The organism is Pseudovibrio sp. Ad26 (assembly GCF_001623285.1).
Lineage (GTDB): Bacteria > Pseudomonadota > Alphaproteobacteria > Rhizobiales > Stappiaceae > Pseudovibrio > Pseudovibrio ascidiaceicola.
In genome coordinates this window covers 1-55558 of sequence record NZ_LMCE01000094.1, presented here as the reverse complement: position 1 = coordinate 55558, position 55558 = coordinate 1, and the positions used below count along the sequence as shown (strand labels likewise).

Sequence of the window (55558 nt, the reverse complement as noted above, 5' to 3'; positions counted from 1 at the left end):
TGGTTTGCTGAAGGTCGACTTCAATGGCGAAGTTGTTTTCGACAGCAGCTTTGACTGCAGATGGGGTGTTTTCAAGAATGCCTGCTTCTTTGTTATGGAAGCCACGGTGAGCGATCGGGCGGGCGGTGAGCCAGGAGAGATCTTGCATGGATTATTCGAACTTGCTTCTTCAATAAATGGGAGATGTTCTGAAGATCAGAGCAGAATTAGTCGGCAACTTCGAAAATTGCTTCGATCTCAACAGCTGCATTGAATGGCAGAGCTCCAGCGCTGACGGCAGAGCGTGCGTGACGGCCAGCATCACCTAGGGCGGCAACCATGAAGTCTGATGCGCCGTTGATGACTTTTGGCTGGTCGCCGAAGTCGCCATTGGAATTGACGAAGCCAACAATTTTCACAAGACGCACCACTTTAGACAGATCGCCAGTGGCAGCTTTTGCCTGTGCCAGCAGATTGATTGCGCAAAGACGTGCTGCTTCCACACCATCTTGAATGCTCAGGTCAGCGCCAACCTTACCGGTTTTTGCGATTTTGCCATCTTGCATTGGTAGCTGGCCGGAGATGAAAAGCTGGTTTCCGGTTTTTACGAAAGGCACATAATTGGCAGCAGGAGCAGCGGCTTCCGGCAGTGTGACGCCAAGCTTTTCAAGATTCTGCTGGATTGTATCAGACATTCGTTTTCCCTCCGGTCGGAATGTTCTTTTGCAATAAGTGATGCAAATCCACGAAAACTCAAGAGTTTATCTCTTCACGAAGCCGTGGTCTGCAAGGTGAGGCGCAGACTCACATTAGAATCACTATGGTTGCAAGAGTGCATGGGGCGTTGTCTACGTGGGAAACGTGTATCTAATTTGAAAGATTTACCCTAGCACTGATTTCCTTGGCGGAATGTTTGCGTTGGCGGTGGCGTTTATGCACTCTTCAACGATGGAAGAGAGGCATGCCCACGTGTCTTTTGTTCCGACATGATCGGAGGTTTTATGCTGAAACTACGCTTGGGACATTGTCTTTGCGGGATTGCAGGTTCTTCCCTCACTTTGAGTTCTCTTCTGCTTCCCTCGTTGAGCAGTGCCGCCGATCTTCAGCCTCACAAAGCCGTTTATGACATGAGATTGTCGAGCGCCCAAAATGGAGCGGACATCTCTGATGTGAACGGGCGTATGGTCTATGAGCTCTCCGGTTCTGTTTGTGATGGATTTACTGTGGACCTGCGCTTTGTGGTGATGAGTGTTGATGACGAGGGGCAGGAGACAATCACGGATCTGCGCAGCTCCTATTTTGAAGCACCGGACAATTCTCAACTTTCGTTTGCCTACAAAACCTTCATTGATGATTTTTTGGCCGAGCAAGCACAAGGTACAGCGGAGCATCAAAGCTCCAAAGTGGACGTGGATTTGAGCGGGCCGGATGAGAAGAAGCTGAGCTTTGATGGTTCCATCATGTTCCCGCTGCAGCATCTGCACAGCGTGATTGATGGCGCTGCGGGTGGGCAACACTTTATGGTTTCCAAGTTGTATGATGGCAGTGTCACCGGTGAGCAGTTGTTTGAGGCAACCACCGTTGTTGGTCGCAAGCTGGCTGATCCATTGTCTCAGCGCTCTGATCAGCTTTCCTTGCCGAACGCACTGGGAGATGCAGATGCCTGGCCGGTTTCTATTGCCTACTTCAACTTAAGCGATGGTGCGCGCGGTGAACGGACGCCGGATTACCAGTTGCGGACAGTGCTTCATGAAAATGGGGTCTCCAGAAGCATGAACCTGAATTATGGGGTGTTTGAATTGGAAGGTGCTTTGGTTGAGCTGGACCTGAAGCCTATGGTGCATGTCAGCACTTGCGGAAGCTCAGTGGTGCTGGAAGAAGAAGTGAGCGCACCGTTTGTAGGGGCGATCAAAAAAGAGCAGCTGCGTTAGTTCAGCGCTTGCTGGGTGCTTTTATGGACCGGCCAAGAGAGACAACTGAACTGTCTTTGAATTTTCCGCGCAAGGCATCCATTGCCCGTTCTGCTTTGGCACGTTTTTCGGCCTGCTCGTCCAGCAGGTCTTCCGGGTCGGCCTGATCTGCCGGACCTAAATCTCCAATCCCTACGCCAATGAGACGGAACCTCATTTTGCCGTCAGCCACGTTGTGCAGCAGATCGTCTGCTGTGCGGAAGATCTTGTCGGCCAACTGGGTGGGATCGTGCAGCATGCGAGAGCGGGTGATGGTTTTGAAGTCTGCGGTCTTGAGCTTCAAAGTGACAGACCTGCCGGATTTTTCCGCTTTCTTGGTGCGGTAGGAGACCTTTTCAGTCAGCGCCCAAAGGCTTTTTGAAAGCTGAGTGACGTCTGAGACGTCCGTGTTGAATGTAGTTTCGCCACTGATGCTTTTTGCGCCTCTGTTTGAGGAAACGTGCCGGTCATCTTCCCCCTGACATAACTTTGCAAGGCGCAAGCCCATGGCGCCGTACCTGCGCGCGAGGTCTGTCGGGTCCTTGAGCTGCAGCTGGCCGATGGTTTTGATGCCGTCCCGTTCCAGCTTGCCCTGAAACACCTTGCCAACGCCCCAGATGACGCTGGTTGGCTGTTTGGCGAGGAATTCTTTCTTCTCTGCATCCCCAATGACCGAGAAGCCGCGGGGTTTGTCCAGGTCAGAGGCGATTTTGGCGAGGAACTTGTTGGGCGCGAGGCCGACGGAGACTGAGAGCCTGAGCTCTGTCTGGATCTTGTTCACGAACTGGACGAGTAGTTCTGCTGGTGTCGCACCATGAAGTTTCTGCGTGCCGGAGAGGTCGAGGAAGGCTTCGTCAATGGACAGGGGTTCGACAAGTGGCGTGAGTTTTTCCATCTCTTCGCGAATTTGGCGGCCAACCTGAGAGTACAGTTCCATGCGCGGTTTGATAACGACTGCGTCCGGGCAGGCATCGAGTGCCTTGAACATGGGCATGGCAGAGCGCACGCCGTAAATGCGGGCGATGTAGCACGCTGCGGAGACAACGCCGCGCTGGCCACCACCGACAATGACGGGGCGGTCTGCCAGCTCTGGGTTCTCGCGCTTTTCGACGGAGGCATAAAATGCATCGCAGTCGATATGCGCGATTTCGAGTGTATCCAGTTCTGCGTGGGCAAGGATGCGCGGGCTGCCGCATTTGGGGCAGCGCGTCAGGTCTGCCCGGAACCTGTGTGTACAGTCTCTGCAGAGTGCTTTTAGAGGTGCGGAGGCCTCAGTTGCCATGAAAACCAGGCCTTGGGTTGTTTTCGGATGTCAGATGCTGGGTCTGTAGCATGACCTAGTCCTCAATCTCCCAGGAAATTCGCGCACCAGCCACATAAAACACTGAATTGCGCATCTGGTCTTTGTCCCATTCCTCAATCGTCCAGTCTTTTGAGTTGACGGGATCAAAGTTCAGGAAAAACTTGTCTTGTAAAAACATGCTGACAATTGGGTGCTTAATCGTGGTGTAGGCGCCACCGCCTGGTTCGTGGAGTTTGAACTCAAGACTCTCTTCGACCCTGATCTTCAGCTTGCTGATGGCCCCCTGTGGTGATGTTGCCGGGCGCTGGCAGTCATGCGCGGCAAACTCCAGAAGCATGGAGCCGGGGCCGCCGGATACACCGGAGGTGAACAGAGCGCTTTGCAATATCGCCCCGTTTAGATGTCCAAAACGCTCCAGAAAATACTGAAGGGTCGTGCTTGAAAGTTGTTCCACGCTTGGATTCTCTGGTTTTGTGAAAGGTTCACTTACAGCTGTGAGCTTACCTTACCGCAGCGACCAACAGATTTTCAATAAAATCGCCTGTTTCTTTCCAGCAATTGCTCTTCAGAGCAACGTTTGGCAGATCTTCGGCGGTTGCGAAGAAACGTGAATCGGCAATGAAATGTACGAGCTGTACGTGAGGGGTGCTTTTGCCGACGGAGATAATGTTGGTTGGGCTATCGTCAACGAAAATAACCGGGTGTTGGCCCCGTTTAGCGCACAGAGCCGCAACGGCTCCGCCTTTCGGGCCTTCGTTAGTGACGAGCGGATAGTCCATGCCAAGACGTGCGAGCAGATTCTCACGGGCGGATTTGTTGTGGCTCCCGGGCAAGTTGGTCAGGATGACGATGTCGCAGAGCTTTGACAGGCGCTCAAGCTGTTCAGCTGCATGTGGAACAGCTTCCTGCTTGCCGACCTCGCTTTCGAAGAAGTCATGAATGACTGCCATGCAAGCATTGTCTGTCAGGTTCTCGCCAGTCTGCGTGTAGACCATGTTTGCCTTGAGGCGGTATGCGGTTTCCTTGAAGGCGACGCCTTGATCTTTCATGAAACGCTCAAGGTGCGGGATGAATTGCAACAGAACTTCGTCCACGTCGCAGATGAGGAGCGGATGGGCGCGTTTTTCGATCTCTTTGATTTGCTGCAATGCGCTGGCGTTTGCGGTCTCAATGTTGGGCAAGGAAATCTACGCCTCCAGCAAGTTTAAGATGAGCTGCGGCAATCATGGTCGGGCGAACACCGGCACTTTCTGTGTAGGCGAGCAGTAGTTGCTCGTCCTGCATCAGGAATTCAAGGACGCCTGCCAGGAAGCCCGGCTCGGCTGCCGCGTCGCGAATCTCTTGAGGCCCAATCCCGGCTAAAGACAGGAAGCGACCGAGCTGTTCGGGCTCGCTGCCAAGAAATGTAAGGGCACCAATTGCAATTTCCTGTGCAGTATCTTCGGTCAAACTGCCGGTTTTGCCTAAATTCATTGGTGTTTGCCTTTCTGAAACGAATCCGAATTAACTATGTAGCAGGAAATTTAGTGTGGGACTTGTCCCAATGCCAGTCGCAACGCGGCTGCACCACACCTTTATTTATGGCTAAACCATTTTTGGGGCGGCATTCTGTGCAGGACTGAACTGATGCAAAAGACCGTGCTGATTGTTGAAGACAACGAACTCAACATGAAGCTGTTTAACGACCTGCTTGAAGCTCATGGATACGCAACCTTGCAATCTCGCAATGGCATGGAAGCGCTTGAGCTCGCTCGTGCACATAAACCGGATCTGATCCTGATGGATATCCAGCTGCCTGAAGTTTCAGGGCTTGAAGTGACCAAATGGATCAAAGAGGATGATAACTTAAAGGTCATTCCTGTGATTGCGGTGACAGCTTTTGCCATGAAGGGAGATGAGGAGCGCATTCGTCAGGGCGGATGTGAGGCCTACATTTCCAAGCCGATCTCTGTTGGCAACTTCCTGGAAACGGTCTCAGGGTTCCTGAAGGACACATAATACAACCGTGATTAGTTGTGATTGTGGTTAATTGGTAAATTGTGTTCAGCTAGAAGTTGTGGGTTTGCCAATCCTCAGAAAGCAAAGCTTTAGTAATCTGTTTGATCTTACCAGTTTTCATTGAGTGAAAGACTCTCATCAAAAGTCGTAGGTCTTTGAAACTAGATGAAATCACCGAGTGAGTCTTGCGGGGACTGTTGGGTTTCTGTGCGTATGCCTCTTGATAATCGACGGTTTCTTTCCTTTTGTTGTGTATAGGTGAAGAATCCCCTCCATTTTCAGGAGCGCAATTAGCTTAAAGCTTTACTAAAGTCGTAAATGTTGCGATGGTGATATACGAGATCATCAGCTTCATGAAATTATTGACTGCAAAATTGCAGTATTGGCCTTTGGTTGATTGAATAAGCCCCGGCAATACTGCTTCATAGTTTCCCTACGGAGCGCTCAGGTCCGCCGCATCTCCTGGGTCCGTGGGGTTGGCCGGCGAGTAAGCGGGTTCTGAGTGGCCTCCTCGTGTCATCCGGTTCTCGCCGGCCACCACTTCTTCCAAATCTCTAAGGGTTGACGCTCGCAAGCATATGCTTGTGCATCTGGCGCTGTTTGCGCTGGATTCTGTACGTCAATGCCAGAGTTGGTGTGCGGAGAGGTTGCCTGAGGCATGTAACCGGTGTGATGAGTCATTCAGTCTGGCAGTTTTCTTATGTGTCAAAGTGATCGTGATGGTCAGTTCTCATTGAATTTGAAGCGGAATTGACCGTGTTGAGTGGACTATACTCAGTCGACTTCCTCTTGTGTGAGGAAATGTTGTCTACCCCTAACAATTGAGTGGTTCAGGCTCGCAGGCGAGTTGTCATCGGAGGGTTGGTTAGCGATTCTTACTTGCGTTTGAGTGCTGAAGGCGAGTGCTGTGAGGGTGCGCTCTTGAGTATGCATACAAAAAAGGCGCTTGCAGACTGCAAACGCCTTTTTTGAAAATTCAGATGAAGCCAAGACTTACTTGATCTTGGTTTCCTTGAACTCAACGTGCTTCTTTACGACTGGGTCGTATTTACGCTTCACCATTTTTTCGGTCATGGTGCGGGAGTTCTTTTTGGTCACGTAGAAGTAGCCGGTGTCCGCAGTGGACTGCAGCTTGATCTTAATGGTGGTCGCCTTGGCCATCGCTAAGGATCCTGTCTGTTTTCGGCCTTTTTAAGAAGTGGCCGGTTGTTTTGTTTGTCCCGGTGGCACCCTCACACCTTCGCTTCGGGTAGGGTGCGCTTCCGGGGAAACTTTGGGAATTCAGCGCGCACATTACTAATCACAGGGCTAAAGTCAAGATGCATTAGGGCGCTGAGCCGAGTCTTGTCCCCCTTATCAGGCATATAATTACATATGCGCCCAAGAATCCTGCAAATACCAGTGGTAGTCCGTCCGCACCCCACGCGGAAAGAGCAAGTCCGGTGCTGGCAGGACCCACCAACTGGCCAATGGAATACATGAGAACGAAGGCTGCATTGGCGGAGGCCAGATTGGCCCCATCAAAGCGTGCGCCAAGGTGTGTGAGGCCAACTGTATAGAGCCCGGCCACGACGCCGCCCCAGACAAAGAGAAGAGCACAGATGCCATAAAAACTGCCGGAGAGTGGGATCATAAGCAGTGCGCCGATGATGCCAAAGGCTCCGCAATAGATTAGTAGATGACGGCGGTTCATGCGATCAGAGAGCATACCCAGTGGGATCTGCAGTACCATGTTGCCGGCAGCCATTGCAGAGACGAGCAGGGTCGCGGTTTGCGCCGTCAGGCCGATCTTGAGACCAAACAATGGAAGCAGCGAGATGCCGGATTGTTCCACAGCTCCGAAGACAAATCCGGCGAATGTGGCAGCTGGCGCTATCCACAAAAATGCATAGAGCTTTGAGGTTGCTTCGCTTTCGATTCTCGGTGCGGCGTTGAAACCAATCAGCACAGGTAAGGCAGCAATAATGATGCCTGCGCCTGCCAACAAGAACGGGAGCGCACCTGTTGTGCCAGCAAATGCAAGTACCAGCGGCCCTGAGGCAAAGCCCAGTGCCAGCACAGTGGCGTAAACGCCCATGAGGAAGCCTCTGTGCTTTGAGGGTGCCAGTGCGTTGATCCAGAACTCGGAGAGAATGAAGGCAGAGGTTGTTGCGCCGTGGAATAACAGGCGGAGCGGGAACCATGCCCAGAAGTTTTCGAGCACAAAGAAGAAGGGCAGGGAGAAGCCAGCAACCAACAGGCTGATCAGAAGCGCCTGCGGGGTGCCCAGTCTGCGTGCAAGGTAGGGCCCGACCGGAGTGGCAACAATGGAGGCAACGCCGGAGAATGCGGTGTTGATGCCGATCCAGGTGTCGCTGACACCGCGATACTCAAGCGTGAGCGCAAGCAGTGGGAGGCTTGCTGACAGGGAGAGGCCGACAGCTGTAATAGCTGCGATGGCCGCAATGATGCCGCGAACCTGTTTCGGTGAGAGGGAATTGGCTAAGGCGCCCGATGTCTGAAGCATTTACACAACTGCGTTTCAAGCTCGTTACGAGCAGGTGTTTTTTCCGTGTCGCGCTCATATACGTTCACGCATCACGTTCTAAAACCGTGTTTTCATGCGCGTTCTTGTCCGAAAACCAGATCTGGTTTCGGGGATACGCTCTAAATGCTTCTATCAGGAAAAGTGCAAGGCGCAACACACAGTATCGTAGCGATATATGTTTGTTGCGCCTTGGGTAATCAGAATTAAATTTCTTCGCGCGCGAAGCCGTCATTCTTCCAGTAGTAGTACGGCACGGGGCCATCTGGAGAAAGATCCGGGTCTTTGGCAAGACGGTTTTCAAGATCTGTCAGGACCGCCAGTGTGATGCGTGGCAGGTCCAGCTCTTTGCACTGCTCAATTGGCAGCCACTGGAGCTCTTCCAGCTCTTCTGTTGGTCCAATGCCGGTTTCCAGTTTGTGCGCAATCTGGTCCGCCCAAACGGCGAAGAAGCGTGCATCAAAGCGTCGTGTTCTGCCTGGAGGTGTGATTGCGCGGGCCACGTAGCGAAGTGGCTCCAGATCCGGCAGGATGCCTAGTTCGTCAAAAGCTTCAAAACCCGGGCCAGCTGGTTCGCTTGGGCTTTCGGTTTTGGTGCCAACAAATAGGCCTGCTTCCTCGTAGGTTTCGCGAATGGCAGCAATTGCCAATGCGCGCAGGCGGCTTTCTGTCTTGATCTGCTTTTTGTCGTAGTTGAGCTTAGCAAGCACTTCCGGATGATAGTCGCGCACATATCTTACACGGCTGTCTTCAGAATCGACACGGCCACCTGGGAACACGAATTTGCCAGGCATGAACTTGTGCGCCATGTGGCGCTTGCCCATCAACAGATGCAGGGAGCCATCGTCCTTGCGATCCAGAATAAGCAGTGTGGAGGCGTCTTTTGGCCTCAAAGGCTGAGCGGCCGGGTTGTTGTTTTCTTCCGCTCGCTCAACTTTGACTTCTTTCGTCAGGTCTTCCGTGGACATTCCTTACCTCTGATTGGCGCGTGTTGGGCCAAAACTAGGTGCTTTGCCGGCAGTTGCAAAGCCATCCATACGTAGTGCCCATTGCAAGCCAACCAAAGCGCCTTTGATTGGGCGCAGGAGAGTCAGAGACATGATGATGGTTAAAGGCAGCCAGACAGCCATGTGAAGCCACATAGGCGGCACGTAGGCCATCTCTACCCACATGGCCAGCGCAACGACGACGTGACCAACGATAAAGATTGTGAAATAGGGCGGAGCATCATCTGCGCGGTGGTGGTGAAGTTCTTCACCACAGTTGTCGCAGGATTGTTTCACGCTCAAGTAACCGTCGAAGACAGAGCCAATGCCACAGGAAGGGCATTTGCAGCGCATGCCGCGCAGCACCGCTTCTCCGGTATTCCGATCTTGATGGGTATTCATTTATACCTGCCTTTTCCGTCCCGTAAATGCAGGGGAGCGCACGTTCTTTTTATGTGCGCTTCCGCTTATTTCCGTTTTTTGACCGGCGTAAACCTTTTGGCTTGCTGTTGTTTCTTGCTTGCCAACCCTTGTGCTTAGCAACCCGTCCCGCTGCTTCGCCCTTGGATTTGCCTTTTGTGAGCATTTCAAACCGTAAAGAGCCCGCAAATGGGGCGGCTTCCACCAGTTTGACCTGCACTGCGTCACCAAGTTGGTAGGTTTCACCAGTTGCTCTGCCCACGAGGGCATGAGCCGATTCTACATATTCGTAGTAATCCATACCAATGGTAGATGCAGGAATGAAGCCGTCTGCGCCATTTTGTAGCAGTTTGACGAACAGGCCAGATTTGGTCACTCCGGCAATTCGTCCCGAAAATTCAGCCCCAATTCTTTCGCAGAGGTACAGGGCAATCAGTCGGTCAATGGTTTCGCGTTCAGCCAGCATCGCCCGTCGTTCTGCCGCAGAAATCTCTGCTGCGATGGCAGGTAGCTTCTCTTCGATGCCGTATGGCAGGCCATCATCCCCGAGGCCGAGTGCACGAATGAGTGCGCGGTGCACTATCAAATCTGCATAGCGGCGAATAGGGGATGTGAAGTGTGCATAACGTCGGAGGTTCAAGCCGAAGTGTCCGATGTTCTCGGCGTTGTACTCCGCTTGTGCCTGCGAACGCAGCACGACCTCTGACACCATGGTTGCGCTTGCGGTGTCTTTGAACTTGTCGAGAATGTTGTTGAACACAGAAGGACGCAGGCCGCCAATGTGCGGCAGTTTGACGTCCAGCGTGGAGAGGAAATCTCTCAGGTTCTCCAGCTTTTCCGGTGTCGACGCATCGTGCACACGATAGAGCAGGGCAGAGTTGCGTTTCTCAAGCTCTTCTGCGGCTGCGACGTTCGCCTGAATCATGCACTCTTCGATGAGTTTGTGCGCATCCAATCGGTCAGGAACGACGATCTGGTCAACGGTGCCGTCTTCTTTCAGCAGAATACGGCGTTCCGGGATGTCGAGTTCCAGTGGCTGGCGTTTGTCTCGGCCACGCTTCAGGATCTCATAGGCAGCCCACAATGGCTCAAGAACCGGTTCCAGCAGTGGGCCGGTTTTGTCGTCTGTCACGCCTTCAATGGCTTTTTGGGCCTGTTGATAGGAGAGCTTAGCCGCGCTACGCATGATGACGCGATGGAACGAGTGGGATGTTTTCTTGCCGTTCTTGTCAAAGACCATCCGTGTTGCGATGGATGGGCGGTCTTCGTTCTCACGCAAGGAGCACAGATTGTTAGAGATGCGCTCAGGCAGCATCGGGATTACGCGGTCAGGGAAATAGACCGAGTTGCCGCGTAGCAGTGCTTCCTTATCCATCGGAGAGCCCGGTGTGACATAGGCTGCCACGTCTGCAATTGCGACGTAAACGATGCAGCCGCCTTCGTTCTCCGGGCTGTTGTCCAACTGAGCATAGACCGCGTCATCGTGATCTTTTGCTGTCGCAGGGTCGATGGTGAGAAGCGGGATGTCACGCCAATCTTCACGGCCCTTGTGGCCAACAGGCTTGATGTTTTCCGATTCAGCAATGACAGCTCCTGGGAACTCATTACGAATACCCTGTGTGTGCAATGCGATTTCGGAGACAGCCATTTCCGAAGTGGTGGACCCAAAGCGTTTGACGATGCGGCCACGTGGTGTGCCGTATCGTCCGACTTTGTGGACTTCGATCTTTACGAGGTCACCGTCTTCAGATTCCATCAGCTCACGCGGATCCAGATCGACAGCGCGCTGCTTGCGGTCAACTGGTTCCAAAGTTGCTGCTTTGGTTGCCTTGTTGATGCGCAGGATGCCAAGGACGTCGGTGTCCTGGTTCTCCAGACGCTTCATCTCGCGCACGACGTGTTTGGCTTCGGGCGATCCATCCTGATCGTCCAGTAGTTTCACAAGGGCGCGGTCGCCGATGCCTGGGACGGGGTTGAATTTGTTTTTGTTCTTTTGCGACAAGACGAGAACGTTCGGTGGCTCTCCATGCTCTTCATCCCAGTTCATCGGGATGCCGAGGAGCTCGCCGTCAGCAGTTCTGCTTGTGATTTTTACAACAAAGACAGGAGGAAGATCGCCTGGACGCAACATGCGTTTCCGGCGTTTTTCGAGATGACCAGCTTCAGTCAAATCTCTCAGCATTCGTTTGAGGGGGATGCGCGCGGCGCCGACGATACCAAAATGGCGGGCGATTTCGCGTTTACCAGCTTTGCCGGGATTGTTGGCAATAAACTTCAGAATGTCTTCGCGGGATGGCATTTCTGCCGGTCCCTTGTGTCTTTTTTCAGTGGCCTTTTTTCGGCTCAATGTATCTCATCCAGTGCGGCTTTTATGCCGCGAAAAGGGGCTCCCGATGAACGGAAGCCCTTATGTTTCGTTGTCCGGAGAGTAACGGGGGATCTTAATCCTTCTTCGCGTTGATCAGCTCGATTGCTTGTTCGCGGGTTACCGTCTCCGGGTCTGTTCCTTTTGGCAGGGAGGCGAACTCCTTGCCCCATTTGATCCGAACGCCGAGGCGGCCACTGTCGCGCAGCTCCATCGCTCCACCATCCGGATGATCGCCAAGTTCTTTCAGTGCCCCTTTGGGCGCTGCTTTCTTGGTCGTTGTTTTCTTTGCAGCTGCCTTTTTGGCAGGCGCTTTCTTCTTACCTTTTGTTGCTGCCTTGGCGTTTACAAGCTCTGTTGCCTGCTCCAGCGTGACAGCTTCTGGTGCAACGTCCTTTGGAAGGGTTGCGTTGATCTTTTCCCACTTCACGTAGGGGCCATAACGACCGCTGTATACGTTGATGGCGCCGCCGTCGGGGTGGTCACCAAGTTCTTTGAGTGGTTTTGCGGCAGCTCCGCGGCCCCCGCCCTTGGCGCGCTTTTCAGCAAGTAGGGTTACGGCGCGGTTGATGCCGACGGAGAAGACTTCGTCCAGGCTGTCCAGATTGGCATAGGTGCCATCATGCAGCACGAACGGTCCAAAACGGCCCAGGCCTGCGGAAATGGTCTTGCCATCTTCTGGATGGGTGCCAACTTCGCGTGGCAAGGAAAGCAACTGAAGGGCTTTCTCCAGATCCAGATCGGCAGTGCTCCAGCCACGTGGCAGGGACGAGCGCTTTGGTTTGGCTTCTTCACCTAGCTGTACATATGGGCCGAAACGGCCTGTGCGCAAGGAGACTTCCAAACCGGTTTCCGGATCAATGCCCAAAACCTGAGGTCCGTCTGCTGCTGCACCCGCATCAGATGTGCCGCCTGAGGTGAGCTGACGTGTATAATCACAATGTGGCGGATTTTCGTTTGGTTCTTTGCCGTCTTTCTTGTTTTTGTTGTAGTTGGAACAACCAACAAACGCGCCGAATTTGGAGACTTTCAATGACAAGCGACCGGTTTCACATTTCGGGCACTTGCGTGGATCAGAGCCATCTTCCTTGTCTGGGAAGACGTGTGCTTTGAGGGTTTCGTTCAGGGCATCCAACACTTCTGTGTTGGAGCGCTTAATCACCTCATCACAAATTTCGTGGAACGGGTTCCAGAAGTCACGCAAGACGGCCTTCCATTCCAGATCGCCAGCTGAGATCTTGTCGAGCTGGTCTTCAAGGCTTGCAGTGAAGTCATACTCCACGTAGCGATTGAAGAAGTCTTCAAGGAATGCAATTACCAGGCGACCTTTGTCCTGTGGGATCAGACGTTTCTTGTCCAGATCTACGTATTCGCGATCGCGCAGAGTTTGCAGCGTTGCGGCGTAGGTGGACGGGCGACCAATCCCCAGCTCTTCCATCTTCTTCACCAGTGTTGCTTCGGTGAAGCGTGGTGGAGGTTCAGTGAAGTGCTGGTTGGCTTCAATGCCTTTGCGGCCGAGGCTGTCGCCCTTTGTCATTGGCGGCAGGCGTTTGCTTTCCTCGTCTTCCTCATCATCTTTACCTTCCTGATAAAGAGTGAGGAAGCCATCGAAACGGACAACAGAGCCAGATGCGCGCAGGGCAGCTTTCTTGGCGCCGTTTGCAGCTTCAATGTCAACAGTGGTGCGCTCCAGAACAGCAGATTCCATCTGCGAGGCAATGGTACGCTTCCAGACCAGCTCATAAAGGCGTGCGCCGTCTTCGTCGAGGAACTTTGCCATGTCCCGCGGGTGACGGGACAAGTCGGTCGGGCGGATCGCTTCGTGCGCTTCCTGAGCGTTTTTGGCTTTGGACGTATACACCCGTGGCTTTTCAGGAACGTACTCATCCCCATAACGGGAGCCGATGACGGCGCGCGCGCTTTGAATTGCTTCTGGAGCGATCTGCACACCATCGGTACGCATATAGGTGATCAAACCAGTGGTTTCACCGCCGATGTTCGCGCCTTCATAAAGCTTTTGCGCAACCTGCATGGTGCGTGCTGCTGCAAAGCCGAGCTTACGGGAAGCTTCCTGCTGAAGGGTCGAGGTGGTGAAGGGTGCATATGGATTGCGCCGTTGTGGCTTGCTCTCAACATTGCTGACAGAGAAGCTCGCACCTTCAAGCATCTGCTTGATCGCTGTGGCTTCCTGCTCGTTCTTAATGTCGAGGCGCGTAATCTTCTGACCGTCAAAATTAGTGATGCGTGCCTGAACCGGCGCGTTTTCCGGCGTGTTCAGGTTTGCCAGAATGGACCAGTATTCCTGAGATAGGAATGTCTCGATCTCGTTCTCGCGCTGACACACAAGGCGCAGCGCAACAGATTGCACGCGGCCTGCGGAGCGGGCACCTGGCAGCTTGCGCCACAGAACCGGAGAGAGCGTAAAGCCCACGAGGTAGTCGAGTGCGCGACGAGCCAGATAGGCGTCGACAAGCGGCACATCCAGTTCGCGCGGATTTTTCATTGCTTCCAGAATGGAATTCTTGGTGATCGCGTTGAATACCACGCGCTCGACCTTCTTATCCTTCAGGACGCGTTTCTTTTTCAGAACTTCCAAGACGTGCCAAGAAATGGCCTCTCCTTCGCGGTCGGGGTCAGTTGCGAGAATAAGGCGGTCAGCCTCCTTCACCGCGTTGGCGATATCCGACAGGCGCTTTTGAGATTTGGAATCGACAGACCAAGACATGGCAAAGTCGTCGTCCGGCAGCACGGAGCCGTCCTTTGGAGGCAGATCGCGCACATGGCCGTAGGACGCCAGAACTATATAGTCCTTGCCCAGATATTTATTGATGGTCTTGGCTTTCGCCGGTGATTCCACAATGACTACGTTCATTGATTTCCTGGCTTTCGCGTAAATCTCGTCTTGGAATTGATAAATCAAAAACCGTTTTATGAGTCGAACCGACACAATCTCGGATGACTTCGCGGCTGTCAAATGGCCTTTTCAGATCAATTGGTCAAGAGCGGAAAAGCCACTCCCTTAATTTTCCTTGGGTCATATTCTGGTTGCGCTTGCTAATTTACGCAACCTAAGGTATTGGCTTTACTTGCTGTAACCCTCAGATTGCAAAGCGCTTTTTACCATCTGAGGCTTGTGTCATGGTTGCATAAGAAGGTTAAAAAGCTTGCGTAATTACCCGTTGCCGAAAAATGACAGAACAATCGAAACACGTGACGTAGCAGAGTACTGCGCCAAAATGTGTCGTGAGTTGAGTGACATGGCGCGATCGCAGAGGCTCGACCTGCTGAGGTACTTATTGCTTCTGGCTCAAAAAGAAGCGGAAGCTCAATCCGGTGGATTACCGGATCCTGAAAGCGCTGAGGACTTGAATACAGAAACGAACGAAACCGACTAAGACGCAAAATTGTCACGCTCTGCCAGAATGTATCAAAGACAGCTTGTTGGGTTTGTGCCGTTCCAGGCGTCCGGCGAGTTCGATCTCCAGCAGGATGAGTTGAAGTGTCTGTAAGGTGACACCGGTAAATCGCAGTAGTTCATCCTGATCTATGGGTGTCTCACTCAGTGCATCGATGACGGCCTGTCTGTCCTGTTCTTTGGCATTGAGTGGGTTTGAGGTCTCGTCTGCATCTGCCTGCTCCAATGCTGGCCAGCTCATAGCAGGATCATCAATCCCCTGATGAAGTGGCAGGGACATAGAGATTTTGGGTTCCATGATCTCCAGAATATCGTCAGTCGATTGAATGAGCGCAGCGCCTTGCTGAATTAGTTTATTGGCGCCGACTGACCGAGGATCCAATGGAGACCCCGGGACTGCCAATATCTCTCGGTTCTGTTCCAGTGCGTATCGGGCGGTGTGCAGAGATCCTGATTTTTCTGCGGCTTCAATTAAAATAACACCCAATGACATTCCCGAGATCAGGCGGTTGCGGCGGGGGAAATCCCGGGCTCTCGGGTTCCAGCCCATGGGCATTTCGCTGATGGCTGCTCCGTTGGCTGCGATCATCTTTGCAAAAAGCTCCATATTTTCTTTTGGGTAGATGGTGTCGATGCCTCCGGCAAAGGCGGCGATGGTGCCAGATGTGAGAGCGGCCTGATGTGCTGCGCTGTCGATGCCCCGTGCCAGACCTGAGATGATGGTGAAGCCTTCTGCTGAAAGGTCTCCAGCCAGTTTTGTTGCAAACTTTGCTCCGGCGACTGAGCAATTGCGGGCGCCGATGATCGCAAGCGTCTTTTGCGTGCCGGTGAGCTCTTGTTGCAACGGCTCTCTGGCTCGGACTGCGAGCAGGGGTGGTGGTGCATCAATGTGTCTGAGAAGGGGAGGATAGGCGGGCTCGCCCATGGCGACGAGGCGTGCGCCCATTTTATAGAGGGAAGCCAGTTCGGCTTCGGCCTTGTCCATAGAAAAAAGGCGATAAGTTTTCTTACCGCCTCTTCGGGACAGCTCTGGCAGGGCATCAAGTGCCGCTTGTGCTGAGCCAAAATGGTTGAAAAGCTCCCGGAATGTTCTTGGCCCGACATTCTCAGAGCGGATAAGTCGAAGCCACGCAAGCCGTTGGGTGTCACTTAGGTGTGGTGCCCGGCTTTTGGTGGCTGTCTCCATTTACATCATCCCTTGGAACCGATCTTGCTTTCCTTGCCTTTTAGCAGGCGGGCAATGTTCTCGTGATGTTTTGCCCATAGCAATATGCTGAGTAATCCCATCATTTGCGCAATTTGCCACTGATCGAAAGCCAGCAGAATAAAGGGAGTGACAAGACTTGCGACCAGTGCTGACAGTGATGAGAACTTGGTGATGTAGGCCGTCGCAATCCAGATGGCGATGAAGATGACGCCTACTGGCCAGAAGATGCCGAGCAGGATGCCGATGTAAGTAGCAACGCCTTTGCCGCCTTTGAACTTGAGCCAGACCGGGAAAAGGTGACCAAGGAACGCGCCGAGACCTGCGATTAATGCTGCTTCACCGCCCATGTAAAGAGACACAAGTACGACAGCAGCAGTGCCTTTGAGCGCGTCACACAGCAGAGTGAAGGCTGCGAGTTTCTTGCTGCCAGTGCGCAGGACGTTGGTGGTGCCAATGTTGCCGGATCCGATGTTTCGGATATCGCCGTGACCTGCCATTTTTGTAAAGAGCAGGCCAAACGGAATGGAGCCTAACAGGTAGCCAAAGGCCAATGCAGCCAGATAGTAGGGTAAATCAAGGGACCAGCTGATTGGATCAGGCACGGGTGTTCTCCAGTAGTTGAATATTAAAGCAGTATGCCTGTCCTCGCGGATGAGCATACTGCTTTAAAACTTTATCGTATCGCGTGCATTGTGCCAAAGCCTCGTGGGCTGGTTCAGAGCTACACGTTAAATTGCGTCGTGATCTAGGATGCCGCCTGCAACGATGGTTGTCAAAACCCGACCTGTCAAAGTTTCGTCCTCAAAAGGGGTATTCTTTGAGCGCGAACGGATTTTATCTTTTTCTACGATCCATGGTTTTTGCGGGTCGAACACGATCAGGTCTGCTGGAGCACCTTTTGAGAGGCGGCCAGCAGGAAGACCAAGACGGTCCGCTGGATTGCAGGTCATTGTTGCAAGCAGTTTGGAAAGTGAGATGTCCTCATTCAGAACGAGGCGCATTCCAGCTCCAAGCATTGTTTCAAGCCCTAAAGCACCATATTCGGCTTCTGCAAAGGGGTGACGCTTAGTTTCCACATCTTGTGGGTTGTGATCGGACATAATGATGTCGATTGTGCCATCTGCCAGTGCTTTCACCATGGCCTGACGATCATCTTCCGTGCGCAGCGGTGGCGACATCTTATGGAAGGTCCGGTAGGGGCCGATGTCGTTTTCGTTGAGCGTGAGATGATTGATGGAGATGCCTGCGGTGACATTGAGGCCGTCGTTCTTCGCTTTCTGGATGGCTTCAGCGCTTTGTGGGCAGGAGATCAGGCGTGCGTGATACTTGCCTTTTGCCATGGCAACGAGGCGCATGTCGCGTTCGATTGCGACGAACTCGGCTTCGCGTGGGATACCGCCCAGACCCAGCCATGAGGCCCGCAGACCTGCATTCATGACGCCGGAGCCTGCCAGATCCTTATCCTGTGCCTGATGAACCACCAGTGCGTCGAAGTCGCGAGCGTAGGTCAGCAGACGGACCAGAACGGAGGAGTTGGTGATTGGCAGTCTGTCATTGGAAAAGGCGATGGCGCCGGCTTCCTTGAGCAGGCCAATCTCGCTCATGTCCTTGCCAGCCAGGCCCTTGGTGAGGGCGGCCATCGGGTGCACGTTGACGATCGCTGTGTCGCGGGCGCGGCGGAGCATGAAGTCCACCAGTGCAGGATCATCAATCACCGGGTCCGTGTTGGGGCTGGTGAGGATGGTGGTTACACCGCCAACGGCTGCTGCACGGCTGGCGCTCTCCAGCGTTTCGCGGTGTTCTGCACCGGGTTCGCCCACGCTGACACCCATGTCGATGAGGCCGGGCGCAACGACGGCACCGTGGCAATCAACGGTCTTTGCGCCATCGGGAGCGCCCTGATTGAGAGCTTCTGCGCCGGCGGCGAGGATGGTGCCGTCCTGCACAATCACTGCACCTGCTTCATCAACATTGTTTGCTGGGTCGATGATGCGAGCGTTTGTCAGGACCAGCGGGTTTACATTCTTGTACATGCGCGTGTCCTCTAGTTGTTGTCAGGAAGGTTTTGAGCAAGAGCTTCAAGCACTGCCATGCGTATGGCAACGCCCATCTCCACTTGCTCGCGGATCAGACTTTGCGGACCATCTGCGACTTCTGCTGAAATCTCAACACCACGGTTCATAGGGCCGGGGTGCATGACCAGAGCATCAGGTTTGGCGTAGGAGAGTTTTTCGGAGTCCAGGCCGTGGTATCGGAAATACTCACGAACAGATGGTACAAAGGCACCGCTCATACGTTCGCGTTGCAAACGCAGCATCATGACGATGTCGCAGCCTTTTAGTCCTTCGCGCATGTCTGTGAATACTTCGACGCCCATACTATGAATACCAGAGGGCAGTAGTGTAGAGGGAGCTATGACACGCACGCGGGCTCCCATGTTGGAGAGAAGGATGATGTTGGAGCGTGCGACGCGGGAGTGGCGGATGTCGCCGCAGATGGCTACTGTCAGGCCGCCGAGGGTTCCTTTGTGGCGGCGGATGGTCAAGGCATCCAGCAGAGCCTGAGTTGGGTGCTCGTGAGGGCCGTCGCCGGCGTTGACGACCGCGCAGCCGACTTTGCGGGCCAGCAGGTGGACTGCTCCAGCGGCGTGGTGGCGAACAACCAGCAAATCAGGGCGCATGGCGTTCAGGGTTGCTGCGGTGTCGATCAGGGTTTCACCCTTTTTCACCGAAGAGGTGGAGACCGACATGTTCATAACATCCGCGCCCAGGCGCTTGCCTGCAAGCTCAAAGGAAGATTGGGTGCGGGTGGAAGCCTCAAAGAAGAGGTTGATTTGCGTTCGCCCACGCAGAACAGCTTTCTGCTTTTCTACCTGTCTGGAGACTTCGACGGCTTCGTCGGCAAGGTCCAAAAGGTAATTAATGTGGGGAGGCTGCAATCCCTCGATACCGAGGAGATGGCGATGCGGGAACGCTGAGGATCGATGTGTGGTTTTCTTGCTCATCGAAGACCCTTCTATAGGCAGAAACACCGAGTTCGTAAAGAGCTCAACAGATGTATAGTTTTTATTGTGCAAATCGCAGTTGCAACGTGCGCGCTAACCTATCAAAATCGCTGGGGCAACTCGCGGGAGGAAAAATGGATAAAGTTTCACAAGCCACTATGACGACAGGGGTAATTAATCAGGCCCCGCCATATTGTGGGTATAACCTTGCCGAGAGTGATCCAATTCTCCTTGCTGATCTGGGTGGCACGGGCTCCAACGATTCTGCACGGGAGGAGCTTATCAAGTTTGGTGAGCAGTGTGGAGCCGCAGATGCACTGGATCTGGGGAGACTGGCAAATGTTAACGAACCGGTGCTGAAAACACACGATCCGTATGGTCGCCGTCTGGATGTTGTCGAATTTCACCCGTCCTATCATGCGCTGATGCGCCGCTCTTTTGAAGCTGGCCTGCACAGTGCGTCTGTTGAGTCCATGGAGCCGGGTGGTGAGCGTGCGTTTTATAATCGTGCGCGCAAGTATTTCGTGATGAGCCAGGTGGAAGGTGGGCACCTTTGCCCGGTGACCATGACCAACGCGTCTGCCATGGCCCTTACTCAGGCCCCTGAACTTGCCAAGGTGTGGAATGAGCGCATCCTGAGCCGCAAATATGATCAACGTTTCCGCCCTGCCAGCCAGAAGATGGGTGCGAGCCTTGGCATGGGCATGACGGAGAAGCAGGGTGGGTCCGACTTGCGTCAGATCATCACTCGCGCTGAAAAGGTTTCTGACGACACTTATGTGATCAATGGACATAAGTGGTTCTTCTCTGCGCCGATGTGTGATGCGTTCCTTGTGCTGGCGAAGCTGGAAGAGGGGCCAACCTGTTTCCTTGTGCCGCGTATTTTGGAATCTGGCGAAGTGAATGGACTGGACTTCCAGCGCCTGAAAAACAAGCTGGGTAACAAGTCCAATGCCTCTTCCGAGGTTGAGTTTAACAACGCTGTTGGTTTCCTTGTCGGGGAAGTAGGTAAGGGCATCAAGACCATTTTGAAAATGGTGACACCTACCCGTGTGGACTGTTGTATTGGGTCTTCTGCCCTGATGCGGGCTGCGATTTCCAGAGCGGTTCATCACACCTCCAACCGCAGTGCATTTGGGGCTCGTCTTATTGAGAAGCCACTGATGCAGCGGGTTCTTGCGGATATGTCTCTTGATATGGCTGCAAGTGAGGCACTGGCGCTGAAACTGTCGCATTGCATGGATTTGGAAGGTGAAGACAGCCAGGCCGCTGACTTCCTGCGGATCATCACACCTGCTGCAAAATACTGGATCTGCAAGAGTGCAGAGAACGTTGCGGCTGAGGCGATGGAGTGTCTGGGTGGCAACGGGTACGTGGAAGATCACGACATGGCTCGTATCTACCGTGAAGCCCCAGTCAACAGCATCTGGGAAGGCTCAGGCAACATCATGGCGCTGGATTTGCTGCGGGCTATGCACCGTACTCCAGACAGCTTCATGAATGTGCTTGGCATGCTGGAAGCTGATCTTGGTCCTGCCGGCAAGGTGTCTGTTGAAGTGTTGCAGGCTGCAGCACGGACGTGTCTGGAAGATGAGGGTGGTGCCCGGTTGCTGACTGAACAGCTGGCGATCACAGCTGCAGCTGCTGCGCTGAAAGAAGTTGCTCCTCCAGCGATTGCCAATGCGTTTATTGAGACCCGTATGGCAGGTCAGTGGCGTTCAAGCTACGGCATGCTGGATGCACGCTATGACGCCAAGGGGATCCTTGAGTGGCTTTACCCGATCAAGTAGGCCACGACCAATAACCACGTCGGAATAGTGATTGCGGCGGCGACTGTCTGAAGGGTCAGAATTTCGGCCATCAACTTGGCGTCGCCGCCCATTTTCCTCGCCAGAACAAAACTTGCCCCTGCTGCCGGAACAGAAAACACCAGTGTGACGATGGTTGCCGAGATTTCGTCAAGCCCAAGAGCGAGCGCAAAACTCAAGGCAATGCCTGGTGCAAGTACGTTGCGCAACAGCAGAGCTGATGTAAGCGCTGGGCCCGGGCGTCGCAACGCTCCTAAGTCCAAAGCTGCGCCGACGCATAGAACTGCAATTGGTAGAGCTGCACTTCCCAAAAATGTCAAATAGTTTGCAATAACTTCCGGAATATAGCCACCGGAGGCGTTGATGAGGCCACCTGCTGCAACGCTGATGATGAAGGGGTTCTTTATCAGCTCTTTTGCAAGCGTCTTTGGTGACGGGACGGACCCTCCTGCATAGATCGATAGCACAATCACGCAGAGCAGGTTTGCTGCCGGGATCATGATTGCCATGATGACCGCCACCAGCGCCACTCCTTCCTCTCCAAAACTATTGGCTGCGATTGCCATGGCGACAAAACCATTCCAACGCACAACACCTTGAAAAATGGAAGTGAAGCGCGGACCTTCGATTGCAAACTTCTGTTTTAGAAAGGGTTGCAGGACGAGGCACAGAATGGCCAGAAGCGAGAAGGTTCCCAGTACGGATAGGGTGATTTCCATGACAGGCATTGCCGAGAAATCTGAGGTGCCCACGTTGATCAGGATGATCGCAGGGAACAATACCCAATAGGCCAGATCTTCCATACCGCTCCAGCGCTCTCTTGGGATGAGATTGCGGTGACGGAGGAACCATCCTGTGGCTGTGAGGAGCAAGACAGAAATGATGGCTGACAGGGCAGAGAACATGCTTATGCTTTTCAGGCTGTTGCACAGACAAGGATGTGTCTTTGCAAGTGGATGGACAAACAGCGCATTGAGGCGCGTATCCGTCTATTCACGTAGCCTGAAAAAAGCAGAGTGGTAAAGCGCAGGGCGCCTTAAATTTTCTCAAGTGTTGTTGCTTGAGAGCTGGACCTACTCGTCCTCAAAGAGAGAGGTGCCGCCATAGTTGATGCGGTCCAGGAAGCCCTGCAGGATGTAGGAGGCAGCCATCTTGTCGACCAGCTCAGCTCGGCGGGCGCGGGAACGGTCTGCTTCGATAAGTGTGCGTGTGACTGCAGCGGTGGAGAGACGCTCGTCCCAGTAGGTGATTGGGATTTCCGTTTTCTGGGCAAGGTTGCGCACAAATGCGCGGGTCGCCTGACAGCGCGGACCCTCGGTGCCATCCATGTTGAGCGGCAGGCCGATCACGAGGCCAAAGACACTGTGTTCCTTACAAAGATCCAGCAGACGTTCGACATCCTGCGTGAACTTCTTGCGCTTGATGGTCTCCAGCGGAGATGCAATCTGCCGACCTGAATCAGTTAGCGCCAGACCAATGGTCTTGCTGCCAAGATCGATACCGATCAGGCGGTCGTCATCATAAAGCGCGTCGCAGAAATCTTCGAGAGAAAGTGAGGGATCATTTGCCATGGCGGCGGGTTAGCACGGCTTGAGAGCAACGCCAAGCAGGTAATCTATATTTTTCTCGGGGACATGCTGTTTCCTGCTGAACTGTGCGATGGCTGTTCTGATAAAGGTTAGGGTGCAAGACGATTGAGCAGGTGGATATAGGCGTGATGCAAGTGCAGTTTGAAGAGGGATGGCAGGGCATTCTGGCTCCTGAAATGGATAAACCCTACTTTCAGAAACTCCAGGCCTTTCTGGATGCTGAGGAAGCGGAAGGTAAGTCCATTTATCCTCCGACAGCTGACTGCTACGCTGCCTTTAATGCAGCTGCTCTGAGTGAGGTGCGTGTCGTCATTCTTGGGCAGGATCCCTACCACGGGGAAGGGCAGGCACATGGACTTTCCTTCTCAGTTCGTAAAGGCGTGAAACTACCGCCGTCGCTTCGCAATATCTACAAGGAGTTAGAGAGTGACCTTGGTTATCCGCCTTCAGCTCATGGCTGTTTGACGCATTGGGCGGAGCAGGGTGTCTTGCTGCTCAATACATCTTTGAGTGTGGAAGAAGCCAAGGCTGGATCTCATGCCAAGAAAGGGTGGGCGCCGTTTACGGATGCTGCGATCAAGGGCTTGTCCGAGGCACGGGAGCATCTGGTGTTTATCCTGTGGGGCGCACATGCTCAGAAGAAGCTGGATCTGATTGATGAGAGCAAACATCTGGTTTTGATGAGTGCCCATCCATCGCCGTTGTCGGCACGGCGTGGCTTTATTGGGTCGGCTCCATTTTCCAAAACCAATGCCTATCTGAAAGAACGCGGTATTGCAGAGATTGACTGGAAGATCTCCTAGGGCATTACCGGAGTTTTGCCTGTGCCCAGTTACATTTAAGGGTTGTGTAACCAAATCCCTACTAGTCTAGATAATATTTTAGTTATCACGGATGTGCCTTGTTTCGGCGCTCCGCATTGGGGGATTGGTAGTATGGATTTACAGTTTCTGGGCCATTCTGCTTTCAAGGTTTACATTCCAGGGGCAACGCTTCTGATTGATCCGTTTTTATCTGGCAACCCGAGTTTTCCGGCAGAGATGAGCGTGGAGCAAGTGAGCGAAGGTGTTGATCATGTTCTGCTGACCCACGGTCATGATGATCATGTGGGTGATACCATCGATATTTTGAAGGCGACCGGTGCGACGCTGACGGCGAATTGGGAAATCTGCATGTGGGCGCAGGATAAAGGTATTGAGAAGATCAATCCTATGAACCATGGCGGCTGCGTAAACATGGGGGCGTTTGGTGTGGCGCTGACCAATGCCGTGCACAGTTCTGCATGTTCATTTGATAGTGAAGGCAGTGTCGCGGATGTGTATTTGGGCAACCCGGCGGGTGTTGTGGTGATGGCTGAGGATGAGCCAACACTGTTACATATGGGTGATACGGATATCTTCTCTGATATGGAGCTGATCAACGAAATCTATCGGCCTCAGATTGGAATTGTGCCGATTGGTGATCGGTTCACTATGGGGGCTCGCACTGCTTCGATGGCGTGTCAGCGGTTCTTTGAGTTCCAGACCATTATTCCGTGTCACTACGGTACCTTCCCGATTTTGGACCAAAGTGCTGATCAGTTTACCGAATGTATGGAGGATGATGCATTTCGGGTGGCAAAGCTTAAGCCGGGGGAGACGGTGACAGTCAACCACAGTGTTGCGGCATCCTGATCAGACATCTTGGATTACCGGATACAAAAAAAGGCCTCAGCATGAACTGAGGCCTTTTGAGTTTGAGAGGGACACATTCCGCGTTTTATTGCTTTCACCGCGGGGTCACGCTTATGTTGGGGGCACGCGTGACTGGAATGGCCTTCAAGGGAGCTTGGGTGTGGGGTTCGCTTAAAGGTCTGCTTCTGGCGTGTGTATGATCGTTGGCCAGTTTTCATTTGCCCGGGCGATGGAAGCGTTCGGGTCTTTCAGGAAGTGACGCTGGGCACCTGCATGGGCGTTCAGGTAAAGTTTGCCATCAACGATCTTCCATTGCTCTGGCTGGATCGGAATTTTTACTCCGAAGCTCACGCCAGTTGCACACCAACCGCCATACTGAGGCGCGTACTTGGTTGGATCCTTTTTGAACTTGTCGAGGTTTTCAGCAGAAGAGAAAAGCCACGTTACATCCTGATACTGCGTGGAATACTCTTTTTTGCCTGGAACTGGCTTGCCTTGTGTGAAGTAAGCGACCGGATCAGTTCCTTTGATTGCGTAGCCTTCTTCAACGAAGTTGGTTACGTCATCGGCCATTGCCGTCATCGGAACAGTTACAAGTGCTGACAGTGCTAGTCCAACTGCAAGAACTGAAGATTTGATCGGCATGGGCAACTCCTTCGGACTGATCTTTGAAGCCAAGTCTGGCTTGTTTCGTTTACCAGTTGATTATGGGGAACCACTGGTTTTTATCTATGTTCTGAAAACACTATGCGTGAATACCTATCTGAAGGCCAATAACGCTTCATCACCGTTTTGAGAACTGGTTGTGAGGGGAAGGTTTACTCGCTGCAAAGTGCATTTGAAGATGCGTAACTCATTGTAGATGCAGCGTTAGTCTTGTTGGTGTTTGCTTTAAGAGAATGGGTCCATAAACGAAAGAAAGCCGCAGAAATCTGCGGCTTTCTCTAGGGCTCAATGCATATGCCACCATGAGATTTGGGGAGATGTCGGAATAGGCGCTAGGCATCGCCTATTGCGGCATATGCACTGAAGGAAACTTAGAGTTTGTCTGCTGGCACGTCGCGGATATCAACCCAGTTTGTGTCTGCATTGGTGATTGTTTCGATTGTGCGGGACTGCATGCGCTTTACTGCACCATCGTGGGCATTGAGGTAGAGCTTACCGTCAACGATGTCCCAAAGCTCAGGCTTGGTTTCAAGCTTGCTGCCGAAGGAAGCACCAACTGCACACCAGCCACCGTACTGCGGAGCAAACTTTGCTGGTTCTGCAACGAACTTGTCACGGTTTTCAGCGCTGGAGAATTTCCAGGTTACGCCGTCGTACTGTGCGGTGAATTCAGCTTTACCCTGAACAGGCTTGTTTTGTGTGAAGTATGCAACAGGATCGGTGCCACCAATCGCATAACCACCAGAGGTGTAGGTCGAGATCTCATCAGCGAATGCGCCGAATGTGCTTGCGGACAGGGCAGCACCTGCAATAGCCGCTGCAACAGCGATAGATTTGATTTTCATTATATTACCCTCAATGAAACAATGAATTTCGCCGGACAAACAAAACCTGGTCAGGAAGAATGCTTTGTTTGTTCGACAACCTCGGCCTGCGGAAATTGCCCGTTCTTGCGAGGCCCAATCTTCTTGCCCCAGGAGGGTGTACAAGTGCCAATCAAGTGTCTTCACCAAGAGGAGAGCGGCTTTGATTTTTTATGATCGGCTTGTAATGTTCTGAATTAACTCGGTAATTTCCCGTAGCGCCGGTTTTCTCCTGCGAACGAGGCTGGTGAAAAACACAAAGCCGAGCAGTTGGTCGATGCTTGTCTCCATGGTTGCAGTGGTATTCCAGTAGACGAAAATCTGTCTGAAGTGCGTGCGCTGTTCGCCTTCAATGAGGGAAAGTTCCTCCGCTAACGAAGGCTCTGAGAGCAGGGAGAGCCATGCAGTGCCCAATGGAGTGTCGTGTAGGGCGTTGAGGATGCCTGAGGTGGCTTCCAGAAGATCATTGTGAAAGGAGGACATACCGGGGTAGCTGGGGGGCACTTGTCGGAACCCGTAGCGGAGGGCTTCGAGTGCCAAAGCGGCTTTATTCTTCCAGCGGCGGTACAGCGCTTGTTTGGATGTGCCTGCCGCATCTGCAATTTGCTGCGTTGAGGTTCCATGATATCCGCCCGCTGCAAGCGCATTGAGCGTTGTGGTCAGGATCTGGCGGGTAAGCTCCCTGTTTTGTGGGCGGCCTCGTGGAGTGGTCGGCTCGGGCATCAGGAAAACCTCTCCATGTATTCAGAGGGTGTGATGCCGAAGTTGCGTTGGAAGGCGCGGCGCAGGTTTTGGATGTGGCCAAAGCCGGAGAGATTGGCTGCTTGCTTGATAGAACTGCGTTTGAGGAGAGCTGTTCTGGCAAGATCCAGCCGCAAGTGTTCTACGAACTGGGCTGGGGTCGCGCCAACGTCTTTTTTCAGGCGGCGGTGCAGGGTGCGAGTGGAGACGCCTGCGGACTTTGCCATGTTCTCGATGGTCCAATCAGCTTCTGGCTCTGAAAGGATGATTTCTGAGAGTTTGGCAATGTTAGATTGACCTGCTGCTTGCAAGGAAAGGGCAGATGAGAACTGCGCTTGCCCCCCGTTGCGGCGCAAGTAGACCACCAGCTCTTGTGCCGTCTTTAATGAGATGGCTGAGCCCAGGTCTTGCTCTATGAGGTGCAAAGTCAGATCGATACCTGCTGTGACGCCTGCGGACGTGTAGATATTGCCTGAATTGACGAAGAGCTGGTTGAGCTGCCAGTTCACATCCGGGAAGTCTGTTTGAGCGGTGGAAGCGCGGCTCCAATGGGTGCTGGCTGGTTTGCCATCTAGGATGCCAGCGTCTGCGAGAATAAGTGCACCAGAGCAGATGGAGATGATGCGCTCGCCGTTTGTTCTTGCTGCGGCCTTTTGAAGAAGCGAGTGAAGAGCACTGCTGCGCAGCTCTTTATCGACGCGCCCTCCGGGGATCAGAAGATCTGCTTTGGGGTTCCAGTCGGATATCTTCCCATCAACGGCGATTTTGATCCCGGGCTGGGTTTCTATGGGTTGACCATCAACAGAGAGAATCCTGAGTTTATACTTGGGATGATAGCTGTCAGCCGTCCAGAACGCCTGCATAGGGCCTGCCAGATCCAGAAGATTGATCCCGTGATACACGAGTGCATCGATATGACGATATTGCTCAATTTGCGTATTTGGCATGATTTGAAGCTTTAATGTCCTAACTGCCAAATGTTGTAAGCGGTAATTTGAAGGAGGTCAAAGTTTCTTCGAGGAATTACTATGGGACTTTCAGAGGTGGCGGAGCCGGGAGTAGCTTACAGGGCACGTAACTTTCCGCTCATTTTAGTTGCAACAGCAATCCTTTCTATGCAGATGCCAATCCTGATTGCGATCAGCGCACTGGCAGGGTCGTATCTGGCGCCCCATCCCACTATGGCGACTGTGCCGCTTGCCTTGCAGATGTTTGGCAACTTTCTGTTTGCTACACCTATCTCGCTGTTTATGGGGCGCTATGGTCGGCAGAAAGGCATCTTGCTGGGGGTGGTTCTGAGTATCATTGGTTCGTTGTTCTGCGTTTATGCGCTTTATTCCAATCAGTTTGTCGTGTTGCTCATTGGGCATGTTCTTTTGGGCATTGCCACGGCGGCCTATGCCTTCATGCGGTTTGCAGCGTCTGACAGCGCCAGTGAAAGATGGAAGCCCATGGCCATATCGCTGAGTATGTCTATGGGGCTGCTCTCGGCTCTTCTCGGCCCAAGTCTTGTTGGTGTGGTGAAGGATTTTGGCGGTGTTATTCCTTTTGTGGGCAGTTATCTTGCCTTGGCGGGTGTTGCTGTTGTGGGTGCGCTGCCTGTGCTGGGTTTAGACCTGCCGCCTGCCTTGAAGAAAGATCAACAAGCGAAAGGACTTATTGCCTCCTTGAAGGTGCTGCGCCGACCAGCTGTTTGGAGTGCAACGGCCTGTGCCGGGCTCTCCTTTGGTTTCATGACCATGCAGATGTCACCTACGCCGCTGGCCATGGAGTATTGTGGGTTCTCAGTTGGACAATCCAGTGATGTGATCCGTTGGCATCTGGTTGCCATGTTTGGCCCGAGCTTTGTCACCGGTTACATAATTCGCCGGATTGGTACGACTTCAGTCATGGTGCTGGGTTTGTTGATACTTGCGGCTGCAGGGCTGATTGGGGCGCCCAGTGTTGAGATCTGGGCCTTCTACGTGGCTTTGATCCTGCTGGGAGTTGGCTGGAACTTTGGGTTCATCGGCGCGACGTCTCGATTGGTTGAGGTTGTTGCGCCTGAAGATGCGCCGCTTGCCCAGGGGGCCAACGATTCAGTCGTGGCCTTGGTGTCTGCGATCTGTGCGCTTTCAACGGGTGTTTTGTTCAGCACTGTTGGCTGGGCAGGGCTTTCACTTTCTGCGCTTCCGCTGTTGCTAGGTCTGGCGTTGTGGCTGGTGGTATCGGGCATTCGCGGGAGATCACCTGCATATGCTTCTCAATAATCGGTACTAATCAGTTCCGTAATATTGAGAATATGAGGGATGAACAGCAGGGCAGTGATTGTTCTGCTGTTTTTTTGTGTTTATAGCTCTTTGCGATGAATTCGAGGCGGGCAGTTCTTTGCCCCCGTAATTTCGGAGTGAAACATGTCGGTTGATCTGAACACCGTAAAACGTGTTGCCGGACTGGCGCGCATCAAGGTTGATGACGCGCAGGCGGAGAAAATGACTGGTGAGCTGAACACGATCCTTGGTTTTGTTGAGCAGCTGAACGAAGTGAATGTTGACGGCGTTGAGCCAATGACCTCAGTGGTTGAAACCACTATGAAGAAGCGCAGTGATGGCCAGACAGACGGCGGTTATGCGGACAAGGTTGTTTCCAACGCGCCGGTGCATGAAGACAACTTCTTCACCGTGCCTAAAGTTGTTGAATAAGCGCCCGATTTCACGAGGATAATGACTGTGACTGATCTTACCAAACTGACGATCGCTGAGGCGCGCGACAAGCTTGCTGCCCGCGACTTTACCGCAACTGAACTGACTGAGAGCTACCTCGGTGCTATCGAGTCCGGCAACGAAGCGCTTAACGCTTATATTGCTGTGACTGGTGATATTGCCCGTGAACAGGCCAAAGCGTCTGACGCAAAAATCGCTGCTGGCGAGGCGCGTCCGCTGGAAGGTATTCCTCTCGGCATTAAAGACCTTTACGCAACCAAAGGTGTTCACACTCAGGCGTGTTCTCATATTCTCGATGGCTTTAAGCCAGAGTATGAGTCCACTGTTACGCAGAACCTGTTTGACGACGGCGCTGTGATGCTGGGTAAGCTGAACATGGATGAGTTCGCGATGGGCTCTTCCAACGAGACTTCCTTTTACGGCAATGTTGTGAACCCTTGGCGCCGCAATGGCACTGAGACTGCACTGGTTCCTGGTGGGTCTTCTGGTGGTTCCGCTTCTGCCGTTGCTGCACATCTTTGTGCTGCTGCAACAGCTTCTGATACCGGTGGTTCCATTCGTCAGCCTGCAGCGTTGACCGGTACTGTTGGCATCAAGCCAACTTATGGCCGTTGTTCTCGCTGGGGTATGGTTGCGTTTGCATCCTCATTGGATCAGGCTGGTCCAATTGGCCGTACCGTGCGTGATAACGCGATCCTGCTGAAGTCCATGGCTTCTGTTGATGCGAAAGACACCACTTCTGTTGATGCGCCTGTGCCGAACTATGAAGATTTCATCGGCAAGTCCATCAAGGGCATGAAGATCGGTATTCCTAAAGAGTACCACATGGATGGTATTCCAGAGGAGATTGAAGCGCTCTGGCAGCAGGGCATTGCATGGCTGAAGGAAGCTGGCGCTGAGATCGTCGAGATTTCTCTGCCAAACACCAAATACGCTTTGCCTGCTTATTATATCGTGGCTCCAGCGGAAGCGTCTTCCAACCTGGCTCGTTATGATGGTGTTCGCTATGGCCTGCGTGTGCCGGGCAACGACATTGTAGAGATGTATGAGAACACCCGCGCAGCTGGCTTCGGTGATGAAGTGAAGCGCCGCGTGATGATCGGCACCTACGTTCTGTCTGCAGGTTACTACGACGCGTACTACCTGAAAGCGCAGAAGGTTCGTACCCTGATCAAGCAGGACTTTGACAATGCATGGGCAGACGGTGTGGATGCAATCCTGACACCGACCACGCCAGATGCAGCGTTTGCTCCGGGCGAGATCACCGATCCAGTGACCATGTACATGAATGATGTGTTTACTGTGACAGCCAACATGGCTGGTGTTCCGGGCATGTCCATCCCAGCTGGCCTCAACAAAGACGGCCTGCCACTGGGCCTGCAGCTGATCGGTAAGCCATTCGATGAAGGCACTCTGTTCCAGGTTGGTGAAGTCATCGAACAGGCTGCCGGTCGCTTTGAACCTTCCGCCAACTGGTGGAGCAAGTAAGCCTCAGCGCTGCTGCTAAAAATGACGAAGGCCTCGGAGAGATCCGGGGCTTTTGGAGCTGCTCTAAAGATATTCAGTGCAGTTTGCATTGCCCCTTCGTAATTATTATTTTTATATGTCCATTAAGAGAATTTCTTTGAAATGGTAAATTCAAAATGATTTTAGATTTTAATAAAATCAACAGAAGACTAAGAAGTCATTTGTTTAGATATCTTCTTGCATGGCTGCCGCGGGAGCCGGTTACTCCTAGCCGTAAGCCTGTGTCCCTTCTGTTTCCTCTGGCACCCAAGGATCTTGATCGTGCTGCACGGTCGATCCCTTCTGCCATGGCTCTAGTTAATCATGAGATTGAGCGAATTTATGTTGTGACTCCGCCAAGCGAAGATATCGCGCAATTTTGCCATAAAATTGGGGCTAAGCACATCGTTGAAACTGATATTTTATCGGAAGATGTGTTGAAGTTTCAGGCTGCTCGTAAGCGTTTAAATGGTTGGTATCGCCAACAGTTTATTAAGCTAAGTTTCCCTTACTTCATTCAGGATGAGCGTGTAATCACATTTGATAGTGATACCCGTCCTGTGCGAGCCGTGACGTTTTGGGATGCCCAGGAAAGGTCGATTTTCTATTCCTCTGATGAGCGCAATGCGAATTTTTTAAAGCCTGTGCCGACCCTCATAGGGGGAAATGAGACGCATCCATACTCGTTTGTATCGCATTGTATGGGATTTGAACGAGAGAGGATGCTGGAGTTGCATAGAATAATTGAAAAGAGAACAGGATTGCCTTGGCATAAAGGGATTCTGAATTGTGTTCATGACGATTGCTTGACGGGTTTTTCTGAGTTTGAGCTCTATGGGAATTTCATGCATCAGTTTCATAGTGATAAAATTCTTCTGAAATACTGGTATAATCGTAAAGCTGATTTGGACGTGTTTATGTCGGAGCAAGCGGCACCTTCAAATTTTAAGCGGTTCAACTTTATTTCGTCGCATGCAAAGTGAATGAGTTTACTTAGCTTTCGTTCTGTCTTTTACTTAGAGTTGGAGAGGTGGCCTCACAATCATCAGCCATACAATCCCAAGTATCGCAATGAAAGCGGGGAAGCCGCAGGCGAACCAGATGCGGTAGAGGGTGTGATAGCGGGGTGGTAATGGCGTGCCTGCTTCAACTGCTGTTGTGGCGAGGTTTCTGAGTTGGATCTGTATCCAGACGACTGGGAGCCAGAATACGCCAATAAGCATGTAGAGTGCGAGTGAGAGCACGATCCAACCTTCGGTCAAAGACCAGCCAACGTCTCTTGCCAGCAGGTATCCGGTGATGGGTTGAATGATCACTGCGGTGGCAGTGAAGAGGGTGTCTGCAATGACAACCGTTCCGGCAGTGTGGGCGATTGCAGCTGCATCCAGAGTTCTGGAAGCGATCACCATGAAGAAAGCTATGCCTGCGCCTGTGCCGATGAGAACGCAGGCACCGATGATGTGCAGGAACTTGAGAAACTCGTAGGTCATCTCTCCTCCAGCAGCAGAATGGGAAAGAGGGCAAGGATCATGGCCGGGATTGTTTTGACATATGGGCCAAGGGGATCTGCCCAGAGATCCGTCGCCCACAACGTGCCGGCACCTAGGTAGCCAAGTGTCACCGCGATCATGCCAAGGCAGGCGAGGCGGGTGTATCTTCTAAAGAGGATGAGGCTGCCAAGCGTGATATCGGTGATGCTGCCTGCAAATACAAAGAGTAAGCTGAGTGTTTGATCCATGCCGCGTTCGGTCAGAACTTCCTGTGCGTCACTAAACTGGATTGCTCCAATAATGCCGGAGGCGAGCCAGAAGAGAGAAAGGCAGGCGATGGTGAGGGGTAATAAAAGATACAGCCTTGCAAACCAGCGTTCCTGAGTGGAACCTGACAGGCTGCTCAGTGTCTCATTCAGTGACTTGCAAGAAAAGCCGCCCACCTTTTGCCATGTGGCCGTATCAGCGGTGATGCCGTTTTGCAGGGTTTCGATGGATGTGGAGCGCAGGGGGGAACGCCATCCAAGCGTTCCAAGAGCATCCGCCAGTTTGCTTGTCGCCGTCAGGAGCCAGTTTGGGGCGCTGATAGCATAGCGCCATTGCGGGAAGCCTTGCCATGCTCACACTGAATTTGTGATTTGCCAGAGTGTTTGCGGTGTTTCTTCTGCAAGGTCTGCCGTTGTTCCTTTGGGGACTTTGCCCAGTGCGCAATGTATGACCGCCTTGGCTACATCATCAAGCGCGATAGATTGTATTTGGCTTTCGGGAAACGCCTTGAAACCGATGAACGGCATGGCGCTGGCCGCTCGCAGGAGCGCTGTTCCACCATAGGCTTGTGGGCCAATCACGAGCGCAGGGCGCAGAATAATTGCATGCTCCAGTTGCTTCTGGAGGATTGCATCGCCTTTTGCCTTGGTGCGGAAGAAGTGCGTGGTTGCATCAGGCTTTACGCCAGCAGCTGAGATCTGGATGAACAGCTTATCTGTGTTTTGCAAAGCCTCGCACATGCGTTCGATGGCCTGTACGTGGATGGCCTTGAGATTGTCTTTGGCAGAGTCTTGCAAGGCGCCCGAGGTGTTGATGATAATGTCTGCCGTTTCGAAGATCTTGCGCCAATCCGTTGGGGTTGCGGTGGCAATATCCAGAAAGTTCCATTGAAGATCAGGGAAACATTGTCGGGCAGCTGACCGGGAGCGTCCGACGCCTGTGACATGAAATCCTGCTTGTTGAAGATGTTTGACGCAAGCTGCTCCGATGAAGCCATAAGCGCCGAGGACAATTGCTGATTTGCGGGTACTCATAAAATGAACTTTTAAAACGAAGACCAGACTCACATGAATGCCTCAATCTAGCATGGGGCCATTGCGTTGAGTGTATCTTATTTGTCAACTCAGTTGACAGAATCGATATGGCGTGGTCTGGTGGGGGTATGGAAGAGCGAGAAATGCAGAGAGACCCTGAGCTGGCGGATTTGCTTTATGAGGGGATACAGATCACGCGGCCCTTGTTGCGGCACATCACCAATGCGGTGGATGTGGCCTCGCAAAAACATGGGGTGAGTGTTGGGGAGCGGGCCATTCTTGAGGCTTTGCTGAACAGTCGTGTTCCGATGACGGCGCCAGCACTTACAGAGCGGTTGGATCTTAAACGGCAGTTTGTGGCGCGCGTACTTACGGCGTGTAAGGCTGCAGGGTTTGTGGAGACACAGGACAACCCTGCTCATATGCGCTCGCATTATTATGTGCTGAGCTCAAAAGGGCGGGAAGCGATTACCGCGATCCGGCAGGCGGAACTTTCTATTCTTGAAGAGCTTTTGCAGAACCTGAGTGCGGATGAGGTACGCGCGCATCTGAAAGTGCAGCGGGCGTTGCTTGGTTGTTTTTCCTCACTGGCACAGTCGTAACTTGGAGGCATTGATGAGTATGTGGAGTGTTGTTGGTTTTGTGGTTCTGGTGCTTTTGATTGGCGTTGGATACACGGCGCAGCGTTTGATGCGGTTGCAGGGGCCAACGCAGGGAGCTGTGATTGATACGGCGAACCGGGGTCAAGCTGCGTTGTTGGTGCTGGATGTACAGGAGGACTTTACCAAGGATACCAAAGCACGGCAGTGGCCAACTGGCTTTGTGGAAGAGCGGATTGCGCGGATTAATGCGTTGGCAGCAGAAGCGCAGATGCGCGGAGAGCCTGTGATAACGACACGGCTGATTTATGAAGGCGGGTACACCAACTTCCTGATTGGGTTGCTTGGTGAGGGGCTTGGGACGAAAGGTTCTGATGGGCTTGAGTTGGATGCGCGGCTCAGGTTTCAGCCGGATGCAGATATTGTGAAGAGTGTGGGGGATGCATTTGCCAGTGAAGAGCTGGAGGCTTTCCTGAAGACGCACGGTGTTGGACGGCTCAGGATTGCCGGGCTTGATGGATGTTACTGTGTGAAGAGTACGGCGCTTGGTGCGCTGGGGCGTGGATATGCGGTGGAGCTGGCAGAGGATGCTGTGCTTTCCATTGATCCGAAAGGCTGGACGGACTGTCGGGCAGAGTTGGTGAGCAAGGGCGTGCAGCTGGTGAAATCGGCAGAGCTGGCCGTAGCTCAGTAGGTTCTGATCTCACCTGCATTGTGTCGGTTGCACATTATCAACATGCACCCTACATGGGCATGGGAAAAGTCTGCGTCTGACGCAGGCTTTTTGCTTGTGTATCTGCGCGATGCATCTGGCTGTGGATCAAATTGAATGAGCTGAACCCTGGTATATTAAGCTGCCTACTAGATGTTGGGTGTTTTGCCGTTTCAAGACATACTGCCTCAAAATCTACACATTTGCCTTGGGGATTAATGCGGGAAAGGCTGTGGGTATATTGTTTAGATTGCTGCGTAATGTGCTATGGGTCTGTCTCCCAACAATAAAAGAGCAAACAGGAATAGCATGGCAGACGTTGAGTGCATCGTAATCGGTGCAGGAGTTGTGGGCTTGAGCGCGGCTTATGAACTAGCGCGCAGGGGACGTGAAGTTATTGTGCTTGAACAGCACGAAATCATCGGCTCCGAAATCAGTGCTCGTAATTCCGAAGTTGTCCATGCCGGAATTTACTACGCAAAAGATTCTTTGAAATCAAAAGCTTGCGTGCAAGGTAAGGAGATGCTGTATTCCTTTTGTGAGGAATTTAGCGTGCCGTACAAGCGCGTTGGTAAGCTGATTGTAGCGACCGATGAAAGCCAGGTTTCCATGCTGGATGGCATTCGCGCACGTGCTGCTGCCAATGGTGTTGATGATCTTTTGATGCTCAATGAAGCACAGGCGCGGGGCTTTGAGCCGCATCTGGCGTGTAAGGGCGCTCTGTTTTCTCCTTCCACAGGCATTGTGGATAGTCATGCGTATATGATGGCACTGCAAGGTGGATTAGAGGCGCATGGCGGGCTTGTTGTTGTTGGGACAGAAGTCACCGAGATCGAAACCGGCATGCGTCCAAGCGAACTGATGGGCGCTGACATTCTGGTGGAAGAGGATCTGGAAGCGGCTGATCATCACTTTGATGATGACGAGCATGAAGAGTTTGCTGCCAAGAACTTCAAAGGCGATGGCTTTACCGTTGTCATGAAGGATGGCTACGCGATCACTTGTCATGAGCTTGTGATTGCTGCGGGTCTTCACTCCAATAAGATGCTCTCCAAGCTGGCCGGGCACATGTCATGTAAAGTGCCGAAGCTTTACTATGCGAAAGGCAACTATTTCAGCCTTGCCGGAGATGCTCCGTTCTCGCATCTGATTTATCCTGTGCCAGAGCCGGGTGGGCTTGGTGTTCACCTCACGCTGGATATGGGCAATCAAGCACGCTTTGGACCTGATGTGGAGTGGATCGACGAGATCGACTACGAAGTGAATGAAGCGCACGGCGAATGTTTTTATTCGCAGATCCGTAAATATTATCCCGATCTGGCCGATGGCAGCTTGCAGGCTGACTATTCTGGTATTCGTCCTAAGCTGGTTCCTGCGGGTGCTGAAGCGGCCGATTTCGCAATTTGGGGTGAGGAAACGCACGGCATTCCGGGGCTGTTGACTTACATGGGTATTGAAAGCCCGGGCCTGACCAGTTCTCTTGCGCTGGGCTCCATGGGCGCTGATCGTTTGATCGGCGCGTAACCTATTCCTTATAATCCTCTCGATAATGCTAGGGAAATGTAGGGTTTCCCTGCCTAAGCTGCTCTTTTCGTCTGGAAGAGCAGGTGCGCTTATGAAGCTGAGCCGTCGAGACTTTGTGAAAACCAGCGCAAGCGGCGGGCTTGCCGCAGGTGCAGCTACATTCATTTCCGGCAGTGCTGGCGCACAGCAATCTCAACCTGTTTTGCCTCCTGCTTCTGTCCCGCAGGAAACAGCTTGCGCACAATCACTCCTTGGTGCAGGTGTTGCTAAGCCGGATTTTACGCTGGACGTGGATGAGAAACCTTACTCTCAGTATGGTGTCGATCTCAAAGGCATGCTTGTTGGTGGCACATGGCCGGGTACTCCTATCCGATATACGGAAGGGGATATGTTCCGGGTGCTCATCAATAACCGGATGAAACAGCCCACCTGCATTCACTGGCATGGAATCCTGTTGCCGTCTTTACAGGACGGTGTCCCCGAAATTGCGCAGTTGCCCATTGAAGCGGGAACCTCTCAATATTACGAGTTTCCGCTGGTTCAACAGGGAAGCTATTATTACCACTCCCATCTTGGGTTACAGGAGCAGTATGGTCTTCTGGGAGCTCTCATTATTGATCCTAAAGACAATCCATACTCCTATGATCATGATGAAGTGCTGATGTTTAGCGACATTCCACCAGCCGAAGGTGGAGAGATCATCAAAGGCTTACGAAGTGGCAGGCATCGGCCCGAGATCAAAGACGCTTATGAGCCTCCCAATTCCAAGGACTTTGATATTGATGTTGTGAATGCTGGTTACACCTTGAATGGGCAGCCCAACTCCAAACCGTGGACGTTGACCGCCAAAAAAGGGGCGCGTTTGCGGCTGCGGTTGATCAACTCGTCTGGCAGCACCTTCTTCAGAATTTCTATTGATGGACTGAAGGTCTCAGTCATTGAAGTTGATGGCAACCGTATGCAGCCTGTTGAGGGGCAGAATGTGATTGTCCCGACATCAGCCCGCTATGATGTGCTGGTGGATGTGCCGGACAGTGGTAGTTACACAATCCATGCTGCCGCGCTTGGTGATAATAAGCAGTGTCTTGGGGTTATTCATACTGATGATGTGAAGGCCAGTGTGAATGACAAGCGGCCTTCCTTTGACGGGGTGACGGTTGACTTCAGAAGCCTGAAGTCGCTTGAGGCATCAGGGTTTGGCCGAAAAGTTGATCGCGTTTATGATGTGCTGCTTTCCGGAGATATGAAGGCCTATGAGTGGATGATGAACAATCACTACTGGCCTGAGCCCTATGCGGGGCCTGATCCGCAAAAAACGTATCTGGATGTGAAACAGGGTGAGGTGGTTCAGTTGCGGATGATCAATCGGTCTCCCATGTCTCATCCCATGCACCTTCACGGCCATACATTCCGCGTACTTGGTGGTCCTGATGACGATTATGCGCCAGTGATGGATACGGTTTGGGTGCCTAAGAAGCAGACGGTGACCATCGAATTTCTGGCCAACAACCCCGGCATGTGGGCCTATCACTGTCACAACATCTGGCACTTGGCTGTCGGGATGATGCAGCCCGTTCGCTACGTTGTTGGTGAACGTGAGATGCTGCGGTAGATCTACGATTTTTCAGGGATACTGCTTCAGATGCATTTTACGCTGTAGCCGGATTTAGCTGCGTAGAAAGGGGGCTGCTGCGTCTTCCTTTTGCCCGAAGTTTCGGGGAAAGGAAAAAACAATGAAAATCAGAAAATTTATGGGTGTCTGTTTACTGGTGTTGAGTGTTGGTCTGCCGAGTGCTCAGGCTGACGTTTATTGGGCAGATGAGCCTGATACCCTTGTAGGTAATAGAACTTTGGACTCGCGCTCAAGTTTTACAGGGCCAACTGTTCGGCAGGTGCTGAGTGAATCATCTGATCGCGATATCCAGCGTGCTTACCAGAATCCGGCAGGGACTGATGGTCTGTACTTGCTTCTGCGTGATGAGAGTGGTGTTTGGCATCGTGGCGGACGCCCTCCGGCTACCCATGTGACTGTCGAATTATGGGATCGAGGGCGATATCAAACGACCTGTCATGTCTATTCATATCGCGAGGACCGGGATCGAAGGTTCTTTTACACGACCTGTAACTAATGCTCGTGCTAATTGACCTCGCAGAACGCTGCTGCGAGGTCTCGTGATGCTGTGCGTTTTTTCCCAGTATTGAATAAATGTGAGATTTGAGCATCAGATGATTTAGTTTGGCGAGATTTCCATGTTGAGCCAATGCAAAAACTCTTTGATTTCAGGTTCGTTGCGTTTGCAGTAGGACCATTTCAAATGCTTCTGTGCAGTTATAAAGCCAGCTTGTTTTAAAATATCCAGATGCCTGCTGGCAGTGGGTTGGGCAACGCCAAGCGCCTCTGCAATCAAAGTCATGCAAACTCCAAACTCAGAAGGATCAGCTGATTGCTGATGGCTGAAGTGTTTTTGTGGGTCTCTCAGAAGGCGCAGGACCATTAAACGAGGCTCACTGGAGATGGCTTTAATTTGTATTGCTCTATCCATGTAAATATTCATATAGTCATTTAGCTAAATGTCAATGTGAGTCGTGCTATGCTGGAACTTCCAAACATCTCGGTTATTAACGGAAATGCTGTTCGCTGGGGGGTAATGGGGGATGGACCGCCACTGGTTGCCATCCATGGCACACCTTTTTCTTCGCAGGTCTGGCGCAGGATTGTGCCGCATCTCTTCGATCACAGGAGGGTCTATTACTTTGATCTGGTGGGTTACGGGCACTCTGAAAAACGCGAAGGGCAGGATGTTTCCCTCGGGATCCAAAATGAGGTGTTGGCTGCGCTGTTTCAGGAATGGGAGTTAGATCGACCTGATGTTCTGGCTCATGACTTTGGAGGTGCGACAGCTCTGCGGGCTTATTATCTGAATGGTCTGCGTTACGGTTCTCTGACGATATTTGATGCGGTTGCTTTGGCTCCATGGGGATCATCGTTGGTGCAGCATGTGCGCGAACATGCTGAGGCCTTTGCCGGGATGCCGGAGTATATGCATAAAGCGATGTTACGGGCTTATTTGCAGACGGCTGCTCATAACGAGCTTTCCGAGGAGGCTTTGGAGATTTATGCCGCTCCGTGGATTGGACCCGTTGGGCAACCAGCATTTTATCGTCAGATTGCGCAGATGGACCAAAAATACACTGATGAAGTACAGGGGAGTTATGGGGCTCTGGATTGCCCGGTTTCGGTACTTTGGGGGGCGTGTGATGAGTGGATCCCCTATGAGAAGGGGGAGGTTTTGGCTGGTCTGATTTCCGGGGAAGATTGTATTCCAGTTCCTCAAGCAGGTCATTTGGTTCAGGAAGATTGCCCCGAGGCTATTGTAGCTGCGGTTTTCAATCAAGCAAAGCTTGGGTAGAGGACACCCAAGCTTTGCTTGATTGAAAACCACCCCGCAGCATGGTGCTGCAGGGTGGTGTTGGTCAGCGATTGTCGAGCTGGCTGCGGACGCGGGTCAGGCCCAGTTTGGTGATGCGATAGGGGTGGCCTCCTTTTGAGGAGATTAGGCGTCTGTACTTCAGTTTTCTGAAGATGTGCTCGGAAAGACCGGCGTAATACCAGCCGTCCCGGGTGACGCAGTTCATTTCTTCCAGAGTGCCATCATCGTCACGGCGCAATTCAATGCAGCCGCCTTGTGCCAGCACATGCAAAATGCGCTGTTCAGCTTTCGAAATATCCATGGATGTCTTTGAGTTTTAAAGATGCACTTGTCTCGTCTGCCCGCTCATGCGGTCAGTGAGATTGTTTGGATTGTGCATGCCCTGTCTATCTTCGACAGGGCTTTACCGGGACTCTTGTCGAGCTCGCATCAAAACTCCATTGATTGATGGCTGCCTTATAGGCAACCCATTTGAGTGTCGCAAGCGTATCATTTCTTGCTGGACTGCGAAAACAAGCAGGTGTTGCAGATTTGCTGGAAGTGTTGGACGTCTCTCCCTATTATTCTCTGCAACGTACTTTTCGGGGATGTGCTCCAAGTCTGTTTCGCAGTCACTCCAATAATGTGCTAGGGGAACTACGTAGCGCTGTGCAGGTGCTTTCTTAATTGATCTGAATGAGACTTTAATGACCGACGATATCTCTGTAATCCTGCTGTGGCCGGGGCTTTTGAATCCGTTTGCCATATTGATCGCCGCCTATATGGGCTACTACGCCAATCAGCGAGGGAAGATCTTTATTGCAGGATTTGCTGCAGCTGCGCTCAGCCTGTTTCTTGAAGGGCTTATCAAGCTTGTCGGGATACCATTGCCGTGGAACCCTGAAGTGGGGCCGCTGGCGTTGTTCCCGTTCCGCTTTGCGACGGGGCTGATTGTAAGTGCTATTGCTATGAAAATCGGGGCAAGTCGTCGCCGCGCAAAGTGAGTGCTGAGGGATTGTTGTTCAGCGTGGGTCAAGCTCCAGATGCTTCTGCGCGACTTTCTACAAGCTTCTCCCCGAAATTTAGGCACTCTGGTTCAAAAACCCCCGAAGATTCACTTGCCATTGCGGGGTTGATGGCCTACCCAACACCATTGAGAAATTAGGTGGTCTTCGTGGCTATGCATCGCGTGGCCGGACTTCCGTGAAGACTTATACGAACACAGGATATTGATCGCATGACGCTGCTTGTCGATACGCGCACTCCGGATCCGAAGAAATTCATCAAGGGCGCAACTGGCGACTGGGAAATCGTAATCGGCATGGAGGTTCACGCTCAGGTGACCTCTGAAGCCAAGCTTTTCTCGGGCGCTTCTACCAGCTTTGGCAGCGATCCGAATAATAATGTGAGCTTGGTTGATGCGGCGATGCCGGGCATGCTGCCAGTGATCAACGAAGAATGTGTTCGTCAGGCTATTAAGACCGGTTTGGGTCTGAAGGCCGAGATCAACCTGAAGTCCGTTTTTGATCGCAAGAACTACTTCTACCCTGATCTGCCGCAGGGCTATCAGATCTCCCAGTTTAAACAGCCGATCGTTGGCGAAGGTATCATTCACCTTGATATGAAGAGCGGTGAGCAGGTTGAAGTGGGCGTTGAGCGTCTGCATCTGGAGCAGGATGCGGGTAAGTCCCTGCATGACCAGCACCCGACCATGTCATTTGTTGACCTGAACCGTTCTGGCGTGGCGCTGATGGAAATCGTTTCCAAGCCAGACATTCGCTGTGCTGATGAGGCTAAGGCTTACCTGACCAAGCTGCGCACCATTTTGCGTTACCTTGGCACTTGTGACGGTAACATGGATCAAGGCTCCATGCGTGCGGACGTGAACGTTTCTGTTCGCAAGCCGGGTGGTGAGTTTGGTACGCGTTGTGAGATCAAGAACGTGAACTCCATCCGTTTTGTTGGTCAGGCGATTGAATACGAAGCCCGTCGTCAGATCGGCATTCTGGAAGACGGTGGCGAGATCGATCAGGAAACCCGCCTGTTTGACAGCGTGAAGGGTGAGACCCGTTCCATGCGTTCTAAAGAAGAAGCGCATGATTACCGTTATTTCCCGGATCCAGATCTGCTGCCGCTTGAGTTCACTCAGGCACTGGTTGATGAGATGGCTGCGGACCTTCCGGAACTGCCGGATGAGAAGAAGGCGCGTTACATTAAAGACTTCGGTCTGACCCCATATGACGCTGACATTCTTGTTGCTGAGCGTGTCTCCTGTGACTTCTTTGAGGAAGTTGCCAAGGGCCGTGATGCGAAGCTGGCTGCGAACTGGGTGATCAACGACACCTTTGGCCGCTTGAATAAAGAAGGTCTGGATGTGACCTCCAGCCCGATTTCTTCTGAGCAGCTGGGCAAAATCATCGACCTGATCAAAGCAGGCACCATTTCTGGTAAGATCGCGAAAGACCTCTTCGAGATCGTCTGGACTGAGGGTGGTGATCCAGCTCAGATCGTAGAAGACCGTGGCATGAAGCAGGTGACTGACCTTGGTGCTATTGAAGGCATCGTGGACGAAATCCTTGCAAACAACACTGACAAAGCAGAGCAGGCGAAAGAAAAGCCAGGCATGCTTGGCTGGTTCGTTGGTCAGGTGATGAAAGCCTCCAAGGGTAAAGCAAACCCACAGGCAGTCTCTGACATGCTGAAAGCGAAGATCGGTCTGGAATAGGTCGTTCTTATAGCTTTATAGAATTCGAAGGCCCGCCAGTTTGGTGGGCCTTTTTTGTTGGAGAGGCTAGTTCACCTCAACCCAGCTTCCTGATTTATGAGAGCGGCGAGCGGCGTCGACGACTTTTGCGACTTCGAGACCGTCTTTGAAGGTTGGCCAGTTTGTGGTTCCTGTTGCGATGGCTTCCAGAAAATCACGAGCCTCAATGATCAGTTGGTCCTGATAGCCGGTTCCGTGGCCGGGGCCGTGGCAGAAGGCTGCATAATCAGGATGGGTTGGATTGGTGAGGATCTTTCTGAAGCCTGATTGTTCCGGGCCATCTTCCATTTTGTAAAGCCAGAGGGCGTTCTGGTCCTCCTGATCAAACCGCAGTGCACCTTTGGTGCCGGTGATCTCATAGATAATGCCCATCTTCTTGCCCAGTGCGACGCGGCTGAAGAGGAGGTGACCTGTTGCGCCGCTTTCAAAAGTGCACATGAACTGAGCCACATCATCATTGGTGACTTGCTCGACGATGTTTGGTGCGCATTCTGATGGCCGTGTTTTGAAAACAGTCTCGATTTGTGCGCAGACACTCCTAATTGGGCCAACCAGAACATGGGCGCAGTTGATCATGTGGGGGGCGAGGTCTCCCATGGTACCGTTGGCATCTCCACTGGAGCGCCATGTGGCAGGCGTTTCGGGGTTGGCGAAAAAGTCCTCGGTATGTGCCCCGCGAAAGAAAGTGATGTCTCCGATGACGCCTTCTTTGATGAGGTGATGAGCCAGTTGTGTTGCTGGTGTGCGGATGTAGTTGAAACCTACCAGATTGACTTGCCCGGACGCCTCGGCAGCATGGGCCATTTCGTTTGCATCTGAAAGGCTCGCGCCCAATGGTTTTTCACAGAGCACGGGCTTTCCCAGTTTGAAAGCTTCCAGAGCGATCTTTCGATGGGTGGTTTGTGGGCTGGCGATGACTATGGCTTCAACCCGTGGGTCGTTGACCAATGTGCTCCAGTCACTGGTGTATCTGGCAAAGCCAAACTGCTCGGCTTTCTCCTGAGCTCCGGCTTCCGTGGTGGTGCAGATCATCTCTAGTCTGGCGCGGAGTTTGGTGTTGAACACTGCGGCTGCCGCGTTGAGGGCGACGGCGTGCAGCTTCCCCATATACCCTGCGCCAATCAGGCCAATGCCAATTTCCATAGGGCGTCCTTCAATAGTTGGGGGAGGGTATGTCCGGGGGACTTAAAAACTAATCAGGGAAACCGATAAGAATTGGAAATGTTCTGTTGCTTGATCCCTTCAAAGGGACTAGGGAGAGGCGCTGACCCCAAGAAAAGTTGACTGGATATCATCTCATTTTGAGTGCACGCCACCGGCGGGGTTCAGATTAGTCCTGAGGGTGCGTGTAATGAAGTTGACGAACAAAGGCGATTGCTTTTGGTGGGTTTGGGGTTAGAGCGTGGTGAAAACGTGTCTCTTGAATGAGCTACCCCTAATATCTCAGTAATCCTAATAGCTTAGAGACGTTTCACAGGGTTAATTTTCGCTGTGAATCATCACCGCTCTGCCTAGCCACGACCATATCTCCGCCTTATTACGCTACGATAAACTTCAGGTGATCGGGCGTTATGGAGACTTGTCTGGTCTGGGGTCTAAGCTCTGCTAGAACTTATAGTTGCGCAGTGTATGCGAACACTGCAATTTGTTGTATTTGAAACCTTGGGGGCGTCTCGTTGCTTAATCAACGAAGTAGTTTTCTTTCCAATATCGCTGTATTAAGCGTCATTTGCTCCAGTGTTGGATTTGGGGCAGTCGCTTCTTCTTCAGTCGCTGTTGCAGGCGAAAGCTCTCAATCTCAGATGCCATTCACCTTTGGTGCACTCGTGGCAAAGATGAAGGCACAGGCGCAAGACGCCTATCTTGAGCCAACTGGTGAACTGCCGGAAGCGCTGGCTAACTTGAAGTACGATGGTTATCGGAAAATTGGCTATAAGCGCGACCGAAGCAAATGGAAGGACACTGAGAACTTTCGGGTTCATGCGTTCCATCCTGGCTGGTTGTTTAAAAATCCTCTGAAGATTCATGAGGTAAGCGAGGGCGCAGCTCAACCATTCGTGTTTGAGGCTGCTGACTTTGACTATCAGGACGCGGAACTGACCGCGTCGCTGAACGATGTTTCATTTCCCGGTGTGGCTGGGTTCCGTTTGCTAAATCCACTCAATGTGGAAGGGCGGATGGATGAACTGGTGGCCTTCCTGGGTGCCAGCTATTTCCGTGCTTTGGGTGCAGGCAATGTTTATGGCTTGTCCGCACGTGCGCTTGCTATTGATACGGCCAGCGGTAAGCCGGAGGAGTTTCCGAACTTCACTGCGTTTTATCTTGGCAAGCCAGTAGATGGCTCTGATAAAGTAACGGTTTGGGCTGAACTTGATAGTCCGAGTGTGACTGGTGCGTATCAGTTTGTCTTTAAGCCAGGCCAGCAAACAGAAGTTGATGTGACTGCACATTTGTTCTTCCGCAGTGATGTGGAGCGGCTTGGCATTGCACCACTGACTTCCATGTATCTTTACGGTGAAAACGACCGTGTCGGGTTTGATGATTTCAGACCAGAAGTGCATGACAGTGATGGGCTGAAGCTGCGCTTTGCTAATGGCAAGACCGCGTGGCGGCCACTTTCCAACCCGGATAATCTGCAGCTTTCCTTTATTGGTGCCAGAAGTCCTGCTGGGTTTGGTCTGATGCAGCGTGACAAAGATCTTGAGAATTATCAGGACCTTGAAGCGCGCTATGACAAGCGTCCAAGCCTTTGGATTGAGCCTCTAGGTGATTGGGGTTCTGGTGCCGTCATGCTTGCAGAAATTCCAACAGATCAGGAGATCAACGACAATGTTGTTGCCTTCTGGTCTCCGAATGAAGCGGTGAAAGCGGGTGATGAACTCTCATTCCACTACAAGATGTATTGGGGTGATGAAGTTGGTCGCACTGAGCAGATGCTGATGCCTGTGGTCCAGACACGGTCTGGCAAAGCTGGGCATTCGGCTTCTGAAGAGAGTTCGCTGACCCGAAAGTTTGTGGTGGACTTTGATGCTGAGTTGTTTGCTGAGAGCGGATTGGATGGGGAGCAGCTTGTGCGCGCAAAACCATTTATTGAAAACGCTGCTTTAAACGGCACAGTTAACTTTGCTGACGTTCGCTACATTGAAGAGCTGGGTGTTTATCGTGTGTTTCTGGATGTTTCCCGCGATGACCTTGAAGTCCCGGTTGAGTTGCGCCTTCAGCTGACTGATGGCGAAAAAGCAGTTTCCGAAGAATGGCTTTACCAGTGGGGGTGGAGCTCATGAGGCCTATGACATCTAATCTATTTTCGACACAAGTTGACTTGAGCAGCGGTCCAGTTGCACCGCTTGCCATGCCAGTGCAGGATCTTTCTGCAGATGATAGCTGGCTTGTTCTGATCTGGCGTCGCTTGCGGTTTGGGCGCAGCTACTCTGCGCTTCCTTCCAAACGGACGCGCTTGCAAAAAGCCATCTCTACCTTTTCGGAGCGGTAATCCATGGATAAGCCGTTTCGCGACGGGGTAGGGCACCGCCGGGCCGCGGCTTTTGTCTTCTGTCTGGCGTTGTCCCTCAGCTTTACGGGGCTGTTTTATGCAGCTTTGAGTGCTGACTATCTTAATATCTATGAGGTTGTTCGGATTGTGCTGCTGTTTGTCAGCACCCTCTGGCTTTCCTGGGGCGGAGCAACCGTTCTGCTGGGTTTGCTTTATGGTCGCTCTGTTCAACCTCTTGAGACTGATCCACGATCTTTGCCTGCTGCTGGCACCGCAATTCTCATGCCGATCTACCACGAAGATGCACCGGAAGTGGCGGCTCGTCTTGCTGCAATGATGGATGATCTGCGTGCCAACAATGCAACACACTTGTTTCACTGGCATGTGCTTTCTGATAGCCGTGATGAAGAGATTGCGGCAGTGGAAGAGCAAGTTGTGCGCCAGTTGGTTGCCCGCTATCTGGAACAGAAAATCTTTTATCGTCGCCGGACCGACAACCATGGCCGCAAAGCAGGCAATGTTGCCGAGTTTGTACAGCGGTGTGGTGGTGCCTATCGTTATATGGTGGTGCTGGATGCTGACAGTCTAATGCGTGCCGACACACTGGTGCACATGGTTGGACGCATGGAAGCCGAGCCCAACCTTGGGCTGTTGCAAACCGTGCCGATGCTTGTTGGTTTGAAAAGCTATTTTGGCCGCAGCATTATGTTCGCCTCTGGCATGTTTGGCCGGTCCTTTGCTTTTGGCCTTGCTGCGATGCAGGGTGAATGCGGGCCATTTTGGGGGCACAATGCGATTATTCGTACACGTGCATTTGCCTCCAGCTGTGGCTTGCCGGAACTGGATGACACTGCAGCATTTGGCGGGCACATTTTGAGCCATGACAGTGTTGAATCTGTGCTGTTGGCGCGTGCTGGCTGGCAGGTTGAGTGTGACCCACGGATCACTGGCTCCTATGAGGCTGCACCTGAGAATATTCTGGGCTATGCCGCGCGTGACCGACGTTGGTGTCAGGGCAATTTGCAACATTCCCGCGTGGTTGGGGCTCGTGCTCTGAAGCCCTGGGGCCGGTTCTCTCTGTTACTTGGTATCATGTCTTACTTGAGTTCCCCAGTCTGGGCTGCGTTTCTTCTGGCAAGTTTGTTTGCGCCTTTGGATCTTCCTGTGCTGCAGGCCTATACCTTCCAGAACCACCTTCCGGTTCTTGGCCACATTCCGATGAGTGCGGCTTATGAAGGGGCAGCTTTGCTCTTTGGTGTGGTTGCCTTGCTGGTGCTGCCGAAAACACTCGTTGTTTTGAAAGAAGTATTTTTGGGCGTAGAGAACACCTCTCGCAAAGGCATACTGGGCGGTTTTGTGGAGCTCATCAGCTCTGCGGTGTTCGCACCGGTTTTGATGGTGTTTCAGTGCCGTTCTGTCTTTGAGGTCCTGATGGGCCGGGACAGCGGCTGGACCAATGCGCACCGCGATGCGGGCCGCTTGCCTTTGCTGGACTGCCTCAAATCTGTCTGGTGGGTGAGTGTGATTGGTGCGATGGCTATAGGGCTGAGCTGGATTGGCGAAGCCTCACTCTGGCTTTGGGTGATGCCGGTTGCTCTGCCGATGTTGCTGGCGCCGTTCATCATCTGGGCAAGCTCTTACAATGTGGGCAGTCGGGCCGCTGAACGTTTGGGCTTTGTGCTTTCCTCTGATCAGGAGGGAGCCGCGCAATTGCTCGCTCATGTGGAAAAATACTCCGCAGATCTCAGGGTATAGACGGCTAATTTGTGCTTTGAGGGCCACATCCACCAGCTGAACCGCTGGGATGTGGCCCTTCTTATATCTGCTGGTGTCTCTCCGATTTAAGCTTTCGGTCCAAGCCTCTGATGGGGATGCAGTGATGCCGGAAGAGACAGTTTCAACCCGATTTTGGTGGCGTCCCGCAGGCGTCTTTGTTCTGATTGCAGGATACTTGCTTCTGCATCTGGTTTTGCGCGGTTATTTCTCTCCTACACTCAGCACGGATGACATGTTTGAAAACGTGTTTGTGCAGGAGTTGAAGCTTGGCTACCAGGTGCGGCAACCTCCGCTTTATGAGTGGATGCTTTATGGGGTTCAGAAGATCTTCGGGCCGACGATCTGGAGCTTTCTGGTTCTCAAGTACGCACTGGTGTTGTGTTTTGCGCTGTTCCTTTACGCTGTTGCCCGGCAGGCGATTGCCAATGCAAAACTGGCTGCGCTTGCCGTATTTTCCTATGTGGCGCTCTATCAGATTGGCTTCAACCTGCATGAGGGGGTGACGCATACTGCCGTGCTGATGGCGGCTTCTGCGGCAACGGTTTACTGCTTCCTCTGGCTTTTGAGGGAGAAGACGGTGACTGCGGCTGTGTGTTTGGGGCTCGCAGTTGGGTTTGGAATGCTTTCCAAGCACTCTTACGTGCTGGTGCCGGCTGCTGTTTTTCTGGCAGCACTCAGTGATCGGCATTGGCGCAGGCAAGTGCGGCTTCCAATGTTGATCGTTGCCGGTGTGATCGCGGCAGTAGCGTACTCGCCCTATCTTTACTGGGTCATGACTGGCGAACAGGCCCTTGTCGGTTCCGCGTTGACTGTGATGCGCGAGGGAGAGCAGGGGGGCGGACTTGCCCGCGTTGTGACGGGTGAGCTGCGATTGCTGGTGAGTGTGCTCGGGTTTTCCGTGCCGTTCTTGCCGCTGGTGTTGCTGCTGTTTTTCCCCGCCCTGTTTCGCGGCGAAAGAGCGAAGGCTTCAGATCCTGACGTTCGACTGGTCGGTAGACTGCTTCAACGAGCACTGGTTGTTTCTCTGGTGCTGGCGTTTGTGGGCGTGTTGGTCAGCGGGGCACAATACATCAAGGAACGGCATATGCACCCGGTGCTGCTCTTACTGCCCATCGTGATGTTCACTCTCATTTCCCAGCGGCGCTATTCACCGAGATCGGTGAAGATCTACAGCAGTGTGCTGGCCCTGCTGGTTCTTGTGGTGCTGGGCATCCGCATCTCCGGATTTCTCGCCCCGGACAAAAGGATGTGTGGTGGTTACTGCCGGCACATGAAGCCCTATGAGGACCTGGGCAAGCAGCTCAAGGCTCAGTTCCCTGAGGCAGAACAAGCGACGATCGTTTCGCTGGATGAATACACTGGCGGAAACCTGAGGGTTACTCTGCCAGATGCGCGACATATCATCCAAAGCTTCCAACCTAGCACTCAGCAACGGCAAAACTGCTTTGTTGTCTGGGACATGGGAGACAACGGCGCGCAACGCGGTCTGAAGGCAGCGTTGACCAGCGGTGGTTTTGGACCCGGCAAAGCACCTGTTCGCGAAGATACTTTACATTCAAATCGGATAGATGTGAGTTGGCCTCATTTGTGGAAGAAGGATAACTTTCGTAAAACCACATTCGGCGTCGCGAAGATTGACCGCGATTCTGAAATTTGCCGCTAACTCATATTGGGTGTTTTGATGCTGAAGATACGCGTTGCCAGAGACGAAGACCTTGAAGCTGTGGTTCAGATGATGAATGGGGGTGCATCCTCGCAGCGGATTCATTTGGAAAACGGTGCGACTGACACATACAAGCCTGCGTTTCGTGCAATCCAGCAATGCCCTAATACTGATATTTATGTGGGCGAGACAGAAGCCGGCGAGGCGGTTGCAACTTTTCAGCTAACCTACGTGAAGGGCCTCGCCTTCAACGGTAAACCACGCGGTCAAATTGAAAGCATGCACACTCGCGCTGACATGCGTGGCCAAGGGGTTGGTCAGGAGATGCTTGCCCATGCGATCAAGTTGGCACGCGATGAAGGCTGCTGTATGGTGCAATTGACCTCAAACAAAGAACGCGATGGTGCACATCGCTTCTATGCCAGTAATGGATTTGTGCCGACGCACGAAGGCTTCAAGCTGATTTTCTAAGTGTTAACTGGCATAAAAGCCGGAACTTTCTCGCTGCAGGGTTCTGGAATAACTTGTACCCTCGAACAGGGCGCATGAAACGCTCCTCCATCCTCGCAATCCAATTGTTTTCTCACAGGTGATCAAATGGCCGTATCGCAGACCAAGCCGATTGAACTTTATTATTGGCCAACACCGAATGGTTGGAAAATTTCCATCATGTTGGAGGAACTTGGCGTTCCCTATGACTTGAAGCTGGTAAATATAGGACGCGGTGAGCAGTTTGAGCCAGACTTTCTCAAGATAGCGCCAAACAACCGGATGCCTGCAATTGTTGATCCTGAAGGGCCGGGCGGCGAGCCGATCTCTATTTTTGAGTCAGGTGCTATCATGCAGTATCTGGGGCGGAAATTTAACCAGTTTTATCCATCAAAAGAACGCGCTCGTGTTGAAACGGAAGAATGGTTGATGTGGCAAATGGGCGGGTTTGGCCCCATGCTTGGCCAGAACCACCATTTTCGTGTCTATGCGCCGGAAAAAATTGAATATGCCATGACCCGTTACTTCAATGAAACGCATCGGTTGTATGGAGTGCTTAATAAACGGCTTGCTGATCGGGCTTACGTTGCTGCTGGGGAGTACACGATTGCGGATATGGCTATATTTGGCTGGTCGCATCGTTGGGAACGGCAAGGAATGGATTTGGAAGAGTTTCCGCATGTAAAAGCCTGGCGTGAACGATTGTTGGCTCGCTCTGCAGTTGTGCGAGGGCTTAAAGTGGGTACGGCTGAAGCTGAAACCTCAAACATTGCAGAGGACAAGCAGGCTCAATCCGTTCTGTTTAATCAACGTGGGTCATAACTTGACGACATAATCGATACTTCCGGCAGGCTTCCATATGTTTGTCCTGACAGATGCATGTAGCGGTGATTGTCTCCCTCGATATCTGTTTGTTGCCGTGCTAAGTATTCATCACGCCTACGGCACTTTAAGTTGATTTGAACCGGAGGCCTTGCAAACCTAGGCTCACGCAGAATGATAAATAGAAATCACTTGCGAATGGACCTTGGAACTATGCGGGCTCATAAATTCTTCCTGACGTCTCTTATTCTGGCTGTTTGGGCGTTTGCCTCGCCTGTCTCAGCAGCTTCTTTTGAAGATCCCAAATACAGCCTTGAAGTGAAAGACGAAGCAGGTACTAAAACACTGCGTGATGCTTTTACTAAAGGCCCTGCTATTTTGCATTTCTGGGCAACGTGGTGCCCAAACTGCCGCGTTGAACTGCCTGCAATGGAACGGTTTGAGGATGAGTTGAAGGCTCAAGGCCTGGATGGCCAATTTGTTGTCGTCGCTCTTGAAGATGCTCCTTATGGCCGCATCCAGAGTTTCCTTCAGGATCGTTTGGAGTTGGAGCGTTTCACCAGCTATCAAGCCGTTGATATGCAAGCCGTTGGAACCGCGTTTCAGGTTGCAGCCATGCCTTACACGCTCTTTATCGATGAAAATGGTGATGTGCTTGGGGGAATTCCGGGATCGCTTGAATGGGATGCCCCGCAGATCCAAGAGACCTTTATTGGTCACCTCCAAGGCAAAGGTACGATTGCCTCTGGCAACTGAGCCTGTGTTCTGGATATTTACACTTTAGAATTTAAAACTCAGAGAAAGCCGGCTGTTGATCCTTTGAAAATGAGAGCCCTCTTGCTGGATTATTTAAGTCCGGGCAGGTTTGGGCTCTTTTTCATGCGAGTTGAAAGAGCTTCCATGGTGATGTCGATTGCTGGGAAAATCTGGTCCAGTGGAGTTTCGAACTTGACCATTTGGATGATCCCTTCAAAAGCCATCATGAAGTAGTCTACCAGATGGTCTATATCCTCTGGCGCTTGCAGGTCATTTTCAAATTTCACCAATCGTCTCCGGATTTCTGCTGCCCATTGGAGGCGCAACGCGAGGTATTCTTGGCCCAGCTCTGGATCAAGCCTACCAATCTCTCCAATGGTGGACCAATAAAGGCTGCCTTCAGTACGGTTCTGTTCCTCGCATAGCTCTGCAAAATCAGTCAGCATAAGGTACATGCAGGAGTAAATATCAGCGTACATTGCAGAGCTTGAGCTAACCTGCTGGCTAAAACGCATGAAATACCAACGCATGGCCGGTGCGATGAGATCCCGTTCCCCCTCAAATCTTTGATGCAATAAATCAGGATGTATATTTGCTTCTTTCGCAACTGCATTGATGCTCGCAGCTTGCCGACCTTTTTCCAAAAGAAGCTGGAAAGCTATTTTGAACACTTCTTCCAACTTGTGTGGTGGAATCAAATCGTCGGGATTTTTGTTGCTGGTCATAAAACCGCAGACTCATTCTTAGCACTTCAACCTTAGCAAATTGCAGTGATTGTTGTGCGGCTTCCTGAGTATCTTCGAGTTTAATTCGGCCTTGGAAGTGCATATCCAGAGTGCCTGAATTGTTGTCTCTAACATAAAGCGGAAAAGGAACTGGAAAGGAAACAATGAGATATGTCTCAATTTATTGCGTTTGTTCTATGAGCAGCTCACGGGAAATTTTGACAGTCACGGAGCAAGCTGAAGGGGTGATTTTATCATTGCAGTCTTAAGGGCGTTGCCAGATCACGTTTTCACAAAAGTTCAGGACGATCTTTTTGCAGCCTGTCATTTTCAGAAGACCACTGGGCAGGAGGTCAATATTGATAGTGATTTCGTATCCACGGCGGGGATCATAGCCTTCTGCGTACCATTTGTTTTCTCCAGCTGCCTTTATATTCCAAAGAACTCTTAAACCGAGGACTTTACGACCCCGCTTTGCCCTGTCTTGATTGCGGGTATCCAGAATATCTTGTTGCCGTTTCCCGTCGGGAGGTTTGAAGGATTGGAGCTGCCCACACATGGTCGAACCGCATTGGGAGATGCTGATAATTGCACCTTTGGTTGTTTGCCACAAACCGTGCAGGTCAGAGGCTTTGGCTACTGTTACCAATGAAGTTGAGAGAAAAATAAAGCCAAAGATGAAACCAGAACGGATCATTCCAACCTGCTTGCTTGGTCACCTGCTCAATCTCAGGAGCAGGTGACTAGCTATCATAACAGGCCAGTTTGGGCTTGTTACCTCTGGGTTTAAGGTAAATTTACTTTGTACGGGTCCAAGTGTCGCCCTTACAAAAGATCAGCACGCAACCTTCAAGTTTCAACTTGTTGCTGGAGACCAGCTCCATTTTGCCAGAGTATGTTTTGCCATCTTCTGCGTTGTAGACCTTGCCCTTCCAACTGTTTGTTCCGCTAGGCTTCATGCCAAGAATAGTTCTTGAGCCAATTAGGGAGCGATCACGCAGCTTTGGATCCGAGTTCTCTGTATCCTTACGTGGTTTTTTTAACCAAACAATGTTGCCGCACAGATTGCCCCCACATTTGGAGATTTTAATCTTGGCGGTTCCATTTGCCCGCAGCCAGGTGCCGGTTGCATCAGCTGCAAGCGCAGATGTGGCCATGCCAATTGAAAGTATCGCTGCCAGAGATGACTTCAAAAAGGGTGCTTTCATGGTTCCTCCCAAAATACTGAAGCTTGCTAATAATGGCTTTACCTTATCGTAAAGCTGGGAATGTGCAAGGCAATCAATCAGAGGGCTAGACAAGCTCTCTTTGATTTCGATTCGCACAACCCATCAATTCAATCAGTGCGATATCCCTTGGTTTACAGTGTGTCAGAACTGCGTAATTTTTGATTTTAAAGCTGCTTTTTTCGTTTCAATCATGGTTTTTAACCGCCTTTTTAGAGTGTCAAAATCTAATAGTCCGCGACGTCAATTAGATTTCGGGGAGGCGTTGGCTTCCTCTTAACTCATGAAAAATTACGAGCAAATCCACACGAGTTCACTGTGTTTTAGGAGAGAGATTTAATGACTGTGTTGCAGTTTGATGGCGTAATTCATCGGCATGTGAAGCAAAACATATGCGAAGTAGAGTCTCTGTTACGGCGTGGTCTGGATGCAGCATCGGGAAAGGCCGGCGCTTGCGATCTAATCGAAGCACATAAGTGGTTTAACCTTGCTGCTATGCGAGGCAGTACACAGGCAGTGCGATATAGACGTGAGGTATCTCAGGAAATGTCCAATATGGAGATTGCTGAGGCGCAACGCGCAGCTAGAGACTGGCTTTCTGTACATTGATACGAATTCTACAGCTTGTCGCGGTCGGCATGCGACAAGCTTATGACCTGCGGTTTTGGGAAACCTCTCCCAAGATCGGGCCGGGACACCCGTTTGATGGAGCGCTGTTTCTCAAGACAGCGTGCTGCCTCTCCCGCCAGCTCGGGTAAGAGCTCGCTGTCTGTATTGGTTTTGCAATGTTGGCTGCAGTGTGGGGTGCTCGAGATGTTCACTATTTAATTGTCAAAGAACTCGGGTTTTACCGATAGTCGGGTGTTTGGCGTTTGTTTGGATAGTGAAGCCTGATTTGATCGCGGTCTATTCCTGTAATGTTCTCCTTGAGACTTTGTTGGTTGTGATTTGGTTGTCGGGATTGAACTGATATTTGGTGTTGGCTTGATTTGAAGGCTTGAGGTGGTTTGAGTTTGGCCGTTTGCTCTGGGTGCTGATGATGTTTGTGCTTGCTGCATTTTGGGGCAGGGATGCGAGCACTAAGAGCCTCTCGGTCCGCTTGTTTGACATAGCAACGTAAGATTGGGGATTTGAACGCAAAAATCCGCAAAGCCTCGCAAATAGGCGTTGATGTGTTTGAAGGCTGCTGCAGGTTGTCTTTTGTTGTTGTGCTTTGCGTGTTGTTTTGCCTTTTCAGCTCTCAGCTCTCAGCTCTCAGCTCTCAGCTCTCAGCTCTCAGCTCTCAGCTCTCAGCTCTCAGCTCTCAGCTCTCAGCTCTCAGCTCTCAGCTCTCAGCTCTCAGCTCTCAGCTCTCAGCTCTGGTTTATAGGAATGTCTGCCTTTCGTTCTCTCTATATGAAGTGCCTCTTTCAATGAGCGCCTCTGATTGTTGATGCTTCTTTCTTTAACGCCAGCTTAGCTTGCTCTGCACTGTTGTGAGTGATGGAAGAGCAGGGGGAGTGTGGCTTAAGGCTAGAGCCTTAGACTTCATTCTTGGCAAGTTGCAGTGTGTCTCTCCATATTTGAATGTTGCTCTTGGAGTGGTGTGTTGTTTAGGGGCGTTCTTTGTTAGCCAGGTTTTGTGTGTTTTGTGGCGGTCTTGATTGAGTGGTGTGTTTTCCAAGTGTCTGTGCAAATTTTGGATTTGTTAAGTTTTGGTGTTTTGGCTGGTTGTTATTGGCTTGTTTCTGGGGTTTTTGGGTGGGTGTTTGTAGTGTTTGGGTTGATATATGAAGTTGTTGAATTGTTTGAATTTTAGTTTTTGTGAGATTGTTTTGTTTTTTTGGAGTTTGCGTGTTGACGGGTTGGTCTGGTATCCCTATAACCCGCTTCACGCCACCGGGGCGGGCCAGTGAGGCGCCGGTTCGGAGGCACAAAAACAGAAGGATTTACGGGGTTTTTAAGAGATCAGGTAAGTCTGGATATTGAGGCGCAAGTCTCCGCTCATTGACAATTGAATACGGAAGAAGAAAGAGAAACGTGGACGGCGGTTATTCGCGAGTGGTTTGGTAACAAGCCACTGTTACGGAATAACTGACTTAGTTTACGTTTTTCAGAACACCAAAGATTG

The 55558-nt window shown here is 52.0% G+C and carries 56 protein-coding genes (1 of these 56 cut by a window edge); 25 read left to right on the top strand and 31 right to left on the bottom strand.

Translation table 11 applies throughout. From position 1 onward, the window contains the following. Positions 1-148: the start of a glycerophosphodiester phosphodiesterase family protein gene (locus PsAD26_RS19860; RefSeq protein ID WP_063311833.1), read on the bottom strand. It extends 620 nt beyond the left edge of the window; only the first 148 of its 768 coding nucleotides appear in the window; the start codon lies at positions 146-148; the stop codon falls past the left edge of the window. A gap of 58 nt (positions 149-206) precedes the next feature. Beyond that, positions 207-674, bottom strand: a complete 468-nt coding sequence (locus PsAD26_RS19855) for a RidA family protein (protein ID WP_063311832.1) — start codon at positions 672-674, stop codon at positions 207-209. Positions 675-980: 306 nt separating this feature from the next. On the opposite strand from PsAD26_RS19855, the gene PsAD26_RS19850 reads away from it, so the two are divergent. Further along, positions 981-1910, top strand: coding sequence for a DUF1849 family protein (locus PsAD26_RS19850; RefSeq protein ID WP_084403764.1), 930 nt, complete (start codon positions 981-983; stop codon positions 1908-1910). A 1-nt stretch (position 1911) separates the two neighbouring features. Here the strand turns inward: PsAD26_RS19850 and PsAD26_RS19845 are convergent, their stop codons facing one another. The 4 genes from PsAD26_RS19845 to PsAD26_RS19830 are packed head-to-tail and all read right to left on the bottom strand — an operon-like array spanning position 1912 to position 4704. Beyond that, positions 1912-3210 carry a DNA polymerase IV gene (locus PsAD26_RS19845; RefSeq protein ID WP_063311831.1) on the bottom strand — a complete coding sequence of 433 codons (1299 nt, stop codon included), beginning with the start codon at positions 3208-3210 and terminating at the stop codon, positions 1912-1914. Positions 3211-3265: 55 nt separating this feature from the next. After that, positions 3266-3685 carry a hypothetical protein gene (locus tag PsAD26_RS19840; protein ID WP_063311830.1) on the bottom strand — a complete coding sequence of 140 codons (420 nt, stop codon included), beginning with the start codon at positions 3683-3685 and terminating at the stop codon, positions 3266-3268. A 46-nt stretch (positions 3686-3731) separates the two neighbouring features. After that, complete coding sequence (locus PsAD26_RS19835) at positions 3732-4412, bottom strand: hypothetical protein (RefSeq protein ID WP_063311829.1); 681 nt, start codon at positions 4410-4412, stop codon at positions 3732-3734. Further along, entirely contained in the window at positions 4399-4704 is a 306-nt protein-coding gene (locus PsAD26_RS19830; protein ID WP_063311828.1) for a DUF3572 domain-containing protein, read from the bottom strand. Before PsAD26_RS19830 ends, PsAD26_RS19835 begins: the two co-directional genes overlap by 14 nt. A gap of 153 nt (positions 4705-4857) precedes the next feature. On the opposite strand from PsAD26_RS19830, the gene PsAD26_RS19825 reads away from it, so the two are divergent. Continuing rightward, positions 4858-5229, top strand: coding sequence for a response regulator (locus tag PsAD26_RS19825; RefSeq protein WP_063311827.1), 372 nt, complete (start codon positions 4858-4860; stop codon positions 5227-5229). A 993-nt stretch (positions 5230-6222) separates the two neighbouring features. Here the strand turns inward: PsAD26_RS19825 and rpmG are convergent. The 10 genes from rpmG to PsAD26_RS19775 form a co-directional block, all read right to left on the bottom strand. Further along, positions 6223-6390, bottom strand: coding sequence for a 50S ribosomal protein L33 (gene rpmG / locus PsAD26_RS19820; protein WP_008552972.1), 168 nt, complete (start codon positions 6388-6390; stop codon positions 6223-6225). A 163-nt stretch (positions 6391-6553) separates the two neighbouring features. Continuing rightward, a complete protein-coding gene (locus PsAD26_RS19815) occupies positions 6554-7735 on the bottom strand; it encodes an MFS transporter (RefSeq protein WP_063311826.1) in 1182 nt (393 codons plus the stop codon). Between the two features lie 224 nt (positions 7736-7959). Beyond that, complete coding sequence (locus tag PsAD26_RS19810) at positions 7960-8721, bottom strand: hypothetical protein (RefSeq protein ID WP_063311825.1); 762 nt, start codon at positions 8719-8721, stop codon at positions 7960-7962. A gap of 3 nt (positions 8722-8724) precedes the next feature. Further along, positions 8725-9141, bottom strand: a complete 417-nt coding sequence (locus PsAD26_RS19805; RefSeq protein WP_063311824.1) for a DUF983 domain-containing protein — start codon at positions 9139-9141, stop codon at positions 8725-8727. Between the two features lie 49 nt (positions 9142-9190). Further along, a complete protein-coding gene (gene rnr, locus PsAD26_RS19800; RefSeq protein WP_063311823.1) occupies positions 9191-11458 on the bottom strand; it encodes a ribonuclease R in 2268 nt (755 codons plus the stop codon). A gap of 142 nt (positions 11459-11600) precedes the next feature. Further along, positions 11601-14396, bottom strand: coding sequence for a type I DNA topoisomerase (gene topA, locus PsAD26_RS19795; protein WP_063311822.1), 2796 nt, complete (start codon positions 14394-14396; stop codon positions 11601-11603). Between the two features lie 535 nt (positions 14397-14931). Next, on the bottom strand, positions 14932-16125 hold the full coding sequence (gene dprA / locus PsAD26_RS19790; protein WP_063311821.1) for a DNA-processing protein DprA: 1194 nt from the start codon (positions 16123-16125) through the stop codon (positions 14932-14934). 5 nt (positions 16126-16130) lie between these two features. Further along, positions 16131-16748, bottom strand: coding sequence for a glycerol-3-phosphate 1-O-acyltransferase PlsY (gene plsY, locus PsAD26_RS19785; RefSeq protein WP_063311820.1), 618 nt, complete (start codon positions 16746-16748; stop codon positions 16131-16133). Between the two features lie 126 nt (positions 16749-16874). Then, positions 16875-18179, bottom strand: a complete 1305-nt coding sequence (locus tag PsAD26_RS19780; RefSeq protein WP_063291713.1) for a dihydroorotase — start codon at positions 18177-18179, stop codon at positions 16875-16877. A gap of 11 nt (positions 18180-18190) precedes the next feature. Further along, positions 18191-19150 carry an aspartate carbamoyltransferase catalytic subunit gene (locus tag PsAD26_RS19775; protein WP_082596876.1) on the bottom strand — a complete coding sequence of 320 codons (960 nt, stop codon included), beginning with the start codon at positions 19148-19150 and terminating at the stop codon, positions 18191-18193. A 134-nt stretch (positions 19151-19284) separates the two neighbouring features. Here PsAD26_RS19775 and PsAD26_RS19770 point away from each other — a divergent pair, with 134 nt between their 5' ends. Further along, a complete protein-coding gene (locus PsAD26_RS19770) occupies positions 19285-20940 on the top strand; it encodes an acyl-CoA dehydrogenase family protein (RefSeq protein ID WP_082596874.1) in 1656 nt (551 codons plus the stop codon). On the opposite strand, the gene PsAD26_RS19765 is transcribed toward PsAD26_RS19770, so the two are convergent. Together PsAD26_RS19765 and ruvX are read right to left on the bottom strand one after the other, a co-directional pair. Next, positions 20925-21863, bottom strand: a complete 939-nt coding sequence (locus PsAD26_RS19765) for an AEC family transporter (RefSeq protein WP_063311819.1) — start codon at positions 21861-21863, stop codon at positions 20925-20927. The genes PsAD26_RS19770 and PsAD26_RS19765 overlap by 16 nt on opposite strands. A 168-nt stretch (positions 21864-22031) precedes the next feature. After that, on the bottom strand, positions 22032-22529 hold the full coding sequence (ruvX, locus tag PsAD26_RS19760) for a Holliday junction resolvase RuvX (RefSeq protein WP_063289427.1): 498 nt from the start codon (positions 22527-22529) through the stop codon (positions 22032-22034). Positions 22530-22675: 146 nt separating this feature from the next. On the opposite strand from ruvX, the gene ung reads away from it, so the two are divergent. Beyond that, on the top strand, positions 22676-23350 hold the full coding sequence (gene ung / locus PsAD26_RS19755) for a uracil-DNA glycosylase (RefSeq protein ID WP_063311818.1): 675 nt from the start codon (positions 22676-22678) through the stop codon (positions 23348-23350). A gap of 132 nt (positions 23351-23482) precedes the next feature. Beyond that, on the top strand, positions 23483-24220 hold the full coding sequence (locus tag PsAD26_RS19750) for a metal-dependent hydrolase (RefSeq protein WP_063311817.1): 738 nt from the start codon (positions 23483-23485) through the stop codon (positions 24218-24220). Between the two features lie 171 nt (positions 24221-24391). Here the strand turns inward: PsAD26_RS19750 and PsAD26_RS19745 are convergent, their stop codons facing one another. From PsAD26_RS19745 to PsAD26_RS19730, 4 genes are all read right to left on the bottom strand, one after another. Further along, entirely contained in the window at positions 24392-24865 is a 474-nt protein-coding gene (locus PsAD26_RS19745; RefSeq protein ID WP_057463358.1) for a YHS domain-containing (seleno)protein, read from the bottom strand. 392 nt (positions 24866-25257) lie between these two features. After that, entirely contained in the window at positions 25258-25731 is a 474-nt protein-coding gene (locus PsAD26_RS19740; protein WP_063311816.1) for a YHS domain-containing (seleno)protein, read from the bottom strand. Positions 25732-25920: 189 nt separating this feature from the next. Beyond that, positions 25921-26472 carry a helix-turn-helix domain-containing protein gene (locus tag PsAD26_RS19735; protein ID WP_063311815.1) on the bottom strand — a complete coding sequence of 184 codons (552 nt, stop codon included), beginning with the start codon at positions 26470-26472 and terminating at the stop codon, positions 25921-25923. Then, positions 26472-27437: a helix-turn-helix domain-containing protein gene (locus PsAD26_RS19730; protein ID WP_063311814.1), complete on the bottom strand. Its 966-nt coding sequence runs from the start codon at positions 27435-27437 to the stop codon at positions 26472-26474. The genes PsAD26_RS19735 and PsAD26_RS19730 overlap by 1 nt, the downstream gene beginning before the upstream one ends. Before the next feature lie 81 nt (positions 27438-27518). Here PsAD26_RS19730 and PsAD26_RS19725 point away from each other — a divergent pair, with 81 nt between their 5' ends. From PsAD26_RS19725 to PsAD26_RS19710, 4 genes are all read left to right on the top strand, one after another. Beyond that, positions 27519-28739, top strand: a complete 1221-nt coding sequence (locus tag PsAD26_RS19725; protein WP_063311813.1) for an MFS transporter — start codon at positions 27519-27521, stop codon at positions 28737-28739. Between the two features lie 144 nt (positions 28740-28883). Next, a complete protein-coding gene (gene gatC, locus PsAD26_RS19720; RefSeq protein ID WP_063300663.1) occupies positions 28884-29171 on the top strand; it encodes an Asp-tRNA(Asn)/Glu-tRNA(Gln) amidotransferase subunit GatC in 288 nt (95 codons plus the stop codon). A gap of 27 nt (positions 29172-29198) precedes the next feature. Continuing rightward, entirely contained in the window at positions 29199-30680 is a 1482-nt protein-coding gene (gene gatA / locus PsAD26_RS19715) for an Asp-tRNA(Asn)/Glu-tRNA(Gln) amidotransferase subunit GatA (RefSeq protein ID WP_093523490.1), read from the top strand. A 155-nt stretch (positions 30681-30835) separates the two neighbouring features. Then, positions 30836-31681, top strand: coding sequence for a DUF6492 family protein (locus tag PsAD26_RS19710; RefSeq protein WP_063311811.1), 846 nt, complete (start codon positions 30836-30838; stop codon positions 31679-31681). A gap of 33 nt (positions 31682-31714) precedes the next feature. Here the strand turns inward: PsAD26_RS19710 and PsAD26_RS19705 are convergent, their stop codons facing one another. The 3 genes from PsAD26_RS19705 to PsAD26_RS30040 form a co-directional block, all read right to left on the bottom strand. Beyond that, complete coding sequence (locus PsAD26_RS19705; protein WP_063311810.1) at positions 31715-32188, bottom strand: DUF2269 domain-containing protein; 474 nt, start codon at positions 32186-32188, stop codon at positions 31715-31717. Continuing rightward, a complete protein-coding gene (locus tag PsAD26_RS30045) occupies positions 32185-32631 on the bottom strand; it encodes a DoxX-like family protein (RefSeq protein WP_208985780.1) in 447 nt (148 codons plus the stop codon). Before PsAD26_RS30045 ends, PsAD26_RS19705 begins: the two co-directional genes overlap by 4 nt. A 177-nt stretch (positions 32632-32808) precedes the next feature. Then, positions 32809-33489, bottom strand: coding sequence for an NAD-dependent epimerase/dehydratase family protein (locus tag PsAD26_RS30040; RefSeq protein WP_208985779.1), 681 nt, complete (start codon positions 33487-33489; stop codon positions 32809-32811). A 128-nt stretch (positions 33490-33617) separates the two neighbouring features. Here PsAD26_RS30040 and PsAD26_RS19695 point away from each other — a divergent pair, with 128 nt between their 5' ends. The 5 genes from PsAD26_RS19695 (at position 33618) to PsAD26_RS29445 (ending at position 38453) form a co-directional block, all read left to right on the top strand. Further along, a complete protein-coding gene (locus PsAD26_RS19695) occupies positions 33618-34091 on the top strand; it encodes a MarR family winged helix-turn-helix transcriptional regulator (RefSeq protein ID WP_193758319.1) in 474 nt (157 codons plus the stop codon). A gap of 13 nt (positions 34092-34104) precedes the next feature. Next, positions 34105-34782, top strand: a complete 678-nt coding sequence (locus PsAD26_RS19690; RefSeq protein WP_063311808.1) for an isochorismatase family cysteine hydrolase — start codon at positions 34105-34107, stop codon at positions 34780-34782. Between the two features lie 327 nt (positions 34783-35109). Beyond that, positions 35110-36324, top strand: a complete 1215-nt coding sequence (locus tag PsAD26_RS19685) for an NAD(P)/FAD-dependent oxidoreductase (RefSeq protein WP_063311807.1) — start codon at positions 35110-35112, stop codon at positions 36322-36324. A 91-nt stretch (positions 36325-36415) separates the two neighbouring features. Continuing rightward, positions 36416-37936 (top strand): multicopper oxidase family protein, encoded by a 1521-nt coding sequence (locus PsAD26_RS19680; RefSeq protein WP_063311806.1) that lies wholly within the window; start codon positions 36416-36418, stop codon positions 37934-37936. A gap of 121 nt (positions 37937-38057) precedes the next feature. Then, on the top strand, positions 38058-38453 hold the full coding sequence (locus tag PsAD26_RS29445) for a hypothetical protein (RefSeq protein WP_153041541.1): 396 nt from the start codon (positions 38058-38060) through the stop codon (positions 38451-38453). 102 nt (positions 38454-38555) lie between these two features. Here the strand turns inward: PsAD26_RS29445 and PsAD26_RS30410 are convergent, their stop codons facing one another. Then, positions 38556-38738, bottom strand: a complete 183-nt coding sequence (locus PsAD26_RS30410) for an ArsR family transcriptional regulator (RefSeq protein WP_342585919.1) — start codon at positions 38736-38738, stop codon at positions 38556-38558. Between the two features lie 177 nt (positions 38739-38915). Between PsAD26_RS30410 and PsAD26_RS19670 the strand changes: the two genes are divergently transcribed. Beyond that, positions 38916-39734 carry an alpha/beta hydrolase gene (locus tag PsAD26_RS19670; RefSeq protein ID WP_063311804.1) on the top strand — a complete coding sequence of 273 codons (819 nt, stop codon included), beginning with the start codon at positions 38916-38918 and terminating at the stop codon, positions 39732-39734. A 64-nt stretch (positions 39735-39798) separates the two neighbouring features. On the opposite strand, the gene PsAD26_RS19665 is transcribed toward PsAD26_RS19670, so the two are convergent. Beyond that, a complete protein-coding gene (locus PsAD26_RS19665; RefSeq protein ID WP_063311803.1) occupies positions 39799-40056 on the bottom strand; it encodes a YjhX family toxin in 258 nt (85 codons plus the stop codon). Between the two features lie 385 nt (positions 40057-40441). Here PsAD26_RS19665 and PsAD26_RS19660 point away from each other — a divergent pair, with 385 nt between their 5' ends. Together PsAD26_RS19660 and gatB are read left to right on the top strand one after the other, a co-directional pair. Further along, entirely contained in the window at positions 40442-40738 is a 297-nt protein-coding gene (locus PsAD26_RS19660; RefSeq protein WP_057463341.1) for a hypothetical protein, read from the top strand. A gap of 233 nt (positions 40739-40971) precedes the next feature. After that, on the top strand, positions 40972-42459 hold the full coding sequence (gatB, locus tag PsAD26_RS19655; RefSeq protein ID WP_063300673.1) for an Asp-tRNA(Asn)/Glu-tRNA(Gln) amidotransferase subunit GatB: 1488 nt from the start codon (positions 40972-40974) through the stop codon (positions 42457-42459). 66 nt (positions 42460-42525) lie between these two features. Here the strand turns inward: gatB and PsAD26_RS19650 are convergent, their stop codons facing one another. Beyond that, positions 42526-43641 carry a Gfo/Idh/MocA family oxidoreductase gene (locus tag PsAD26_RS19650; RefSeq protein ID WP_063311802.1) on the bottom strand — a complete coding sequence of 372 codons (1116 nt, stop codon included), beginning with the start codon at positions 43639-43641 and terminating at the stop codon, positions 42526-42528. 533 nt (positions 43642-44174) lie between these two features. Between PsAD26_RS19650 and PsAD26_RS19645 the strand changes: the two genes are divergently transcribed. From PsAD26_RS19645 to PsAD26_RS19615, 7 genes are all read left to right on the top strand, one after another. After that, complete coding sequence (locus tag PsAD26_RS19645; protein ID WP_063311801.1) at positions 44175-45782, top strand: glucan biosynthesis protein; 1608 nt, start codon at positions 44175-44177, stop codon at positions 45780-45782. Between the two features lie 5 nt (positions 45783-45787). Continuing rightward, complete coding sequence (locus PsAD26_RS19640) at positions 45788-45991, top strand: hypothetical protein (protein WP_063311800.1); 204 nt, start codon at positions 45788-45790, stop codon at positions 45989-45991. Between the two features lie 3 nt (positions 45992-45994). Beyond that, positions 45995-47746, top strand: coding sequence for a glucans biosynthesis glucosyltransferase MdoH (gene mdoH, locus PsAD26_RS19635; protein ID WP_063311799.1), 1752 nt, complete (start codon positions 45995-45997; stop codon positions 47744-47746). A gap of 124 nt (positions 47747-47870) precedes the next feature. After that, a complete protein-coding gene (locus tag PsAD26_RS19630) occupies positions 47871-49430 on the top strand; it encodes a glycosyltransferase family 39 protein (protein WP_063307829.1) in 1560 nt (519 codons plus the stop codon). Positions 49431-49448: 18 nt separating this feature from the next. Then, positions 49449-49901 (top strand): GNAT family N-acetyltransferase, encoded by a 453-nt coding sequence (locus tag PsAD26_RS19625; RefSeq protein WP_063307801.1) that lies wholly within the window; start codon positions 49449-49451, stop codon positions 49899-49901. 126 nt (positions 49902-50027) lie between these two features. After that, positions 50028-50741, top strand: a complete 714-nt coding sequence (locus PsAD26_RS19620; protein ID WP_063307800.1) for a glutathione S-transferase N-terminal domain-containing protein — start codon at positions 50028-50030, stop codon at positions 50739-50741. Positions 50742-50954: 213 nt separating this feature from the next. Beyond that, entirely contained in the window at positions 50955-51497 is a 543-nt protein-coding gene (locus PsAD26_RS19615; protein WP_208985778.1) for a TlpA disulfide reductase family protein, read from the top strand. A gap of 89 nt (positions 51498-51586) precedes the next feature. On the opposite strand, the gene PsAD26_RS19610 is transcribed toward PsAD26_RS19615, so the two are convergent. The 3 genes from PsAD26_RS19610 to PsAD26_RS19600 form a co-directional block, all read right to left on the bottom strand. Next, on the bottom strand, positions 51587-52222 hold the full coding sequence (locus PsAD26_RS19610) for a TetR/AcrR family transcriptional regulator (RefSeq protein ID WP_208985777.1): 636 nt from the start codon (positions 52220-52222) through the stop codon (positions 51587-51589). Between the two features lie 265 nt (positions 52223-52487). Further along, positions 52488-52919, bottom strand: a complete 432-nt coding sequence (locus tag PsAD26_RS19605) for a DUF2147 domain-containing protein (RefSeq protein ID WP_063311797.1) — start codon at positions 52917-52919, stop codon at positions 52488-52490. 100 nt (positions 52920-53019) lie between these two features. Further along, on the bottom strand, positions 53020-53430 hold the full coding sequence (locus PsAD26_RS19600; RefSeq protein ID WP_063311796.1) for a DUF2147 domain-containing protein: 411 nt from the start codon (positions 53428-53430) through the stop codon (positions 53020-53022). 357 nt (positions 53431-53787) lie between these two features. Here PsAD26_RS19600 and PsAD26_RS19595 point away from each other — a divergent pair, with 357 nt between their 5' ends. Further along, positions 53788-54057, top strand: coding sequence for a hypothetical protein (locus PsAD26_RS19595; protein WP_063297843.1), 270 nt, complete (start codon positions 53788-53790; stop codon positions 54055-54057). Positions 54058-55558: the final 1501 nt, after the last annotated feature.

Bases quoted from the DNA above. Each gene is read 5' to 3' on its own strand.
- ruvX (WP_063289427.1), bottom strand. From the start codon at position 22,529: ATGGCAAATGATCCCTCACTTTCTCTCGAAGATTTCTGCGACGCGCTT.
- PsAD26_RS19660 (WP_057463341.1), top strand. From the start codon at position 40,442: ATGACCGACGATATCTCTGTAATCCTGCTGTGGCCGGGGCTTTTGAAT.
- PsAD26_RS19745 (WP_057463358.1), bottom strand. From the start codon at position 24,865: ATGCCGATCAAATCTTCAGTTCTTGCAGTTGGACTAGCACTGTCAGCA.
- PsAD26_RS19845 (WP_063311831.1), bottom strand. From the start codon at position 3,210: ATGGCAACTGAGGCCTCCGCACCTCTAAAAGCACTCTGCAGAGACTGT.
- PsAD26_RS19775 (WP_082596876.1), bottom strand. From the start codon at position 19,150: ATGAGCAAGAAAACCACACATCGATCCTCAGCGTTCCCGCATCGCCAT.
- PsAD26_RS19625 (WP_063307801.1), top strand. From the start codon at position 49,449: ATGCTGAAGATACGCGTTGCCAGAGACGAAGACCTTGAAGCTGTGGTT.
- PsAD26_RS19665 (WP_063311803.1), bottom strand. From the start codon at position 40,056: ATGGATATTTCGAAAGCTGAACAGCGCATTTTGCATGTGCTGGCACAA.
- gatC (WP_063300663.1), top strand. From the start codon at position 28,884: ATGTCGGTTGATCTGAACACCGTAAAACGTGTTGCCGGACTGGCGCGC.
- PsAD26_RS19805 (WP_063311824.1), bottom strand. From the start codon at position 9,141: ATGAATACCCATCAAGATCGGAATACCGGAGAAGCGGTGCTGCGCGGC.
- PsAD26_RS19605 (WP_063311797.1), bottom strand. From the start codon at position 52,919: ATGATCCGTTCTGGTTTCATCTTTGGCTTTATTTTTCTCTCAACTTCA.
- PsAD26_RS19595 (WP_063297843.1), top strand. From the start codon at position 53,788: ATGACTGTGTTGCAGTTTGATGGCGTAATTCATCGGCATGTGAAGCAA.
- PsAD26_RS19685 (WP_063311807.1), top strand. From the start codon at position 35,110: ATGGCAGACGTTGAGTGCATCGTAATCGGTGCAGGAGTTGTGGGCTTG.
- PsAD26_RS19810 (WP_063311825.1), bottom strand. From the start codon at position 8,721: ATGTCCACGGAAGACCTGACGAAAGAAGTCAAAGTTGAGCGAGCGGAA.
- PsAD26_RS19710 (WP_063311811.1), top strand. From the start codon at position 30,836: ATGATTTTAGATTTTAATAAAATCAACAGAAGACTAAGAAGTCATTTG.
- PsAD26_RS19610 (WP_208985777.1), bottom strand. From the start codon at position 52,222: ATGACCAGCAACAAAAATCCCGACGATTTGATTCCACCACACAAGTTG.
- PsAD26_RS19825 (WP_063311827.1), top strand. From the start codon at position 4,858: ATGCAAAAGACCGTGCTGATTGTTGAAGACAACGAACTCAACATGAAG.
- PsAD26_RS19780 (WP_063291713.1), bottom strand. From the start codon at position 18,179: ATGTACAAGAATGTAAACCCGCTGGTCCTGACAAACGCTCGCATCATC.
- PsAD26_RS30410 (WP_342585919.1), bottom strand. From the start codon at position 38,738: ATGACTTTGATTGCAGAGGCGCTTGGCGTTGCCCAACCCACTGCCAGC.
- gatB (WP_063300673.1), top strand. From the start codon at position 40,972: ATGACGCTGCTTGTCGATACGCGCACTCCGGATCCGAAGAAATTCATC.
- PsAD26_RS19770 (WP_082596874.1), top strand. From the start codon at position 19,285: ATGGATAAAGTTTCACAAGCCACTATGACGACAGGGGTAATTAATCAG.
- PsAD26_RS19600 (WP_063311796.1), bottom strand. From the start codon at position 53,430: ATGAAAGCACCCTTTTTGAAGTCATCTCTGGCAGCGATACTTTCAATT.
- PsAD26_RS19690 (WP_063311808.1), top strand. From the start codon at position 34,105: ATGAGTATGTGGAGTGTTGTTGGTTTTGTGGTTCTGGTGCTTTTGATT.
- PsAD26_RS19730 (WP_063311814.1), bottom strand. From the start codon at position 27,437: ATGCCAAATACGCAAATTGAGCAATATCGTCATATCGATGCACTCGTG.
- PsAD26_RS19705 (WP_063311810.1), bottom strand. From the start codon at position 32,188: ATGACCTACGAGTTTCTCAAGTTCCTGCACATCATCGGTGCCTGCGTT.
- PsAD26_RS29445 (WP_153041541.1), top strand. From the start codon at position 38,058: ATGAAAATCAGAAAATTTATGGGTGTCTGTTTACTGGTGTTGAGTGTT.
- PsAD26_RS19670 (WP_063311804.1), top strand. From the start codon at position 38,916: ATGCTGGAACTTCCAAACATCTCGGTTATTAACGGAAATGCTGTTCGC.
- PsAD26_RS19765 (WP_063311819.1), bottom strand. From the start codon at position 21,863: ATGTTCTCTGCCCTGTCAGCCATCATTTCTGTCTTGCTCCTCACAGCC.
- PsAD26_RS19750 (WP_063311817.1), top strand. From the start codon at position 23,483: ATGGATTTACAGTTTCTGGGCCATTCTGCTTTCAAGGTTTACATTCCA.
- PsAD26_RS19855 (WP_063311832.1), bottom strand. From the start codon at position 674: ATGTCTGATACAATCCAGCAGAATCTTGAAAAGCTTGGCGTCACACTG.
- topA (WP_063311822.1), bottom strand. From the start codon at position 14,396: ATGAACGTAGTCATTGTGGAATCACCGGCGAAAGCCAAGACCATCAAT.
- PsAD26_RS19850 (WP_084403764.1), top strand. From the start codon at position 981: ATGCTGAAACTACGCTTGGGACATTGTCTTTGCGGGATTGCAGGTTCT.
- PsAD26_RS19830 (WP_063311828.1), bottom strand. From the start codon at position 4,704: ATGAATTTAGGCAAAACCGGCAGTTTGACCGAAGATACTGCACAGGAA.
- PsAD26_RS19620 (WP_063307800.1), top strand. From the start codon at position 50,028: ATGGCCGTATCGCAGACCAAGCCGATTGAACTTTATTATTGGCCAACA.
- dprA (WP_063311821.1), bottom strand. From the start codon at position 16,125: ATGGAGACAGCCACCAAAAGCCGGGCACCACACCTAAGTGACACCCAA.
- PsAD26_RS19680 (WP_063311806.1), top strand. From the start codon at position 36,416: ATGAAGCTGAGCCGTCGAGACTTTGTGAAAACCAGCGCAAGCGGCGGG.
- PsAD26_RS19650 (WP_063311802.1), bottom strand. From the start codon at position 43,641: ATGGAAATTGGCATTGGCCTGATTGGCGCAGGGTATATGGGGAAGCTG.
- PsAD26_RS19815 (WP_063311826.1), bottom strand. From the start codon at position 7,735: ATGCTTCAGACATCGGGCGCCTTAGCCAATTCCCTCTCACCGAAACAG.
- rpmG (WP_008552972.1), bottom strand. From the start codon at position 6,390: ATGGCCAAGGCGACCACCATTAAGATCAAGCTGCAGTCCACTGCGGAC.
- PsAD26_RS19725 (WP_063311813.1), top strand. From the start codon at position 27,519: ATGGGACTTTCAGAGGTGGCGGAGCCGGGAGTAGCTTACAGGGCACGT.
- rnr (WP_063311823.1), bottom strand. From the start codon at position 11,458: ATGCCATCCCGCGAAGACATTCTGAAGTTTATTGCCAACAATCCCGGC.
- PsAD26_RS19640 (WP_063311800.1), top strand. From the start codon at position 45,788: ATGACATCTAATCTATTTTCGACACAAGTTGACTTGAGCAGCGGTCCA.
- PsAD26_RS19695 (WP_193758319.1), top strand. From the start codon at position 33,618: ATGGAAGAGCGAGAAATGCAGAGAGACCCTGAGCTGGCGGATTTGCTT.
- PsAD26_RS30040 (WP_208985779.1), bottom strand. From the start codon at position 33,489: ATGAGTACCCGCAAATCAGCAATTGTCCTCGGCGCTTATGGCTTCATC.
- PsAD26_RS19735 (WP_063311815.1), bottom strand. From the start codon at position 26,472: ATGCCCGAGCCGACCACTCCACGAGGCCGCCCACAAAACAGGGAGCTT.
- ung (WP_063311818.1), top strand. From the start codon at position 22,676: ATGCAAGTGCAGTTTGAAGAGGGATGGCAGGGCATTCTGGCTCCTGAA.
- PsAD26_RS19630 (WP_063307829.1), top strand. From the start codon at position 47,871: ATGCCGGAAGAGACAGTTTCAACCCGATTTTGGTGGCGTCCCGCAGGC.
- PsAD26_RS19740 (WP_063311816.1), bottom strand. From the start codon at position 25,731: ATGAAAATCAAATCTATCGCTGTTGCAGCGGCTATTGCAGGTGCTGCC.
- PsAD26_RS19615 (WP_208985778.1), top strand. From the start codon at position 50,955: ATGCGGGCTCATAAATTCTTCCTGACGTCTCTTATTCTGGCTGTTTGG.
- mdoH (WP_063311799.1), top strand. From the start codon at position 45,995: ATGGATAAGCCGTTTCGCGACGGGGTAGGGCACCGCCGGGCCGCGGCT.